A 57,671-nucleotide genomic window follows, 5' to 3' on the forward strand; every position below is an offset into this window, starting at 1 on the left:
CCCAGCGCGTCAACGCCCACGTGGGCGGCGGCGTCGCGCGGGCTCGCTACCACGAGGCGATGTTGCTCGGGTGGCTTGGCGCGGTGATCTCCACCAACGACGCGGCGCTGCGCGAGAAGATCGCCCGGCTGCTGCGCGACGTCGATGACACCGGCGCCGAGGCTCTGCTCGCGCGCTTGCTCGAGGATCGTGAGCCAGCGGTGCGCGTCGCCGCGTGCGAGGTCCTGGCGTTCCGGGCCGAGTGGGTCCCGGGCGCAACCTTGGACGCGCTCGCGGCCACGCTGGCCGTGGGTCGGCGCGAGCTGGTGTTGCCGGCCGCCGAAGGGCTGGCGGCGCGGGGCAACGCCGCCGCGTTCAAGTCGTTGCTGCTGGTGCTCAAGGCCGGCGCCGACGATGAGCGGCGCCGGGCGATCGTCGCCTTGGGGACCTTGGGGGATCGTCGCGCGCTCGAAGACCTCGAGCCGCTGCTCGATCCCGACGCCGAGATCACCGACGAGGATCGTGCGCTCGCGCCCGCCGCCGTCGAGGCGCTCGGGGCCATGCTCGGCAAGCTGCAAGATCCCGACGAGCGCGACCGCGTGCGCACAACCGTCGAGCGCTCCGCCCAGCAGGGTCCACAAGACCTGCGGCTTGGCGCGATCTCGGGGCTCAGCCACGCCGGCGACGACCGCAGCCGCGCCCTGATCGAGAAGCTCGCCCGCGAGCGGCTCGAGCCCGAGCAGATCCGCGTGCGCGCGGCCCAACAGCTCGGCGCGCTCGGCAACGCCAACGCCGAAGAGGTGCTCGCCGGGCTGCTCTCGGACACCAGCGCCAACGTCCGCAACGCCGCCTACAAGGCGCTCGAGCGGGTGTTCCCGACCGAGCGCACGCGCACGGCCCTGCTCGCGCTGCGCAGCGTTCACACCGAGCTGAGCAGCCCTGCCGCCAGCTTCTTGGCCAAGCACGGTGACTCGGAGGTGCTCGTGGCGCGCATGACCGAGATCGCCGACGACTCGGTCCGCCAGCGTCTGCGTCGCGGCTTGATCCGTCGGGGCGAGTGCCCGTCTTCGCTCGGGGATCTGCTGAAGGGCGAGGCCGCTCCGCAGCGGGCCGACGCCGCCTGGATCGCCGGCGCAGCTGGGGCCCAAGCCAAGGCCAAGCTCGGCGCGGCGCTCAGCGACGCCGTCGGCAGCTCCGCCAAGCAGTGGCTCGCGCTGGCCGGTCAAAAGTCGCAAGCCGACGCGGCTCGGGCCTGGCGCGCGAGCCTGTGGGCGGCGCGGCGGGTCGGCGTGGACGTCAAGGCGGCCGCTGTCTCGGTCGTTGATGGATCCGCCGCTGGCCAAGCCGAGGCGCCGATCGCCGTGCTCGGCGAGGCGCTGCGTTACCTGGCCGACCACGGCGACCCAAGCCAGCTCGCCAAGCTCGAGCCCGCGCTCAGCCACCGCGACGCTTCGGTCCGCGCCGCGGCTGGTGCGGCCGTCGCCAAGCTCGCCAGCGACGCGGCCACGCAGGTGATCGATCGCCTGACCGTCGCCGACCAGGTCGCCGTCGCGCCGTTGGTCGCGTCGGCGCTCAACGCAGGCCACGGCCAAGCGCTGTTCGAGTCGGCGGCCCGCCGCCGGCTCAGCTTGCCGCTCATGCTTGGCGACGCCCGCTTCAAGATTTTGAGCGACGCCGCCGAGGCCTCGGGCAAGGAGCCCGCGCGCCTCACCGCGATCGCCTCGCTCGGTCGGCTTGGCACCGCGCAGGCCACCTCCGTGTTACAGGCCCTGCTCGATCGCCAAGGCGAACACGAGGACGTCCGCAAGGTCGCGTTCAAGGCCCTGCGCCGGGCCCAACGCGGCAAGACCACCACCGCCACTCGGGGAGCTGCACAACAATGAGTCCTACGGACGTCGCCGAGGTCAAGCTGCGCTACGTCGCCGCCTCGGAACCGATCACCGACGACGAGACCTTCCGCCTGCATCTGCCGACCGACGCGGTCCGGGATGCGGCGCTCGTCGCCAAGCTAACGCGGCCGGGGGTGACCCGTGACGCGCTGATGACCGTGGCCGACGTGCTGGCCTCGGACCTGCGCTTCAAGGCCCGCGACCGCGCCGACTACCTCGCGTACCTGATCGCGCAGGGCAAGCGGGTCAGCAACGAGGTGTGGGAGGCCCAAAAGGCCTACCTCGAAGAGAAGTTTGGCGGCGCCGAAGCCAGCGAGCAGAGCCCGCTGGATCCAATCGTCAGCGTCAGCGAGCACGGCGTCAGCCTCGAGGTGTTCTCGGCCGACGAGTCTGCCTACGCCCGCTTGTTCCTGCGGGCGGGTGCGGCCTACGAGGCCGTCGATGGCAGCCGCACCGACGGCACCACCCACCTCTCGCTCGACGACGTGCTGCTGCGGGGGATCGGGCGCATGCGCTCGTACCGAACCTCCACGCTGGAGTTTGGGCCCGGTCAGCCTGGCTCGTCCGACGCCGCCGCCGTCAGCGAGCGCGACATCCAAGTGCCGCTGCGATGGCTGCGGGCGTTTGGCCAGGTCCAGGCCGCGTCCACGCTGCCCGCGCGGGAGTTCGAGATCGCACCGATCGATCTCTACAACGTGCTGCTGACCTTGCGCATGCGCAGGGCCAAGACCTCGCCTCGGGCGCTGCGCTACGAGCTGGTCCCCGGCGAGGTCCCGCGCCTGGTGCTCGAGCCCTGGGATCAGGTCATCGAGGGCACGGGTCCGGCCTACACCGGCGCCTCGCCGATCGTGGTGCGGACCTGGGGTCGCCAGCGGCTGAGCGTGCTCGCCCGCTTGCTGCCCCACGCCAAGCGTGTTCGCGTGCGCTTGGTCGGCGCCGGGCTTCCGGCCTACTACATCCTGGATCTCGGCGACGCCGAGCTGACCCTCGCGCTCTCGGGCTGGACCGACAGCGGCTGGGCCGGCATCGCCACCTTTGATCTGCTGGTCGCGGGTGAGGTCGACGAATTGTTGGCCAAGAAGGTCCACGACTCGCTGGCTGCGGCCCCGGCTGGCAGCACCCTCGCCGAGCTCGCATCCGCGACCGGGCGCAGCATCAACGAGGTCCGCCAAGCGATCCTGCATCACATGCAGCGCGGCACGGTCGTCCACGACATCGCCCATGATCGCTACCTCGCGCGCTCGCTGCTCGCGACCCCGCCCAACGCCGAGGCCCTGCGCTACCGCGACGAGCGCGAGCAACAAGCCCACCGCTTGCTGGCGATCGACAACGCCGTGCGCCTGACCAAGGTCCACGAGCTCGCGGGCGAAGGCACCCGGATCGAGGGCGAGGTCGAGGATCCGCAGGCCCACCGGACCTACCGGACCTCGTTCACGATCGACCGCGAAGGCCGAACCGTCGACGCCAGCTGCACCAGCCCGCAGTACCGCCGCAGTGGCCTGCGCGAGGGTCCAACGGTCCCCATGATCGCGCTGCGCCTGCTGTTTGCCCGCCGCCAAGCCGAGCTCGAGCGCGCCCGCGGAACCGAAGAGGGCCGCAAGCTGATCCGCGCCGAGACCCGCGTGCTCGTGCGTCGCCAAGGTCCCCGCCGCGTCACCTCGGAGGCGCCAAGCTCTGGGCTCGCGGCCGCCAACACCGGCTCGGTCACCTACCGCCTCTCGCTCGACGACCGCGAGGTCGTGGTCCGCTGGGGCACACACCCGGAACGCATGCGCATGCACAGGCTCCGCTTCTCTAGCTCCGACGACGCTCGCAACGAGTACTTCGGGCGGCTCGCGTCGCTCGGCGACAAGGGCTTCATCGACGCCTCTGCGGCCGAAATGGTCTGACCATGGCCAACGATACTCCAACCTCCACCGTCTCTGCGGTCCCCGCGGATCTGCCCAAGTGGGCCGACATCGAGGCCGCCGGCAACATCCGCAGCTGGGTTGACGCCGAGCTCACCCGCCTTGGTCTGTTCGAGCCTGGGGTCGACACCTCTACGCTGTCCGACAAGCAGCGCAAGGCCTACAAGGCCAAGCGCGAAGAGGAGCGCAAGGTCCGGCGCGAGCTCATGGCCAAGGCCTGGTTCGTCTACCGGCAAAACCACCTCGTCCATGTTGGTGTTGGCGTCTGGTACCACGACACCGCCGACATCGATCGCTGGGACATCGCGGATCTCGAAGGCCGCCGCCAGCTCAACGAGCTGCCCGAGCTGAAGAACGTCCACGCGCTCGCCAAGTCGCTTGGCCTGCTGATCCCGCGGCTGCGCTGGCTCGTCTACCACCGCGAGGTCGACACCGGCACGCACTATCACCGCTGGTCCGTGCCCAAGCGCAGCGGCAAGGGCGTGCGTCTGATCAGCGCGCCCAAGCCCGACCTCAAGCGCGTCCAGACCTGGATCGCCCGCAACATCACCGAGCACCTGCCGGTCCACGGGGCCGCCCACGGGTTCCTGGCTGGCCGCAGCACGCTCAGCAACGCCCGCGTCCACGCTGGCGCCCGGGTGATCGTGAAGTTCGACGTCCGCAACTTCTACCCAACGATCGTGCTGCGTCGGGTCAAGGGCCTGTTTCGCAAGGCCGGCTACGGTGAGCAGGTCGCGACCGTGCTCGCGCTGCTGTGCACGGACTGCCCGCGCGAGCAGATCGAGCTTGGCGGTCGGCCCCACTACGTCGCCACGGGTCCGCGCTCGCTGCCCCAGGGCGCGCCGACCAGCCCCTCAATTACCAACACGCTGTGCCTCAACCTCGACGCGCGCCTGACCGGGCTCGCGGCCAAGCTTGGGTTTCGCTACACCCGCTACGCGGACGATCTGACCTTCAGCTTTCACGGGCCCGCCAACCACAAGATCGCGGTGGGCAGGCTGCAAAAAGCCGTCATCGACATCGTCGCCGACGAGGGCTTCATCGTGCACCCGCACAAGACCCGGGTCATGCGCAGCGGCGGTCGGCAAAAGGTGACTGGCCTGGTCGTCAACACGGCCCCCGAGGGCGAGCCCGTGGCCCGCGTGCCTCGCAAGGTCGTTCGGGAGCTCCGCGCGGCCATCCACAACCGCTCAAAAGGCAAGCCCGGCAAGGGCGAGTCGCTCGAGCAGCTGCGGGGCATGGCCGCCTACATTCACATGTGCGACCCCGCCAAGGGGGCCGCGTTCATGCAGCAGATTAACTCACTGCCAGGCTGAATTTTCTTGGTCACATTCACGCCCATGGCGTGTATGCTGACCCCGGCGACCTGACCCCAGGAGGTCCACCAAGCTTCGAAGTTCAAGAGATCCGTGGAGAGCAAACAGAGGGATCGTTAGCCGTGCTCAGCACAGGGCGGCGTTGCGCCGTCCGGGCACATTCTTCCGACATTCTCCACAAGGTAGGCTGTTCGTGGTTTGCCTGGCCCTAAGGGGTGCCCGGCGGGCATCTTGGCTGGGCCTACCACGCAACCGCGGTTCAAGATGCCCGCCGGGCACCCCTTAGGGCCGCAAACCGGTGAGCCTACCGTGTCCCAGGTGGGATCGTGGCGACCCCCGCTCAACCGAGCAGCTGTCCACGGATCTTTTGACTTCACCTATTTTCGTTTCAGCGCAGCCGTGGGGTTGCCGGGATCGTTAGCCGTGCTCAGCACAGGTCGGCGTTGCGCCGTCCGGGCACACTCTTCCGACATTCTCCACAAGGTAGGCTGTTCGTGGTTTGCCTGGCCTCGTAGGCGCCGACGTTGTCGACGTGGCTGGGCCAACCACGCAACCGTGGGTCACGTCGACAACGTCGGCGCCTACGAGGCCGCAAACCGGTGAGCCTACCGTGTCCCAGGTGGGATCGTAGCGACACGATGATCCTGCGGCTGCGCGCTCTTTGTCTCGAACTCCCATCTCCAGCAGCGACGCGGCAGGCCGACCCTCATGTCTTGGGGGCGTAGGTCAGGGTCACGTAGTCGGGCTCGTCGCCGGGGGTGACTGCGAAGGGGCCAAGGCGGGCGACCTGGTCGTTGGCGTTGGCCTTCAGTAGCGAGCCGACCTGCTGGGTGGGGTTCGTGGGGTCGGGGATGCCGAAGAAGCGGTGGAGTTGGCCGACCGTGCTCTCGGCGCGGAAGCCTAGAGTGAGGCCGGGCGTGAGCGTCGGCGCCTCGGCGTCGGGGTCGAAGAGACGGTCAAGCAGCGGCTTGAGCCGGGTTCGCATGGCGACGAAGACGTGGTCGCCGGGCTGAAGCACCGTCGCGCCGCGCGGCATGATGACCGCCTCCCCTCGGGCGACGAGCGTGACGTGGGCTCCCTCGGGCAGCGCGAGCTCGCGGAGCAGCCGGCCCGCCACGCGCGCGGACGGGGCCACCGTGTAGTCCACGATCTCCCCGTCCACGTGCCGCAGCGCGTTGATCTCGACGGAGAGCGGCGGCGTGGGGTCTGCCGGGCGGCCGAGCTTCAGCCAGCGCGCCACGATGGGCAGCGACCAGCCCTGCGTGATGGCGGAGATGAGCACGACGAAGAACACGGCGTTGAACAGCACCTCGCTGCCTGGCACCCCCGCCATCAGCGGGAAGGTGGCGAGCGTAATCGGGACGGCGCCCTTGAGACCGACCCATGAGAGGAAAGCCAGCTCGCGCGGAGGGAACCCGAACGGGCGAGCTGAGACCACCACGGCGATGGGCCGCGCGACGAAGATCAGCACGAGCGCGATCAGGAGGCCGTCGCCTGCCACGGCGAGTAGGCGGCTCGGGAAGCTCAGCAGCCCCAGCATCACGAAGAGGACGATCTGCCCGAGCCAGGCCGCCGCGTCGTGGAAGAAGAAGATGCCGGGTCGGAACACGATGACGCTGTTGCCGAGGGCGATCCCGGCGACATAGACGGCGAGGAACCCGCTGCCTCCGAGCACGGCGGCGAGCCCGAAGGCGAGCAGCCCGAACGCCATGGCGAGCAGCGGATAGAGCCCCGGGTGGTCGAGGTTGGCCCGATTGACCGCCCAGGCCGCCGCCCGCCCGACGCCGACGCCCACGACCGCGCCGACGCCGAATTGGAGGACGAACATCAGGAGGAGCGCGCCCGCTGAATCGGCCGTGCCCGTGATGATGCCGATGATGCCGAGGGTGAGGAAGATCGCCATGGGGTCGTTGGACCCGCTCTCGACTTCGAGCGTGGCCGTCAATCGCTCGGGCAGCGTGAGGCCACTCGAACGGAGGACGGAGAAGACCGCCGCGGCGTCCGTCGAGCCGACGATGGCGCCGAGGAGCATGCCGTGGAGGAGCGGGGCGTCCATCACCCACGCGGCGGCGAGGCCCGTCAGCGCCGAGGTGAGGAGCACCCCCAGGGTCGAGAGGGAGAGCGCGGGTCGCCACGCCGCGCGCACGGAGCCCACGGGCGTGCGGAGGCCGCCGTCGAAGAGGATGAGCGCGAGCGCGGCGCTGCCGACGCTGTTCGCGAAGCCGTAGTTCTCGAAGGCGATGCGGCCGAGACCCTCGGAGCCGGCCAGCATCCCCACGGCGAGGAAGAGCACCAGCACCGGCATGCCCAGGCGCGCCGAGAACTTGCTCGACACAATGCCGAGCAGCAGGAGGACGCCCGCCAGCAACATCACAGCGTTGATCAAATCCATCGTCTACGGGTACCGGAGGGGGCCAGGGGGTGCGTCACGATGTCGGATGGGTCGCAGGCTTGTTGTTGTTGTTGTTGCATGTGGAGGCGCGGCTACGCCAGCAAGCCGCTGCCGTCGGAGGTCACCACGATCTCGCTCTCTCGGATCTTGCAAGAGGCCCTCAGCAACGTCGCACGTCACGCGAAGGCCCAACGCGTGCAGATCAGCGTGCGCTAAGTCGACGTGTAGATCCAGCCATGCGCGGTCGACCCCGGTGAGGGACCGACCGCGACAGCCAACCTGGTGAAGTCAGCGAAAGCCCAGCTGGGCGGCCGGCCCCTCGAGCGGTGCGGCGAGCCCAGACACGAGTGGCGCTGGCGCGCCAGCGTTGGCCCCTCCGTCGAGCTCGACCCAGTCCGCGAGATCCTCATCACCATCGAACTCACCGTTCGTGCAACACAGCAGCTCGTGGTCGCGCTCGGCCTGGCTGATGATCGCGTCCGCGCGCGAGGTGATGCCACCACGGGCCTGGAACTCGGCGAGCAGATCGTCGGAGATGACATCAAACCACGACAACAGCCGGCGCTGACCGTCGACCTCGGTGCTCACGGCGATGCCCGAGTAGGTGTCGCTGCCGTAGTGGGTGCCGAGGACCTCGCCTTCGAGCAGCATCGCGCCCACCGCGAGCGGTGACGCGAGCTCGATATGCCACAGCAAGAAGTCGAGCTCGGGGTGCTCCGTCGAGCGGATCTGTACGCGCGTGCCGAACATCTCCTCTTCGACCGCGATGACCTCGCCGGCGATCGGCGAGCGGATCTCCACGGTCGCCCAGTCCACCTCATCCAGGGGGTGGTGGTAGTGCTTCATCGCTCGGCAGTGCTCGAAGTCGTCGGAGTAGTCGAAGCCGATCGTCGAGCGATACTTGCTGATCCAGCCGATGTCCTCGAGCGCGATGTAGCTGGTGTCGACAAAGTGGGGCCAGTCGTCGGCGGGTGGGTCGGGCAGCGGCCACGGCGCGGGATTTGGGCACTCTTCGATGTCCGTCGCCCACTTGTCGACGAGGTGCTGCTCGATCTCGGCGCGGTCGCTCTCCGCCATCACACCGTCGAAGATCACCAGCTCGGCGAGCTCGTAGTCGACCGCATACGTGCCCGCGTAGCCGTCCCAGGCGTACAGGAGCATGCCGAGCCCGACCCCGGCGGAGCCCTCCGTGTAGGTCATGGTCTCGTCGGTCACTTGGCCGTCGCCAGCGAGCCAGTGGCGGCGCCGGTCATCGGGGCTCCCTTCCAGCACCAGCGACGATACGACTCGCGTTCCGACCGCGGCGCCAGTCGGGATGTGCGAGCGCTTGTTGAACCCGTTCTCCTGCGCGACCCAGATGTTCGGGTACCCACCAAGGCGACGGACCACGGCGAACGCCGTGATCGCTTGGTGGGTCGACGGTCGCAAGTCGAGGTCGCGGATCTCCATGAAGTCCTGCTCGAAGCGAACGGCCGGCCGCCCGCCGAAAGCGCTGGTGTCGAGTTCGGCCTTCTTGCTTGGTGCGTAGGCGATCGCGTGATGATCATGCCCGCTCTTGTCGCGCCACTCGTCGATCTCTTGGCCGTCGACGGCGGGCTCTGAGTTGGCCAAGGTCTGGGCGCGGTCGGCCCCATCGAGCCACAGCAGCAGGTCGGGCCCGCAGTCGAGCGGGACGTCGCCGAGCTGCTCGACGGCGCCGCAGATGTTCCCGAGCACGCGAAAGGCCATGTCGCGGTCCAGAGTGGGGTTTTCCTTGTGCGTGTACGAGGTGCCGTCCGGGTACGGGTCCAGGCATGAGCCGTGGGAGCCCGTCTCGTCTGATTCATGAATCAGGCGCAGCGTATAGGTGCCGGGCTGCAGCAACGGCGCATCGAGGAAGGTGAAGGTCTGCCACTCCGCGATTCCGTCGCTGACCCGGGGCGGCTGGTCGACGCGCTCCGAGGTCGCGATCAGCGAGCCCCCGGGGCCGTCGCCTGTGGACAGCTCGACGCGCATGTGGGTGGGGATGAATAGATTGGGGGCAATCCACAGCTCGATCGCGTCGACCGAGGTCGCATGGGGGAGCAAGAAGCTCTGCAAGACCGTGCTGTCGTTCGCGAGCAGGTAGCAGCCATCGAAATCGACCTCGATGATCACCTCGCTGTCGCCTGACAGCCCGGATCGGGCTGCGTCGTGGGTACTGGGCGCATCGCTGTCGCAGCTGGTCGCGAGCGAGGCGGCAGCGGCGAGGGCGAGCAGTGTGATCATCCGGTGTTGAGTGGGCATGCCTCACGGTGACGCCGGCCGGCGATCAGGGCGATGAGGTGAAGCCGCTGTGTCCTTGGGGGTGAGTCCCTCATGGGGCGGTGACAAGCACGCGCTTCAACAGCCGGTCGGGGCCATGGCGGCCGCGCGCGGACTGGACTGCCCAAGCCCAAAGGCGGCGACAACGTGATCGTCACGTATCGATCAGGTCGCCCCATTGGACCCCGCCGTCGAAGTCGACGGCCAACACCATCGGCTGCTGGTTGCACGAATCGAGCGTATACGCGGACTTTCAAATACCCAACGCGCAGACGTGCAATTTGTCACGTGCGTCGCGCCCACCAAAACTCGAGGATAACCGTCTTCGCATTGACGCAGCATGTTACGTTCCCGATGCTCCGATCCAGCGTTGGTGACGCCTGAACAACAATAACCCAATTGTCAAAGACTCGAGCGTCAACCGCGACTGTCTCGAGCCACGAGCCCTTGCCCTCGCAGTCCCCTCGAAGTGAAGCGAGCCAAACGATGAGCCAGCCAATCGCAACCAAGAAGCGAGTGAGACTCTTCGCGGCTATGCTCCTCGCCTTTGCTGTCTTGGTCTCGTATTGGTGGCGCAGCGGACCGCCCGAAGAGCGGGAAGTCGGTGCGGATCCGGCCACCATGGCCGAACACAAGTCAAAATCGTGGATTGTCGAGACAGCGCGTGACGACCTGGAACTCCGGTTGGACGCGGGGCCGATGCTCACGGGCGTTGTGGTGGTCGCACCTTCGCTCGAACTCGACGGAGAGATCACAGTCTGTGGGCGTTCTGCCCTGTTTTCTTCGGGCCCTGTCGTCTGCACGACCGCGGACCAGGATGGACGATTCAGGATCCCTGCGAGCCAATTTCTCGATACGCAGATCCACGTATGCATGGTGGGTGCATCCGCACCAGGAGCCGAGCCCTCGGAGTCAATTCGAACGAGGTGCGAAGGCGAGCTACCAAAGCCCCTCTTCCTGAGTCACGCGGGGAAGTCCGTCGCTGGGACGGTTGCAGACCACTTCGGTGGCCCGGTCGCGGGTGCTCGAGTCTTTGGCGACACTCAATCGGCAGTTGGAGCGCTAGCCCTGACGGATGATGCTGGTAGGTTCGAGCTATGGACGGCAAATGGCCAATTGTTCGTCTCGGCCTCGGGGTACGGCTCAGTTCTATCTCGCGGGCCGCTACCCGATAGCGACCGACGAATCGAGCTGTATCCGGAAGCCGCTGTCGAAGGGACCGTACGCGAGAGCGATGGTACATCTCGAGATGGGGTACAAGTCGAGCTTCATTCGCGGGTCGGCGCACAGGTCACGAAGAGCAACGCCGAAGGTCAATTTCTGTTCACCGGTCTGGGGCCGGGCGACTTCGAGTTGAGAGCCGTTGATGGCGCACGGGGGGCTGGACCAACGCACCTTCGGGTGCCGATGGGAGAGACCGTCGTCCAAGACCTCACGCTCGAGCCGCGTGCGACCGTACGTGGGTGGATTGGCTTTGCATCAGGCGTTGACTGTACGAGTGTGAGTCATGTCGAACTCGCTAGCCTCGGAAAAACCCCATCCCACAAGTTCGTAACGCAACAAGTCGGTGCTGAGGCAGCCCAATACAGCATTGCGGGGGTTCCTGTTGGCAACTATGAGGTGCTCGCCGCGTGCGCCCAAGCGACTCGGGACATCCGCGACACCGTCACGGTGACGGCCACCGAGGAGACAACCCATGACCTGGTGTTTGAGGAGCGAGCCGCTTCTATCTTTGGGTACCTCGCGGGGCGCACAGATCCCTCTCAGAGGTTCATTGTAATCGCTCGTCGTGACCTAAACGATTTGCGCACGGAAGCGGACGCTAATTATCGCCTCGGTGAGGTGACCGACGCTGGAGAGTTTTCGGTGGGGCCCGTTGGCGAAGGCACTTGGCGCTTGCAGGCCTTGCCTTACGATTCGTTGGGCAACGTCATGCACGATGGGTCCGGAACCGCAGTCGTCGTCGAACATGACGACGTTACGGATGTAAAGCTCATCCCTTCTACCGATGAATGGAAGGTGGAGCTGCTCGTTCTCCACGAGGGAGGCGAAGCCGCAAAAGGCCAATCAGTGCGGGCAAATTCTCCCGGAAGGTTCGTGCGGATGTGCACGACCGGGGGGGATGGGGCCTGCGAAATCAGCCTGCCCGACGAGCCGTCCGACGAGGAGATGATTTTCTCCGCTCCCCAGCGGATCTGGTGTGATGGGGAATGGCGCAAATTCTGTCAGATGAGTTTAGCGGACGGCGTCGTGCACTTGGTGATTGAGGGCGCCACAACATCGCTCAACGGCCGACTCACCGAAATCAACGATGGAACGGGCGTGAGCTTCGCGGAGATCAGCGCTGTCCGAATTGGCGACGGAAATGCGCGGACCTATACGATGGGTTCCACACGGACCGAGGAGGACGGAACATTCGTTCTGAACGGTTTGCCGGCGGACGACGGAACGCTACGACTAGAGGTCACCTGCCCGACGGGGCAGCGGCCCCCGATCCATGTTCCGTTTGGGGCAACGCCGTCCATTTCCTGCGATGAGCCATAGCAGCTAGTCGACAGCCTTGCGGCGTGACCGATCCACGCGCTCGGCGCCCCCACGAGCGAGGAGACCACCGAGGTTGCGAGGTGGACCCACGAGCGACTCGGTCGTGTGCTCGAACGTCACGGTCGCTCGCTCGTGTGTCGGTGCATCGAGCTGGACGAGGGCGATGGACGCCCGCGCCAAGTAGCCAGCCAGTAGCGAGCCAGTAGCGAGGCGCTCAGAGCAGCGAGACGATCGCTTCGACGAGGGACTCGGGCGCCTCCCAGTTCAACAGGTGGCCCTTGCCAGGTATCCATACGTTGCGCGCGTTGGGGATCCGCGCGCCGATCTGCTCCGAGTGCCAGCGCGGCGTGGTGCGATCGCTATCGCCACAGATCACGACGGTCGGGACGCTGATCTGATCGAGCCGCTCGTAGTCGCTCTCATCAGCGAGCGCGCGGAGGATCGGCCAGAGGCGGCTGTGTGGCTGGGTCACGAACAGCTCGTTGAAGACTTGGATCACCGCTGGCGAGGGGGTGTCCCCGCACGTCGAGGCACCAAACAGCCAGCCGTAGGTTGGCGAGCTGGCGATTCCCTGGATCAATCCAGACTTGATCAGGGGGACCTGCACGCGGTTTTGCGGGGACCCGCGCATGACCTGGCCAGCGGTCGTGGCTAGGCCGACGAGTCCACGCACACGCTCGACGAGCGAAGGGTGCTCGAGCAGCGCGCGGATGGCCAGGAACCCGCCGGTCGAGTGACCGACCAACACGGCGTCTTTGATCTCCAACGCGGCGAAGAGGGCCTCGTAGTCGTCGGCCATCTGGGTCGAGCCGATCCCGTCGGTGCCGATTGTGCTGAGCCCGTGGCCGCGCAGATCGAAGCCGATACAGCGAAAGCCGAGCTCGAGCAATCGGGTCCAGACCAGGCTCCACTCTCCGAGCGTGAGCCCATAGCCGTGCGCGAGCACGACCGTGGGTCCCTCGCCCGCGACGACGGCCCGGATCCGTGTGCCGTCGGGCCGCTCGATGAACCGCTGCGTGCCCTCGGGCTCCTTGCTCAGCACGGCGTGGGAGACCGGGCTGGGCATCGACTGCAGCTCCCGCGCCTTGCGTACGGCGAAGTAGTGGGCGCCTGCGCCAAGTAGACCGACCGCACCGGCGAGCAGGGGGAGGTGTTTCATGGCGAGCAGTGTACTCGTCTCACTGTATGATGGGAAAGTTCGGACATTCTGCGGCGAACTCGTTGTCACTCGGGGGCGCCATCAGAACACGCCATAGTGGGTAATGAGCTCGCGCAGCGTGGGGTCATCCTCGAAGAATAGCCGGTGCACGCCGTCGTCCTGGAACCGCCGGGCGAGCCGCGAGACATCACGAAACACCTGCGAGCTGCCGAGCTCGTCCACGCTGAGCCCCCGCAAGTGATCACGCCGCTCGGCATCGTCGAGCACACCGAGGAACGCGTCGTAGCTGTCGAACAGCGCCCGCGCCGTGTCCGGCTTCACGAGCGGCCGCAGGCAGACCTCGGCGAGCGCGTCCAGCGGGCGGCAGCGGACACGCTGGAGCATGAAGTTGACCAGCCGCGTGGGGTCTGGGCGGTCATCGTCGCCGATCAGCGTTGACTTGTCGGCGTGAAGTTCGAGCGAGAAGCAAATCAGGAGCCCGCTGATGTAGATCAGCTTGCGCGACAGGCGGAGCTTCACATTGCGCAGCGCCCAGCCGTCGCTGCGGTGTTTTTGTTTGTCGACAAAGTCGATCGTGACGGTTCGCCAGTAGCGGGCGATGTCGTTGAGCAGGACCCGCGGGACCAAGCGGGCAGCGCGGCCGTAGATGAGCCCGCGATCGTCTTCCACGTAGCGCTCGAGCACCAGCCGCAGCACCCGCTCGTGCGCCTGCGACCGACCAATGGCGGTGGATTCGAGCAGCAGCAAGATCCGCTGGGTGGTGTTGCGGTTGGTGTCGTCTTGCCCGCCGATCTGATGCAGGATCGGATAGCTCGAGACCATGCTGCCGAACACGCCTGATGGGCCGGGCGCTTTGACGCTGGCGTCTTCGAGGCGTGTGTACAGCTCGCGGACGGCCCGGTGGTGATCTTTGTCGGTGCGCCCATCGAGCAACAGCGTCCAGTCGAGGTCACTGCCGGAGGTGAGCTCGCCACGAGCGAGTGAACCAAACGCGACGAATGAGGTGTCCGGCGGAACCGCCGACTGCAGCAACCCGACGAGCCGCTGGTGTTCGACTTGCGAGGCGCTGTGTGCCGCACGCAGATGCGGCCAGTCGCAGCCGAGCCGATCCGCGAGCGCCCACAGTGGTGATGAGCTGGGCTCCACGGCGCGAGACTACCATGCCTGTGACGGGGCGCGAGGCGGGTTGTGCACGGCTTCGAGCCCTTGGAAGATTGATGCGTGAACCCTGACGGGTACCAGGGCCGACTCCTGGATTGAGCCGCGCTAATTGTGGGTCTATTCATGGGGGCAGAATGCGAGGATCTGGGCGAGGTTGGCGGCGAAGTCCTCGCGGTCGACCGTGGCCTCGCCGCGTCGGAGCCGCTCCTGGAACCGCTTGATGCTGCGGACGAGCGGGTCGACGCCGGCGTCGAGGAGCCGAGCTCCGCGGGCGCTCTCGAACGCGCGCAGGTGAGCGGCGACGTCGATGCGCGCGCGCTCGAGGGCGATGTAGTTGGGCGGGCTGACGCGTCGAGGATCGGCCTCGTTCGTCCCGTCCTCCCACAGGCAGATGACGCAGGACTCATAGTCGCCGCGCTCGTCGAGGGTCGGCAGACCGCAGCACGGGCACAGATGCTTGCTGTGGAGGATGTTGCTCGCCGCGAGGGCGTCGTCGACTGCTGCGCGGCGCACGGTGAATTCGTCGAGCAGCTCGCGCTCGGCCGCGGTCCGTGGTGCTTCGTCACGGCTCGCGTCACCGCGTGGCCTTCGCTTTCTCGCCATCGATCACGATGATACTCGATGAGGGATCGGCGGCCCGCGTCGGAGCGCAAGCGTGCGCCCGTCAGTCTGCGAGGCGCGACAGCCCGAAGCGCTCGACCCACGCAGGCACCGTCATGCCCTGGCGATCGACGAAGCACAGGGTGCCAGCCGCAGCGCGAATGCCTGGTCGTGAAGTCGGCACCCGGCGCGGCGTCCACCGAAGCTCAGTTCTGTCGCTCCCGCACCTCGTCGAGGACCTTGGCGAGCTCCGTTGGCTGCGCTTGCCAGTGGCGTTGATCCAGCCGCAGCGGCTTTTTCTGGTGACCGGCGTACTCCAGCAAGATCCGCCGCCGCGCCGCGATTGATCCGTACGTGGCCAGCACCGTCTCCATGTAGCTCTCGAAGTCCGTCAACCTCGCGTCCGTCCAGCACGCGCCGTGGTCGTCGCCAATGCTGACCGGCGGGTTGAGCGGTTCGCCCTCCGCCGCGATCATCACGAACCCGGCCATGTTGTAAATATTGAATTCATCGAAGACCCGAAGCGACTTCGAGAAGTCCCATAATTGATAGCTCTTGCCGGCGAACTCCTGATCGTCCGCGTGGTCTTTCATGAAATCAAAGTAGTGAATGTCATTCCAGTCGGCCTCGATGAAGGTCTTCTTCAGCGGGAAGATGTTGATCGCGCCGTCGCCTGGGTGATAGTCGTTGAACCTGGTGTTGTTGGAGTCGCCGTTGGGGTTGTCGGTGGTGACCCACATGAGCGAGAGCCCGTCGCACTGGCGATGGAAGTTGAGGATCGCCGGGTCGAGCTCTGCGCCCAGGTGTTTGTGGACCGCGCGAATGTCCGCTTCGCTGGCCGGCGGCGCGACGTGATTCACCAAGATCCGAACGTCGGGGTGGGCCTCGAGTGCCGCGAGCATTTGTTGATATCGCGGCAGAAAGTCCGACAGCGCGCCAATGAGCTTGGCCTGCTCGGGCGCCCGGTCATCTTGAATTAGGCGCAGGAACTGATCTTCGTTGAGGGTCTTGATTCCCAGCTGCTTGGCCGTACGCAGCTTCGAACCGGCGTTTGCGCCGAGAATCAGCAGGTCCGTGGCCTTGGACACCGAGCCAGTTGGGATCGCCCCAGCGGCGAGAATGTGGGCCTTGGCCTCGGCGCGGGTCATGAGTGAGAGCGTGCCGGTGACGGCGACCTTCTTTCCGGCCAGCTCCGCGATCGCGCTGGTCTGTACGTTGGGGGCTGGCTTGGGCGTTGCGGTTGCGGCGACGGTCGAGATCGCGGCCATGAGCGCGTCCTCGTCGAGCACCTGCACGCCGAGCGACTCCGCCTTGGCGAGCTTCGAGCCGGGCTTGTCGCCGACGAACAGGATGTCGGTCGACTTGGAGACCGAGCCCGTGACCTTGGCTCCGAGCGCGGTCAGCTTGGCCTCGGCGTCTGCTCGTTTGACCTTGCTGAGCTTGCCCGTGACGACGACTGTCTTGCCGTTCACCTGGGGGACGGTTGTGCTCGCGCTCGACTTTGCCTGCTTCTTGGTAGCCATCGTGTTTGATTGATCTCGTACGTGTTAGCGACCTGGGACCAGAACCATGCCATCGAGCTCGACGCGTGTCGCCCTCAGGTTTTGTTCGAGCAGCCGGGCGCCACGGCCAAGCTCGTTGCCACGCAGCATCAGCAGGCGCAGCTTGGGCAGCGGCAGCTCGACCAGCCGCTGGACCCCGGCAGCGCTGAGCTCGTTGCCCTCGAGGTTGAGCGTGTCGAGCTGCCCGAGCTCGAGCTCGGCCAGCCGCGAGATACCGGCGTCACCTATTTTCACGCGGTCGAGGTCCAGGTGCGAGAGCATTAAGGGGGCCAACGCAGGCACAGCCTCGGCGCCGATCCGGTTGCCGCGCAGACTGAGCGAGCGGATCTTGGGGGTGATGTTGGCGATCGCCGCGACGTCGCGGGCCGTGAGCTCGTTGTATCCGAGCTCGAGGGTCTCGAGCGCGACGAAGGCCCGCAGCGGATCGACCATGTCGGGGCCGAGCCCGGCCTTCCACAGCCGCAGCGTGGTCAGCTGCGGGGCAAAGGCCGCCCGCGACAGCGCCTGCGTCCCGGCGAGGCCGATCGCGTCCGAGCCGATCTCGAGCGCGCGCAACGAGCCCAGGTGCGGGCTGTTGGCGAGCGCCTGGCAGCCGCTCGCGCCGAGCTGGCAGCCGATCCACGCGAGGCTCTGAAGTTGCGCGATCGCGGGGTTGCTGGCCAGCGTCCGGACGTCAGCGTTGCGCCCGTAACGAAACGAGAGCGTGCGCAGCCGACCGAGAGAGGGTGACGCGTAGAGCTGCTTGTTGGCGCCGTGTTCTTCGAGCCAGACCACCAGCTCCGTCAGCAGCGGCAGGCGCTCGAACAGGGTCGTTTCGATCTGCGTGAAGTCGAGCGCCGAGATCTCGGCCGCCTCGACGAAGCCCCGCCGAAACACTGGCTTGGACAGGGGCAGGTCGCCCAGCACCTTTGACTGGTGCGTGCTGATCAGCTGGGCCACGCGGCGGTTGAGGTCCGGGTCGTCTGGTCGGGTGTGCTGGCTGATCTGGGCGACGATGAGCTCGCCCAGCTCACCCAGCGCGTCGAGGCGATCGCCGGACTCGAGCAGCCAGTCGGCGTAGACGAGGCGCTCGGCGTCGGATTCGGGCGCGGCCGCGATCGCGTCGAGGAGTGCATCCATGAATTAGCGAGGATGCCCAGGATCAGCGCGCGTGTCGAAGGCCGTGGCCACGTAGATCAGCCCATCTGGGCCGAACGCGGGCTGCGTGACGGTCGCGTCGTTGACCGGCATCGGTCGCTCACCCTGCGCGGCCGGGGCCGTGCTCCAAGACGATCGCAATCGGCGGCGAGCGGCGAAACACGCGGCAAGGCTAACACGGCGCGTCGCCGCCAATCGTTTCCATTGGACCGGGTGGGTCTGCGGGGTACGATGCGGAAATGGCCCGCTCACTCCCCATCGTGACCCTCGCCGTACTGGCCTGTGCCTGCACCGACGTGCCGGCGTCCGAGCAGGGCGACGACGACACCACCACCACGAACGACACGGGCGAGACCGGGGACGGAGACGGAGACGGAGACGGCGATGGGGAGCCCGCCTGCACCGGGCCTTGGGAGCTCGGCCATCCGATCGAGCTGCCGCCACTACCCACCGGTGATCCCGAGGCCGGCTACCAGGCCCTGCTCACCAAGGACTACGTCAGCTGCGGCATCCCGTGGGCCCTGTTTGGCGTCGCCGAGGGGGTCCTTGGTGTAGAGGAGCCGCTGCCCGGTCGCGAGGGCAAGAACGCCGAGGTCGGCCACGCTTGGAATGTGGTCACCAAGTCCGACGGTAGCGAGCTGGTCGTGTCCAATTGCTTGCAGTGCCACGCTGGCTACTTCAACGGCGAGCTGATCGTTGGGCTTGGCAAGTCGTCCGCCGACTTCACGACCTCGCTGAGCGAGTTCGCCAGTCCGCTGCCGGATCTGCCCGAGACCAGCGAGGCCAACGCCTCTTTCAACAAGTTCAAGGCTCGGGCCGCCGCGCTTGGGCCCTATTCAGTCATGAAGACGATCGGCGCCAATCCGGCGGTGATGTTTGCGATTGTGCTGTTGTCTCACCGCGACCCGGGCACGCTGGCCTGGAACGACGAGCCGCTCTACGCGCTCTCGGAGGACTTGATCATTCCCGCCGATCCACCGCCGTGGTGGCGGACCCGCAAGAAGGCCACGAATTTCTCCAATGGCATGTCGCGTGGGGACCATCGCGGGACCATGGTGCTGGCCTCTTCGCTGTGCACCGACAGCGTCGAGGAGGCCGCCCCGGTGGTCGACTACTTCGCTGACGTGCAGGCCTACCTCGCGTCGCTCGAGGCGCCTGCCTATCCGTTTCCAATCGACGAGCCGCTCGCCGAGCAGGGCCGCGAGCTGTTCGAGTGCAACTGCGCGGGCTGCCACGGCACCTACGCCGACGATCCCTCCGCCGAGACCTTCCCAAACATGCTGATCCCCGCGGATGTGATCGGCACCGATCGAGCCTTCGTCGATCTCGCCAGCGAGGGCGGGTTCTACAATTACCTGGAGTCGTGGTTCAACGAGTCATTCTACGGAACCATCAGCGAGGTCGTGACCTCGGGCCCGGTGCCGGGATACACGGCGCCGCCGCTCGATGGGATCTGGGCGACCGCGCCCTATTTTCACAATGGCTCGGTGCCCAGCATCGAGCTGGTCCTGTCGAGCAGCGCCCGGCCCAGCGCCTGGAAGCGGGTCGACTACGACAGCACCAACTTCGACGAGGACGCGCTCGGCTGGCCGTGGGAGGCCACGTCGTCGCAGGCCGACGCCCCAGAGTCCGAGCGCAAGTATATCTATGACACCTCGCTGTTCGGCTACGGAAACGGTGGACACACATTCGGCGACCACCTCAGCGACGCCGAGCGTGACGCGGTGCTCGAGTATCTCAAGACCTTGTAGCCTGGTGATGTGGGATCCCGGCGATCAAGGCCGCGGGTCTACAGCCGGCGGCGCTCCGGGAGAAGCCCATCCGCTGCGCTACCCGCCGGAGCTCGGTGCTCCTTCTTTCCCCTTGGACTCGATGAAGGACCGCAGCGTCTCGCTCGAGCCGTCGAAGATGTCGTGATCCTACCAACGCGCCGAGGTTCGACGGGAGGTGAGCCTCCGTGCCGTCCCCCGTCGTGATCCCGCCACCCGGGAGCGGGGGAATCGCGCCCAGGACCACCATGCCACAGTGCCCCGCGACCATCAGCGAGGTGAGCATCTGGCGTACGCGATCGGCGACTTCCGGGTCAACTCCGATCCGACCTGTCTCCGACCCCAGCCACGCCCCGGCCTCCATCTGCGGCCTCAGACGCGCCGCGAGCTCGAGCATCTTGCTTGGCGATCCCGCGTTCGGGCTGCGCAGCTGGACTGGGTCGTCTTCTCAATCGCGGCGTCGACCTCCCGGTTGCCGGACGGCTCACCCGGCAGGGCCAAGAGCAGCCGCTCCCGGACCGCCAGCAGCTCTTCTCGGAGCTCGAGCGCGACATCCAGCGCCTTGGCGCGGGCATCCACGGTCCGACGAAGCGCCTCGACAGCGTTCTGATGTGCCAAACAGGCAGGGTCGACGAGGTCCCCGATCTTGACGTTCGGGCTGGGGGGCGCTTGGGTGGGCACGATTGCTCTGCAGACCTCCCGATCAGTACATCAGCACGGAGGGACTCGGGTCAAACTCATTCCCTCGAAGATGCCCAAGGCGTGAAAGCGTGACCAGTCCTACGGCTCGAGCACGCGGCCGAAGAACAGCACGCTCTGGGTCGGGGCGTCGCGGATCATCAACAAGAATGGCTTGTCGGCCCGAAACTCCGCCTCCACAAATGGCTCATCGCCGCCGTCCTCGCCAACGACGATCGCGGTGGCGGCCGCGGCCTCGGTGCCGTTCTCGTCGACCTTGATCACGGTCTTGTGGATGACGTCGGTGATGATCCCGAGGTCGGGGACGATCAGATCGAAGGAGTTATCGTCGCTGAACGGCGATGGCATCCCAAGTTCGTCGCGCAACAGCACGGAGAGCTCGAAGGCGCTGTCGAGCTCGAAGCGCGGCACGAAGGTGTCGACGGCGGTGTACTCGAGGCTCGCCATCACGCTGGCGAGGGTCGGCTGGTCCAGCGCCGCCTCGAAGCTGGCGAAATCGTCTGGAACCACGAACACGAGCTCCAGGGCCCCGCCCCGCAGGGGGGCCGCGAACGCGCTGTAGCCTTCGCCAGCGCCGTAGCGGCCAAACATGGCGGGATTGTGCATCATGTCGACGTCGACGGTCGACGCATCGAGCCTGGTGAACGGCGCCTTACCGGTCCAGTCCTCTTCGAATTGCACGTCCCACGGCGCCTTCAGATATAGGGCGTTGACCAACACCATCACCGTGGTGTCCTCGATCACCTGCGGGGGCAGCAGCGCGGGGATCAGCGTGTTGGTCCGATTCGAGACCCACAGGTTGATGCGCTCGCGCTCGCCTTCGGGGTTGGTCATGAAGTCAGCGAGGCGGATGCCCGTGCCGTAGTGGCGGGCGAGCAGATCCAGGTAGTCGGGGTTGATGTCGCCGGCGAGGTGCTCGGACATCCACACGCCGTTGGCGGTCTGCAGCACAACCGGATCCAGCATGGCGTCGGGGCTCTCGACGCCTTCGAGGTTGCGGGCCGCGAGCTGCGAGTCGAGCCAGTTGTGGGCGATGTGCTGGCGCTCGTCGCCAAGCGAGAAGTGCAGGGTTGACTCCATCTCGTCACGGGACTGACCCGTCGTGCCGCCATAGAGCATTCCGAACGCCGCCGAGACGCTGTAGGACGAGACCGAGAAGCCCTCGTCGCTCAGGTCAGGGAGCACGCGCAGGGCGTGATAGAAGTCGAGCGCGAGGGCCAGCTGGTCCTCGGCGATCGACGCGATCTCGGGCTGGGTCGGCTGGGGATCGGGCTCACGCTCGACCTCCGACTGTGCCATTGGCCACTGCGGGTCGCCGTCGCTGTCGCTTTCGCTTTCGGCGGCCTCGTCGTTGCCGTCGTCGCCCGTGCAGGCGGCGAGCGGTCCGACGCACAGGGCCAGAGTGAGCAGGGGCGAGGCGAGACGAAGCGGCGGGATACGGGTCACGCCGGGTAGGTGCCACAACCGGGGGGAACCGATCACGCAAATCTGCGACTCGCAGGCGTGGCCAACTGACGCCGATGCTCGATCCCCGCGATCGAGTCCGCGGACAACGAAGCCGCCTCTGCGCCATAGCCAATCACTTGCCTGTCGGAGTTGCCGCAGGCATGGTACGAGCTGATGCCTGCGTACCTGAGCAAACCACCGCCAGCGGTCGAGACCCGCGACCCAAGAGGGGACCACGCCAAGCTGCTGCGCACAATCGAAGCGGCCAAGCCGGCAGCCCTGCGCCGCGTCTGGGTCGGCAAGCGGGCGACCCGACGCGCGCACCTCGAAGGCGTGTTCGAGCACGATGGCGCGCGCTTCCTTCACGTGCCCTGGCTGCGGCAGCCACAGCTGCGGATCCCGCAGGCGGTCTTCAACGTGCTCGGGGTCGTCGCCGGGGCTGGAGTCGCCGTGGTCTCGTTCGCCCGTGGCCGGTTGATCAGTGCGTTCATTGTCAGCATCGCCGTCGGCAGCGGGATCATCGGCTACGGCTTCAACCGACGTTCAGCCAGCAGCCGGCGCATCGCCGAGCCCGACGGCGGTCCTGGCCTGCCCGGGTTCATCTGCCTCGACGATCGTCTGCTGCTGCGCTACCCCGACGCGCTCTACGAGATCCCCCGCGAGCGCATCGCCAAGATCAGCAAGCGTGCCAAGGTCCGGCAGGCGGGTGAGACGGCGATGGGCGAGTACGACCTGGCGATCGAGTTCGTCGGCGGGGGCGAGCCGCTGATCGTCGCCGAGGTCGTCGATCTCCGGGCCCACGAGGCCGCAGACTCCGACGAGCGCATGGGCCTGCTCGGCGCTCTGGTCACCTGGCTGGACGAGGTCTGGCTGCGTGGCGGCGATCAGGCCGACGGGGCCCCCCGATCGCGCTTGGGCTGAGCCGTAGGCCCGCGCTGGTGGTGGGGTAGTCTCGCGCGGTGCAAGTCCAGCGCGCCCCGTTGTGGATTCTGGCGCTCGTGCTCGGCCCGCTCGGGGCGGCCTGCGAGCGCGGTGGTCCCAGCAACCCACCCTCAGACCCGATCATCGGCCCCGCGCTGGTGTTCGATGACGTCCACGTGTTCGATGGCGCGGATGATCTCGGGACGACGGATGTCGTCGTCCGCGACGGCGTGATCACCTCGATCGGACATGTCGAGCTCGCCGGGGCGGGCCCGGAGGTCGAGGTGATCGATGGCCGCGGCAAGACCTTGCTGCCCGGCTTGATCGACGGCCACGTCCACGTCTCGAGCATCAGCCAGCTCGACCAGGCCGCCGCGTTCGGGGTCACCACGGTGCTCGACATGTTCATGGACGAGATCACGATGCGGGCGATCGTGCGACAGCAAGCCAAGGGCAAGCTCCCAGACGCGGCCGAGCTGCGCTCCTCGGGCACACTGGCGACCGCGCCGGGCGGCCACGGGACCGAGTATGGCGTGGAGATCCCAACCGTAGCGAGCCCCGACGAAGCCGCAGCCTGGGTGGCCGAGCGGGTCGAGCGAGGCGTCAACTACATCAAGATCGTCGACGACGATGGCCACGCCGCTGCGGTCGAGTTTGGCAACCTCGACCTCGCCACGATCGAGGCCCTGATCGCCGGCGCGCACGCGCACGAGCGCCTCGCGGTCGTGCACGTCTCGGATCTCGCCGCGGCCAAGCGCTCGCTGCGAGCGGGCGCCGACGGGCTCGCCCACGTGTGGTTCGACGCTCCGGCCGACGACGAGGTCCTCGCGCTGCTCGCCGAGCGCCACGCGTTCGTGATCGCCACGGCGGTCGTGATGCAGACGGCCTGCGCGGATCCGCGGGTGCGCGAGGTCGCGGCTGACGCTCGGCTCGCGGCGCTGATCGATCCGCGTGAGCTCGGCGGTCTGCTCGAGATGCTCGACGCCAACGCTGGCGCGCGTCCGTGCACCCACGCGCTCACGACGATCGGCCAGCTCGACGCCGCCGGGATCGATCTGATCGCCGGGACCGACATCCCCAACTTCGGCCTGCCGATCGGGTTGGCCATGCATGTCGAGCTGAGCCTCTTGGTCGACGCCGGCCTCTCGCCGATCGCGGCCCTGCGCGCCGCCACGCGGACGCCCGCCGATCGCTTTCGCATGTTGGATCGCGGCCGGATCGAGCCGGGGGCCCGCGCTGACCTGATCCTGGTCGAGGGCGATCCACTGCGCGACATCGCGGCCACCCGCGAGCTCGTTGGGGTCTGGAAGGCCGGCGCCGCGATCGACCTCGCGACTCGCCGCCAGGAGATCGCCAAGGCCATCGCCGCCGCCGAGGCGCGGAGGTCGGCGCCGCCGCCCCCAGGTAGCGAGTCGGGGCTCGTGTCCGACTTCGAGGTCGACCTCTCGACCGCGTACGGCTTGGCCTGGGAGCCCGCCACCGACGAGGTCGCGGGCGGCACCTCGAGCGTCGAGCTGAGCCGGGTCGCAGGCGGGATGCTCGGCAGCGAAGGCGCGCTGCTGATCCGCGGGGAGGTGGCCGCGGGCACGCGCGCGTGGGCGGGCGCCAACTTCTTCCCGAGCGTCGAGCGAGCGACCGTCAATCTGTCGAGCAAGCGCTGGCTGCGGTTCGGGGCCCGCGGCACGCCAGGCACCCACGCCGTGCTGTTGTTCGGTAGCTCGCCGATGCCGACCATGGCCAGCTTCGAGCTCGCGGACGCGCGCGAGTGGACGCTCGTGGAGATCGACCTCGAGGCGATCCGTGCGCCCAGCTCCGAGCTGACGTTCGTGTTCATTGGTGCGACCACGCCGGGCCCGTTCGAGCTGCGGATCGACGACGTGCGGATCGAGTGAGCCCACCGGTTGCGCACGGCAAGGTGTACGATGACTGTGGTGATTTAGCGAGGCTCCGCCTCAGACCGTCGAGCATGTAGACCTCTGCATGGACATCGCCTCCGTGAGTTGGCGGCAGCAAGAACTGCCGGAGCTTCGCGTGTCGACCGGGTGGTAGCGTTCCAGCACAAACAGCGGCACGTCGAACAGCACGCAGTCCCCTAAAACTACGACCCAATCGGTGTCTCGCTGTGACGAGACACTCGGCTCCCGACTCGTGCGGGACCACGGCTCCTCCACGCCACCAGTCGTCGGCGGACTGACGTTCACGGCCTCTGTCGCTCATCCGAAGCGACCTCAATTGCGGGGAGGGAGAACTATGTTGTTTCGGGTGCGCTCCCTTTGAGCGGGCGGAAACTTGACTCGTTTGTCCACGAAAATCGCCCTCAAGGGCACTACGCCGAGGTCGCGGTCGACACGGTGGCGGTGGCGGTCGACGCGGTTGCGGTGGCGGTGACCAAGCGGGCCGAGGCCGAGAGTCCACGCAACCCCGCCCTCGAGGCTGGGATCTTCGACGACCCAAGCAACGCCGAAGCGTGGCAGATCTACGGCGACTGGCTGCAGGAGCAGCAGGACGTCCGCGGTGAGCTGATCTTGCTGGATCAGCTACAGCATCGCCGTCGGCGGCGGCGAGCCGCTGTTAGTCGCCCAAGGGCCTGCTCGGCGCCCTGGTCATCCGGCTGGACCCGTGGCGTTGTGGACCTCCAGGCACATCGCGCCGACCACGAGGCGCTGAAACTCGGCGAAGGTCGATGGTCGCCTGCGCGTAACCCGCGGCACGGTGTCACCGTGCACATCTCGGGTCGCCGCCGAACAACCCGGACGCTCTCGATCCGTTTAGCTATCATCGCCCCGATGTTGCCGAACTGCCCCACGCTTTCGTTGTCATGCTTCGTGTTCTTGGTCGCCTGTGGATCTCCGAGCGAAGCGGGCGACACTACCAGTGCTCTCAGCGGCGTCGACAGCGACCTGGGCGACACGAGCGACACGAGCGACACGAGCGATACCTCTGACAGCTCATCCCCCGACTGCGACGCATTCATCGAGTGCATCAAGGTCGTGTCACCCGGGGCGACCGCGGCTACCATCGCAGCCTACGGTCCCGAGGGCAGCTGCTTCGATCTCCCGGGTGTGACCCCTGAAGACTGCGCGGCCGAGTGTGATGGGTTGCGCGCAGACTTGGCCAAGGTCAATCCCGACGTCGCCGAGTGTGCGCCACGAGATTGCAACGACAGTGTCCTGGGGGTCGATGAGTTGTGCGATTCGACTAACACGTGTACGGCGACCTGCACACTCAGCTCGAGCGAACACACCTGCAACCCACTCAACCAAGTCGGGTGCGAGGGCGATGATCCATGCTGGTTCACGCCAATGGGCGCGGTTACTTGCTACAATACGCTCGTCACGGATCCAGGTCAGAATGTCGGAGATCCCTGCAGCGGATCTGGCGGCCCGTGCGGGGATTTTTCGATGTGCACCAATCATCCAGTTTGCGGAGGTCAACCATGTTGTCGGGCGACTTGCTACCTGGGTGACAGCGAAGACGACTTCGCCCAGTGTCCTGGGACCGGCGAGTGTCTGTCCATGTCCGAGGTCTTTGGCGCGACGCTGGGCGAGGGCGCCGAAGTTTATGGCCTGTGCATTTGACCGATACCGCGAACTTTGTGGTCGTGTTGGTCCTTGTGTGCGCGGCAAGGATCGGGCGGACGACCAGCCAGTCCAGCGCGCCGACCTCATCGCCGCGGGGTCAGGGCCCACTCCCTCACGGAAGCGCGTTCGGGCGATATTGCGCTCGTACCGACAGACACAGGGCATCCTGGTCCTGCACAAAACCTACACCCAATCTCCACCGGGCCGCCGAGCGCTCCCCGCGTCTAGAACGTAGGGTCTAGCCGTGACGAAGTTCGAACGCACCCGGCGTGACTGGCTGTTGGGCGGCGCGTGCCTGGCCGCGAGCACGGTCACGTGGGGCGGGCTGGCGTCGAGGGCCTTTCGCCCGCGCACGGCGGGCCTCTTCGATGACTCCGCTCCCTTACCCGCGTGGGCGCAGGCGGTGATCGAGCGACACTTGCGGCTGTGGGAGCGCGGAGATCAGGACGCGATCGTGCGCATGCGTTCGAGCAACCCCGAGTGGGATTTCATGGGTCGGACCTTCTTGGTGCTCGCGCTGGCCAACCTGGCGATCCGTCAGCCCGCGTCTGCGCGGCGTGGTCTCGACGTCATGAATGCGGTCATCTCGGCGACCGTGGCTGCGCAGGCACGGCATTCGATGTACTTCTTCTTGTTGCCTTACGCCCATCCGCGACCGGGCGGAGCGACCTGGCGGCAAGAACCCCCGCGAAGCCTGTTCATCGATGGCGAGATCGCGATGATGCTCGCGGCCTTCTTGTTGGTCGCGCCCCGCTCCGACCCGCGGGTACCCGCACATCGCCGCGCGCTGATCGACAGGCTCGAGCTGATTCACGACCAGATGCGCGCAGGGCCAGTCCTCAGCGGCGAGAGCTACCCGAACGAGTGTTGGACCTTCTGCAACACCACCGCGCTCGTGGCCTCGCGCATGGCCTCGGCGCTCGGCCTCAAGGTCGACGCCAAACTACCACACGCGTGGCTGCGCACCGCCACGCTCGAGCTCACAGACCCGCGAACCAACATGCTCGTCTCGAGCTACAGCTGGGATGGCGGCCACCTCGACGGCCCCGAGGGCAGCTCGATCTGGATGAGCGCCTACAACCTCGCGCTCGTCGATCCCGACTATGCGCGCGGTCAGTACGAGCTGGCCAAGCGCGCGCTCGGGCGACAGGTGTTGGGCTTTGGCTTCGCGCGCGAGTGGCCGGTGCCAGCTCCAGGCTCGATCGATGTCGACTCGGGCCACGTGATTCCGCTGCTCGAAGCGAGCCCAGGGTCGAGCGGCCTGGCCATACTCGCCGCGCGTGGGTTTCGAGATCAGGCGTTCTGGGACCAGCTCCTCGCCTCGCTCGAGCTCGCTGGCTTTCCCGAGCAACACGATGGCACGCGTCGCTACCGGGTCAGCAACCAGATCGGCGACGCGGTGTTGGCCTATGCGCTGTGCGCAGGGCCGCTGTGGGCACGCGTCGCGGGGACCGCCCCATGAGCGCGACCTCCAGGCTCTCGCGCGCCCCTTGGGTGTTGCTGATGCTCGCGCTCGCGCTCACGCTGGCGTGGCGGCTCACGGCCGCGCTGGGCTGGGACGCGGCGCTCGACGTGCTCACCGGTGTCCACACGAGCACGGATCGCGGCGCGGTGTGGCGGTCGCTCATCCACGCAGGCGCGACCATGGGCACCTTCGTGTTTGCGCCGATCCTGGCTGCCGCCGGCGCCTCGTGGCTGGTCGTGCGCCGGCTCTTCGAGCGACACGACCGGATCGATGGATGACGAGCTCAGCTACCTGACGATCGAATTCGAGGCTCTGTGAGGTGCTTGCACGAGTCACAACTCGAGCTCGAGGTTGATTCTGCAGCCCGAATCGGCGAAATCCCGTGGTGAGATGCTCGCCAAGCTCATCTGGACCGCGATCTTCGTCTTCCTCAACGGCATCTTCGTGGCCGCCGAGTTCGCGCTGGTGAAGACTCGTCCTGCCCGCCTGCAGGCTCTGGCCGAGCAGGGCGACGCCCGCGCCAAGCGTCTGCTCGGCATGATCGAGGAGCTCGATCTCTACCTCTCCGCCTGTCAGCTGGGCATCACGATCGCAAGCCTCGTGCTTGGCTACCTGGCCGAGCCTGCGTTCGCGGCCCTCATCGAGCTGGGCGCGGCGTCCTTGGGCTTCGACACCCACGCCAGCACGACCCTGCACGTGGTGTCCTTCGGCTTGGCGCTGACGATCGTGACCCTGCTGCACATGGTCCTGGGCGAGCAGTGGCCGAAGATCTGGGCGATCCACACGGCAGAGCGGACCTCGCTGCGGCTGTCGTTGCCGCTCAAGATCTTCACGATGATCTTCAGGCCGCTGATCGTGGTGGTCAACGTCATGTCCAACGGCCTGCTGCGCCTGGTCGGCGTCGCGGGTGGGCACGGCGAGCACGACGCCGACGTCCTCGAGATCAAGGGCATCATCGGCGCCGCGGCGACGGCCGGGAACATCTCGGCCCGCCAGCGGATGTTCGCGGAAAACATCCTCGATCTGGTGGAGCTCGAGATCCGCCACGTGATGCTGCCGCGCACCCAAGTCGCGTTCCTCGATCGGTCCGCGACGACCGCGGACAACCTCGAGCGTGTGCGCTCGCTCGGCCACTCGCGCTGGCCGCTGTGCAACAAGGACCTCGACGAGGTCGTGGGCATCGTGCTCGCCCGCGACCTGCTCGACATCGTGCTCGGGGGCGGCGAGGTCCAGTTCGACAAGATCGCCCGGAGCCCGATGTTCGTGCCGGACACCCAGCCGCTGTCGCGCTTCATCGTGGAGTCGCAGCAGACGGGCCACCAAGGCGCGATCGTCCAGGATGAGCACGGCACCATGGTCGGCATGGTGTTCCTAGAGGACGCCCTCGAGGAGATCGTGGGGCCGCTCCACGATGAGCGCGACGAGATCCAGGCGCCGTTCGAGATACGTGGCGACGGCGTCATCGAGATGGACGGTGGGCTCGACCTGCCAGCAGCGAGCAAGCTGCTCGGCATCGAGCTCGACGACACCCACGACACGGTTGGCGGCTACATCATCGGCGCGCTCGGCCGGCTGCCACGCAAGGGCGACGCGCTCGTCGTCGGGGCTTACGACGCCGAGGTCGTGCGTGTTGGTCGACGTCGAAGCATCGCGCGGATCTGCTTCACGCCCCGCGAGCACGCTAAGGGCTAGTCTTCGTGTTGGCCTGATAGCGGCCCCGCAGCTGCGCTGACGACAATGGTGGCTGCTTCAGCTCGGCGAGCTGCTCGCTCAGCACCAGCAGGTATCCGGCGTCTCGTGGGTTGTACAGCGCGAGCGCGACCGTCTCGCTCTCGTCGAGGAACAGCGGTGGCGGCTGCTTGGGGCCCACGAAGTGCGACCACACCAGCTCGGAGTCGCGGATGCAAAAGTGGTAGGTCCGCGCGCCGGTGTCATCGCCATTGATGATCTGACGATCGACGCTGACCAGGTCGAGCAGCGCCTCGCGAGGATCGTTGAACACCGCCGCCGCTTGCTCGGGTCGGCGATCACGGCGGGCCGAGACGCCCATGGCGATCCCGCCAGCGAGCAAGGCCAGGGTCCCGATGATCAGCAGCGCCCACGACCCACTGCGCTGCTCGTGGATCCAGGACACCGCGAATTGATCGGGCGCGTCGGGGAGGTAGCGAACGACCGGCGGGACCGAGTCGTCGACACCGGTGATCAGGCTCATGGCCGATGCCGCTTCCCGATGCACACGCCCGGTCGTGTCGACGAAGGTCACGTCGAGGTTGGTGCGGACGAGGATCAACACGCTGCGATGGGTCTCGCCGCTGGCGGTCGCGTCGGGGGCCAGCACGCCCTGCGACCAGATCTGCTCACGCTCGTAGATGGTCTTGCTGCCGAACACCCCGGTGGCCAGCGCCGCGACGAGCGTCACGATCGCAAACCCAGCCTGAAGCGTGCGGACCCGGCGAAGCCTGGCTGCGAGGCTAGGCGAGAGCGCGATCTCTTCAGTGATGAGCCGGCCTGGGATCCCCGGCCGGTACGGATCCGCCGCGTCGTGCTCGTCGTCCACGGCGGGCGCGGGCCCGGGCGCGGGGGCGAGGTCTCGGTTGAGCGCGGCGATCAGCCGTCGGCGGGTGGACACGGCGAGGTTGAGCCCGAACAGGCCGATCGCTCCGAAGAACAGCGCGGCTGGGATCATCCAGTAGCCGATGCTGTGAGGCTCTACGATCGCGATCGTGGCGCCCTGAAGCTCCGGCCCGTCGAGCCCAAAGTCCGCGCGTAGATCCGCCGACATCGCCTTCGCGGTCGCCCGGTATTCTGCGGAGCCCCGCGAGGCCTCGGTGCAGTCGCTGCTGTGCTCGAACGCCACGAAGATCAGGCCCTCGGACGCAGCCGCAAACGCGGGCGCCAACAACCGCTCGCCGTCGAACGCGGCGAGCTCACAGTCGAGCGCGAAGCCGTGCACGTCAACGAGCTGACCGCGGTACTCGTTGAGCTCGAGCGGGTCTTGGGCAAGCGATGCTGGCGAGAGCGCGGGGGCTGTGGCCCTCGCGTCTCGCACGTCACCGACGAACATGTAGGCGAAGAACAGCGCGAACAGCAGACAGAGCCCACCCCAAACCAGGCCCCCGCCCCACTCGCGCAGACCTGGCATGTACGGATTGTAAGCGCTCGGCACGGCGCGAGTGTACCCAAGTCGTGGGCGTGGTGGAGCAATGGATGGTCTTGGGTACCCGAGGGCGCGCTACATTGAGAGCCCAACAGATCAGCGACGTCCTCAGTGTGGATGCATCGTCCTTGGTCCGCCTCCCGTCCGGGCCAGCCAGCTGTTATGTCTGTGGCATGGATCCCATCCTCATCGGTGGCATCGCTGTCTTCGTCGTCATGGCCGTCGTCCTCGGGGTCGCATGGGGCGGCTCGACGCTGTCCAAGCTGGCCCTCGCCAGCGACGAGCGGGTGTTGTTCGAGCTCGAGGGGATCACCGTGTCTCAGCACTCGGCTGGCGGGGTGACCAACTTCATTCGCTGCGTCGTTCGTGTGACCGACCGTCGCATCATCGTGGCCCAGAAGGCGCTGTTGGCCAAAGACCCGGCCCTGCGCTTCGTGATCACTCACGCCGGCGTAGCTGGCGACGCCGAGCTCGGCACCACGCTGAAGACGGGCTACATCAGCTGTACGGTCGCGCCGAGCGAGATCCAGACCAAGCTGAACAAGGCTGGTCAGCACATCTGGATTCCGCTGCGCGGGGGGGCGATCGTGGGTGAGCAGAGTCTGCGGTTTCTGGTCCCGGATCTCGAGCCCTGGCGCGCGGCGGGGATCCTGGCCTGATCGAGGCCGCCCATGGCGAGGAGCGCGGCGCTACGAGATTCAATGGATCTCGAAGCTGCTCGCGAGCGCCGGTCGAGCCATGGCCTCGGCGAGCAATCGCGCGACCATGAGCGAGTGCCCACGTCCTGACCGGGTCGCGTCGCGCAAGTCGGCGTCGGCCAGCAAGATCCGCGCGGCGACCCCCGACGCGCGCGCGGCCGCGACCGAGGTCGACGCCCGGCTCACTACGCGACCACCGGGGGCGGGGCCTTCGATGTCTGCGCCAGCGAATCGCACATCCATTCCAGCGCAGTCGCTGGTCGCCACCACACCCGGCCCGGCCGCCAGGCCGACACCGAGCACGCTTGGCAGCCGCGCGGGCAGCAGCGCGCAGGTTCGAAACACCCGTGGGTCATCGCCGTCAAGGCGCTCGCGGCACAGTTGGTTGCCGACCGGCGCGATGACCAACGCCGTCTCGGCGCAGGTGTGAACGGCGAGCTCGAGCGCCGCCGTTGAGCACGGGGCACCGAGCCCAATCGAGATCAGCAGGGCACCTTCCTCACGCGCCCAACTCAACGCTTCGACGACATGGTCGGGCGCAGCAGTATCGTTGGCCCCGACGACCCGCGCGACGAGCAATCGCACGGGCTGACCCGCGAGCCGCGTGACTTGGCCGCAGTGGAAGGTGCCGTGGCCGCCCAGATCCTGCAGATCGTCCTCGCCCGTGAAGTCTCGACGCACGACCGACGCCGCGAGGTCGTGAGCCATGAACCATGGGTGCGCGAGGTCAACCCCGCTGTCGATGATCGCAACGGTGATCACGGTGATGCTACGGGACAGGGACAGGGACAGGGACAGGGGCGGGGGCGGGGTCGGGGGCGGCGCTCGGGGATCGGCGCGACCGACCCCCGAGCACGCAACCAGCTCGGCGACGCGAGCTCAGTTGAACAGCTCCCAATAGGTGTAGGTCCGGTAGCTGCCGCCGCTGCCGTTCCAGACCAACGCGTTGGTTGACGAGCGGGTGCGGCCGCCAAAGGTCGCGCGCGGACCCGCGTGGGTGAAGGTGAAGGTCTTGCTGCCAATCAGGTCATCCTCCCACAGTGTGGTGATCCAGCCGATCAGGTTGTCGACGACCCAACCGACGACCCAGCCCGCGACGGCGCCAACGAGCGCGCCGAGGGGCCCGCCCACGGCAGCGCCGACACCCGCGGCGATCCCCGCGAGGTACTCTTTGACGCGGCTCTTTGCCTTGTTGTAGAGCTCGCCAATCCACGCCGGGAAGTCGCCCCAATCGCGCTCGACCATCGCCAGGGTGACGCGATAGACCTTCGGCCAATTGTCCCCACCCTCGAGCACGCTGAACGAGTGGACGTTCTTGTCGGGGTTGAAGTTCCTGTACTCGCCGGTGTCAAAGTCGTGGCTGACCGCGAACGCGCTGATCTTCTTGACGTCGCCGGTCTCGTCAACGCTGGTCCCGCCCATGTCGATCTCGTCGCTGCCCAGCCAGTCGGTGCCGGTCTCGTCGATGCAGTAGACCTTGTCGAGCATGAACTTGATGTTGCGGTACAGATAGTCCTGCTGCTGAAGATCGGTGGCCTTGACGGGCGAGAGCGGGACCGAGGGGTGGAACGCGATCCGGCCCTGCTGCTCGCTGATCTTCAGCAGGCGCCCGACGTCGGCGCGCATCTCGACCGGGGGGCGGACCTTGGCGAGCACGTTCCGGTCCGCCAGGTTGATGTCCGCAAAGCGTCCAAGCTCGCGGGCGCGGATCAGCTTGTTGCCATAGTCCCGCTCGAGCTGGTGGGCGGCGCGACCGCGAATGTCGCTTGGCACCACATCCAGGCGCTTGCGGATGACCTGTTCCCAGGAGTTGGGATCGTCCGGCAGGCTCATTCCCAGCCCAACTCGAAAGGTCGCAGCCTTGATCTCGCTGAGCATGTCATTGGCGATCTTTAGCAATGACTTGTCGCTGAGCTCGACGCCGACCGTGTCAAAGCTATCGGCGGGAGCGAGCGAGGGGAGTTTGGTGATTTGAGGTAGTTTGGTGATTGGCATCTGAGTTGTCACGCCGCGCGTGAAAATGTGCGATCGGCGGGTGAACAAACTATTCGCGGAGGTGCCGCGCCGTCAACAATGTAACGCCACGCTGGCTCGTTCTGTTATGATAGTTTTTGCACACACCTTTGGGGTGGCACTATAGTTGGATCCGCGCCCAAGCGGCCGAAAAGCACAACTCCTTGGTCAGCTCGAATACGCGAAGATCTAGATATCATTCTGCGGTCGGGGACCAAACCCACCGGCTGACGTGGGCATGCACCGGCCGCGCAGGCCGACCCGCGGGCGAGCCGACCTGCGACAGCGTCAGGTGTGTTGAAGGATCACACCTCCCTCGATCTCAGGCGTAGCTCGCGACGACCCGCTCTGCGATCCACTCTGCGACCGCGCTGATCGTCATGGCCGGGTGGCTGCCGATCGCGGTGGGGATGACCGAGCCGTCAGCGACGTAGAGCCCCGCGTGTCCGTGCACTTGTCCGTCGATCCCGACCACGCCCTCGTCTGCGGAGTTCGAGAGCGCGCAGCCGCCCAAGTTGTGGACTGTCAGGATCCGCCCAAACAGATCCCAGGTCGCCAAGTTGCCGTAGGTGCCGCCGTACTGGTTGGCCAGCCGCTGCATCTCGCGCTGCTGGGCCGCCACGAGTGCGCGGTTTTCTTGCTCGTAGGCCCACACGACATCGAGCTTGCCGCGGCGCAGCACGACCCGGCCGCCGCCGTTGTCTTGCCCGATCGCAAACACCGTCGTGAACCGCGACGCTGGCCCGGCGCCCTTGCCGGGTCGGCGCAGCGGCTTGTTCAGCAAGCCGGTCTTCATGGCCAAGGGCAGCAGCTGCGGCAGCTTGCGATACAGCCGCTCCGAGACCAGGCGCATGAACGAGTTGGGCGGGGGCTGCCCGAGCGAGGCGAGCACCTGCATGACTGGCTCGTTGAAGGTTGGCGTGGCGATTGCGAAGCCCGGGTCTTGGTCAAAGCACCACATCACCGAGGTCACGTCGGGCCCGACCCACGGCTCGAGGCTTGTCGCGGCGTTTTGGATGTTGCCCAGAAAGTCGCCGTTGCCGGAGTAGCCGTAGCCAAGCCGCGCAGACAGCTTGGGCAGGGTCTTGGTCACGTCGCGGCTGCGCAGCAGGATCTCGTTGGAGCCCAGGGTCCCGGCCGCGACGATCACCCGCGCCCCGGTGACCACGCTGCGATCGCCGGTGCGGGTGTCCTCGTAGTGGACATCCCAGCCGCCGCCGGGGTGCGGCGCGATGTGACTGACGTTGGCGTGGGTCGCCAGCTCGGCGCCCAGGTCCTGGGCCTTGGCGAGGTAGGTGAAGTCGAGGGTGTTCTTGGCCCCGTGGGGACACCCAAATTCGCACTCGGCACACAGCTGACAGGTCTTGCGACCCTTGCCTGCGCCAAACACCTGGTTCCAGCTGACGGCCTGGGGCGTGTCGAATTGTTCGCGGCCCATCGCGTCTGCAGCTTTGACGAAGGCGTCGCGCTTGGGCAGGCGCAGCTGCGTGGGCACCGGCTCGACCCCCAGCGCCTCGCTGACCTTGTCGTAGTAGCTGCCCAGCGTGTCCAGGTTGAACGCCTTGGGCCAGCGGGGATCCTTGAAGATCCGCGCCTGTGGCCGGTAGTGAATGCTGGCGTAGATCAGCGAGCCACCGCCAAGGCCCGCGGCGGTGATCGAGGCCACGCCAGACATGAAGCGCAGCTCGTACAGCCCTTGCGAGGCGCGCTTGTCTGGGTAGCGCCACAGCAGCGCGTTGGTGTCTTGCACGTCGCGCGGGAACTGTTTGGGCGGGTAGCGTCGGCCACGCTCGAGCACCAGCACGGAGCGTCCAGCCTCGGCCAGACGCAGCGCGTTGATCGATCCGCCAAAGCCCGAGCCAATGATCACGGCGTCATGGTGTTTGGACATTAGAGGTTGGCCTCGAGGTGCGCGAGAATGCTCGGGTAGACCTCGGTCACCGCGCGCTCGCCAAAGATGCAGTCAATGTGGCCAAAGTCGGGGATCACCACGTGCGAATAGAGGTCGGGGTTGTTGTGCTCGCGCAGCCACGCCACGGTCTTCTTGGTCCCGGTTGGCAAGTAACACGCGTTCTCGGCCCCATGAATGATGCGAAGCGGGATCGCTAGATTCTCGGGGTGCTCGAAGTATACGTCGCGGCCCTCGGCGTCGACGATGCGCCGGGCCCGAACCATGCTGGCGAGCTGCTCGAAGGCCGACACGCTGGCCACGCCAAACAGCTCGTGCAGGGTCTCGTGGGTCGCAACATTGAGCTGGTCGTGCTCGTAGAGCAGCGAGTACATGAAGGTGATCCGGTGGCAGGTGGCGCTCGCGCACCGCTCCTCGGCTTGCAGCGGGTACAGCTCGAGGGCCTTGTCGTAGAGCTTCTCGAACCACCGGGCGTCGGAGTCGGTGTACGCGGTCAGCGACTGCACACCGAGCGCGTCGAGGGCCTTGGGCAGATGCAGCCCCGACTTGAGGCGGACCAGGCCGGCGGCCTCGATGTGGGCCGCCGTCTGCGAGGCCACGGCCGCGCGCACACCCGTGAGCGCGCCGCTGAGCATGGACATGAAGAACACCGTCGAGCCGAAGCAGTGCACGACCATCTGCACGCTTGGGGCCCCGGTCACGCGCTGAACCTTGGCGACGGCCTGTGGAAAGTCGATCTGCGCCATCACGTCGGCGCTGGCCTGCTGCGCCGACGCGGCCAGCTCGATGCTGGCGCGGTAGTCGAGCAGCCACACGTCGTAGCCGTGGGCGTACAGATATTCGACGAGGTTGGTGTCGATCGTGTCGACCGTGAAGATCCGGCTGGAGACCCCCAGCCCGTGGGCCAGGATCACCGGGCCTTTGCCGCCGCCGCGATAGCGGGTCAGGCACAGCTGGACCTCGTCGCTGGTGAAGAAATAGTGGACCTCGGGCGGGCCCGTACGCAGCGGCCTTCGCTCTCGCGGTGGCGCGGTTGGATCGAACACGCTTGGCCGCGCGAACACGTCGGCGTAGGTGTCAAACAGCTTGCCGGCGAAGAACCGACCAAACCGGGTCTTGGCCCGCAGGCGCTCGATGGCGTCCTTGGTGCCGGTGACCTCCATGGTTGTCAGCTGCTTGGCAAAATCCGCGGCCTCGATGCGAAGCAGCCCGCGAGACAGCTGGGGTTGCGCGTGGGTCTGGCCGTCGGCGTTGGGGAGCTCGGTCAGATCCACCAGCAGCGTGGTCGTGTCGCCCCACAGATCCGGCCCGCGATCGTCGTGCACATACTTGACCCCACGAAATGCCCAGCGGCGGCCGTCGTTGGCGGTCAGCTGCATTGTGTAGATCATGTTGGTGGTGTCCAGGTGATCTGGATCGCTCGAGAGCAGCGCGAACTGACCCTCCGACACTTGCAAGGGTCGCGGCGAGAGCCACGGGGCCTCGACCACGCCGTCGAGGATCATGCGCTTGCCTGGGTCGCGCAGCGTCGCGTCGAGGTCCTCGGTCAGCAGCGTGAGCACGAACGCGAAGTTGTTGGCGGCGCGCTTGCCCTGATCGTGGGCTGCGTGGTGCGTGGTGTCGGGGCTGGCGGGCGCCAGGAAGCCGGCCATGCGCTCGGTGAACGAGATCCCGATCCCGGCCGGCGGCGCTGGCTGGCGCGGTGGCACCGGGCGGTGATGAAGGTCGTAGTTGATCTGCCAGCCGTGCGCTTCGGCGAGCAGCGCGACGCTGCGCTCGGCCACGGCGCAGATCGTCAGCAGCGGGTTCACGCCCAGGGCTGTGGGGATCACCGCGCCATCGGCAACGTACAGGTTGGGGTGAACCTCTGCGCCCGTCGGGCCGCGAAACACTTGGCCTTTGTGGTTGGTCACGCCCACGCTGGCGTCGTCGCCCATCGAGCAGCCGCCCAGCGGATGCACGGTGATCAGCGAGGACTGCAGGTGGTTGCTCCACAGCGGGTTGGGCACGTAGGTGCCGCCCAGAGCCGCCGTGGCTGCGAACATGCGCTTGTTGAGCGCAGCGATGATCGGCTCGCGCTCGGCCTGCGGCCAGTCGATCCGCAGCCGCTCGCGCTCGTCGAGGCGCAGGCGGCCGTCGCTGCTGTCGACCGCCATGCCCAGGTAGGTCTGCGTGTTGGCGATGGCTCCGTAGCGCGCGCCCCCAGGGAGCCGGCTACGTAGCTCTCGCTGGGCCTCGGAGATCGAGTCGATCGCGCCGGGATCCGTGTCCTGGCCAAACACAGCGGCGGCATAGCTGAACGCGGCGGGATAGATCGCATCGATCGCGCCGGGCAGCACCGCCTCTTCGATCACGAATTGTTGGTCGAGCGGTCGCGGGGGGATGCGGCCGTCGATCGCAGCGGTGATGGTGGGTCCAATGGGGCGCTCGGGGTCGACCGCGCGCCGGCCAGCGCCGACGGCGTTGATCCGCACGTCGTTGTTGTAGCCAAACCCGATCACATCGGCGTTGCCGCTAAAGCCGTGGCCCAGCCGCGAAGAGGTGGGGAGCCCCGCGGCACGCGAGCGCAGCAGGATCCGCGTCGAGCCCAAGGTGCCGGCCGCGAGCACCACGATCTGCGCGAGCACGACCCGCTCACCGTCGCGCTGGAACGCCTCGGTGCCGCGCCCGAGCGGCGTGTAGTGGACCGCCCACAGCCCGTCTTTGCGGGCCTCCACGCGCGAGACCTCGACCTCGCAAAACAGCTCCGCGCCGTGGTTCCACGCGTCGGGGAGGTAGGTCGTTGCGACCGTGTTCTTGGCGCCGTGGTTGCAGCCGGTCACGCAGTCACCACACAGGGCGCACTTGGATTGCTCTACACCGAAGGGATTGGTGTGATCACGGAACGAGACGGCGATCGGGACCCGAGTCAGCTTCTCGCCCATCTGCTTGGCCGAGCGCGCGTGGGCCTCGAGCTTGGGCAGGGTTGGCCAGTCAGTGGGGTAGGGGCTGGGCGCCAGCATCTCGCGGGTGCGCGCGTAGCCTTGGCGCAGGCGCGCGTGGTGGTCCTCGCCGATCTCCGCCGGCCACGCGGGCAGCTCGAACACCTTGGGATCGGCCTCGAGCGCGACGTTGGCGTTGATCAGCGAGGTCCCCCCAAGCCCGCAGCCGGTCAGCACATTGAACTCTGGCTCGACGTGCCAATCGAACAGCGCGAGCTTGGAGCCGAGCCGGCCCTTGGGGAGGGTGGGGCCCGACACTTGCGTGGCTTTTGCGGCCTCGAGCTCGGTGTTGGGGAACTCGCCTTGCAGGTACTCGCGGCCGCGCTCGAGCACGCAGACCTGCTGGCCAGCGCGCGCGAGCCGGGACGCCGCGATGCCACCGCCGTAGCCGCTGCCGACGACGACGACGGTGTACTGCTGTTTGAGTTCGCTTAGCTTGGACGCGAGCCTCGCCATGAGGGCGCCAGGATACTCGTTATCTATTACCCCCACAGAGACCTTGGACTTCGCCGACTGCGTCTGCTTTGGACCCCCACATCGACCGTAGACTTCGCCGACTGCAGCCGCTGACGCGTCTGGTCGCTTCGCTCCTCGGGGGCGTTTGTTCGCTATCGCATGTGTGGCCCCCTTGTATGATGCAGGTGGGAGGGGGCTCGGGGTGCTATGGGCGGGTTGCCTGGGGAACCCCACGGAGACCTCGACTTCGCCGACTGCCGCCGGTGGCGCGGCTTGGCGCTTCGGTCGGGGGGCTGTTCGCGTGGGCATGTGTGGCCGCCGGTCACGCGTTCCGGGGTGGGTCATCGTTGTCGAGGGGGGCGCTTGGCTCGAGTGGGAGTGGGTCGCTGGCCTCTTGTTGGGCTGCGTCGGCTCGCGCTTCGTCGCCGTCGCCGGTTGGGCCGCCGTCCCCCGGGTCCCCATCGCCGTCGCCAGTCTCCGAGTTGCCGTTCCGTCGCTGTCGCCCGGGGCATCGAAGGCCGTGTCCGGGACCGGCCAGGCACGACGCGACCAACCAAGTCTTTGTATTTAGGTAGGTCATGGACACAGTGTTGGCGACCCGGGCGACAGCCGACAGGAAAGCTCTGGCTTGCTCGAGCCCCAGGCCGGACGGGGAAGGTGCTCGTCGGTCGCGGGACGTGATAGAACCGAAGCATGAAACGCCTAGACTGGTTGCGAGTGTCCCTGTTGGCCGGCTTGACGGGGTGTGCCGTCGACGTGGAAGACGGCGGCGCTGAAGGCCAGACAACCACGAGCATGGGGTCCGGGCAGCCCACCGATACCGACGGTGGCTCCGAGAGCAGCGACACCGGGCCCGTGTGCGAGGGCGGCTGCGAGGGCGCCGTCGAGATCGCCGAGGGCATCGTGGAGTGCAGCGACGGCCGCATTAACCGGGTCGGCGGCGGCACCTTCGACCCGGCCATCAACGCGCCGGGCTGCGCCGGGACCGAGGACACGCTGCACTGCACGAGCGACGCGGACTGCTCGGGTGAGTACACCAAGTGCATCAGCGCCACGGAATTCTTTGAGGGCTTCGAGGCCACCTACTGCGGCTGCGTCTCGGCGTGCGCGACGGACAGTGACTGCACCGATGGCCGCGTGTGCGTGCCGCCAGGCGTACTCGATGGCCAACCCGACTGGCCAACCTGCATGGCAGTGGGCTGCGCGACCAACAGCGACTGCGGCGAGTGTGGCGAGTGTGGGCTTGGGGCGTTCGACGACGGCTGCGGCTGGGTCCAGACAATTCAGTGCCGCACGGCCAACGACGTCTGCAACACCAGCGACGACTGTGACCCTGGTGCGGACTGCTTTCCGCACTACGACGAGAGCTGGACGTGCGAGTACTCTGGCTGCGCGATCGGGCGACCGCTGCTCGTCGAAGCCCAGGCATGCACGGCCGCCCCGTGCCAACGAAGTGACTGGGCCGCGCCCGCGCCGGGGTTTGCCGGGCTCGCCAAGGATCCGCAGCTCGCCGCTCACTGGGCGGAGATCGCCGCGCTCGAGCACGCTTCGGTCGCCAGCTTCGCCCGCTTCGGCAGCCAGCTGCTGGCCCTGGGGGCGCCCGCCCGGCTGCTGCTCGCGTGCAAGCGCGCGGCGCTCGACGAGATCGAGCACGCGCGCCTCGCCTACGGCCTGGCCTCGGCCTACGGCGGCGCGTGGATCGGGCCGGGGCACTTGGATCTGCACGGTCTGGTGGTCGAGGCCGACTGGCGCGAGGTCGTGCGCGGGCTGATCGTGGAAGCCTGCGTCGGCGAGACGCTTGGCGTGGCCGAGGCGATGGCCGCCGCCGAAGGTGCCAGCGAAGGGGCCGTCCGGCAGGTGCTCGAGCGCATCGTCGCCGACGAGCTGCGCCACGCCCAGCTGGCGTGGCAGAGCCTCGAGTGGTTGCTGACCCAAGCTTCGGATGATGATCGAAGCTGGGCGCTCGCGCTGCTCGAGCGCACGATCGCGGCGATCAACTTCAACGGCGGCACGAACGAGGGCTTCGACCGCCCCGCCGAAGGCGTGCTCGGTGGCCTTCGGCGTGCGCAGGTGCATCGTGAGACCAGCGCCCGCGTGCTCGCCCCGCTCGCGCAGGCGCTGGCTTCGTAGCGCGGATGAACGAGGCTCTACTCGAGATGGTGATCGCCTGCGCCGCGGGATCCCGCTCGCGCCGGCTGTTCGGTCTCACGGCGCGGCACTCGATCTCGAGTTAGGGGTACGCATGAACGGCTCAGCTCGCCTGGCCCAATGATCGGGCCATGTGGACCGCACTGCGGACGTCGGGCGCGAAGCCGTCACTCTCGAGCTCATCGACGAGCGAGGGCGCCGAACGAAACGCGGCGCCGCCGAGCACGAGCTTTGGCCTGGGGTCGAGCGCTGCGATCTGCTGCACGAGGTCCACCACACTCGGCAGGTTGAAGCTCATCGTGCAGGAGATGCCGACGAGATCAGCCGGCTTCTCTTCGAAGATCTCGATGATGCCCGCGTGCGGCATGTTGGTGCCGAGGAAGCGCACGCTCCAGCCGTCGGCCTCGAGCGCGTCGGCGATCATGTTCGCGCCGACTTGGTGCAGCTCGCCGACGACGCCGGTCAGCAGGGCAGTCCCGCGCTTGGCGTCGTTGGGCGGCATCTCGGCGTAGACCTCGGCGAGCACGCGCTGCACGGTCGCCGTCGCCATGTGCTCTTGGGCGACCGCGATCGCGTTGGACTCCCACAGCCGCCCGACCTCGTAGAGCGCCTCTTGGATCACGTCCGAGTACAGGTCGAGCATCCCGATTCCGGCGCGCACGGCTTCGAGCGCGATCGTACAGGCCGCCCGCCGCTGGCCCGCGAGGATCGCCTGCACGAAGGTGCTGCGCGTGCTCGCCAGCGCGATATCGGGTGCGGCCCCCGTCGGCGTCGCGCTGTCCACTTCACACGCGCGGATCGCCGCAGCCACGATGTACGCGAGCATTCCACGTTCGTCTTGGTCCCAGAGTCGGCGGGCGAGCGCGCGCTCGATCTGTTCGAAATTTTCCATGACGAAGGCAGCCGCGATCCCCCGGGCGCCGAGCATGCGGACCGTCCAGCGTGCATAATCTTCGAATGGACCGGCGGCGCCCGCTTCAATCGCGCCAGCGAGGAAGTCAATGTGGAAGCCGGCGTCGTCGACCCCGCGCATGCGCCCGCGCTCGCCGTAGCGCACGAGCCAGTCAGGGTGAAGGCGGAAGAACTCATCCGTGACCTCTTCGCTGACGCTTCGCTTGTGGGTCAGCAGCCGCGCGGCGAGGGCGGCGCGCGCGTGGAGTGATGCAGTGTTCATGTGTGGCCGTGCTCGTCGGGATCCAGACCCGCCAGCGCAAACTGTTCTCTGGCGCAGGCCGGGCAGTACCCGTGGCTGAGAAAGGTCGAGTGCTCGTGCATGAAGTCTAGAAGATCGGTCCATACGCCCGAACCAGCGTTGACCTTGCGGCAGGTCATGCAGATCGGGAGCACGGGTCCGCTCTTTCGCACCTGCCAGAACGACGCGAATTGATGGAGCACCGCCCGCAGCAGCGCATTTTCTTGCGCGATCGGATCTTCAATCTCGAGCCAGGTTTGGGCCTGGGCCGGGGTCTGGGTCTGGCACCGCGCGAGCTCCGAAGGCGACGCGTTGACGAGCTCGCGCACGAGTTGCCGTCGCGCGACGGCCTGCTCGTGGTGCATGGTCGTCTCGGCGACCAACGCGAGCAGCTCGGCGGGATCCCATGGCTTTGTCACGTACCGGTACATGTGGCCTTCGTTGACACCGCGGATCACCGCCTCCACGTCGGAGTAGCCGGTGAACAGGACCCGGACGGTCTCGGGCCGAATCTGCGCGGCGCGGGCGAGCAGTTCGACACCCGAGACCCGAGGCATGCGCTGATCCGTGAGTAGAAGCGCGATGTCCTCGGCGGCCAACACCTGGATCGCTTCTTCAGCCTCGGTGGTCGCCAGCACGCAATAGTCGCGGCGAAGCAGCTCCATGATGCTCTCGAGCACGTAGAGCTCGTCGTCGACGACGAGCACCTTGGCGCGCTCGGGCTTGCCGCCGTAGATCACGAGCGCGCTCCCCCAACTGCCGGCGAACTCGTCGGCGAGCTCGCGGGGAAACTGGGGATCCACACGCGAACCTGAGTGCCGCGACCTGGTGTGCTCTGAATCTGGATCTCACCCCCGTGCGACGCGATGACCTGGTGGGTGATGGTGAGCCCCAGACCGGTCCCGGCGCCGGCCGGCTTGGTGGTGAAGAACGGGTCAAAGACCTTGCCAAGGTGCTCTGGCGTGATGCCTGATCCGCGATCCTCGACGAGCACGACGTGCGAGCCGCCGTCCATGTGCGCCGAGATCACGACCGGCTGTGCTGGCGCGCTGGCCTGGATCGCGTTGATGACGATGTTGCTGATCGCCTGGTTCAGCGCGCCAGCGTGGCACACCAGCGGCGGCATTGGCTCGAAGCGCGACTCGAGCGTGACGTCCCGCTCGCGCGCGAGCGGGCCCAGGATCCGGAGCGTCGCCGCGATCGACTCGTCGAGGGCGATGGGCTTGTACGCGGCCTCGTCGAGGCGCGAGAAGGTCCGCAGATCGAGCACCAACTTCGTCACGCGGTCGAGACCTTCGAGGTTGGCCGCGAACTTGCGTGGGACGGCCTCCGCGAGGTGCTCGAGTTCGCAGGGGGCGGCGACCTCGACGAGCCGCGCGTGGGCGGCCGACGAGGTGTTGGCCAGCTCTGGAAGCAGCTCCTCGAGCGCGCGCGCGAGCGCGAGCAGCTCCTCGAAGTCGCGGGCGAGTGTCACCTCGTTGTTGAGCACGAACGCGATGGGGTTGTTGATCTCGTGCGCGATCCCGGCGGTCATCTGGCCGAGCGAAGCCATCTTCTCGCGGTGGACGAGCGTGGCTTGGGCGGCGCGTAGCTCAGCGAGCGCGAGCTCGAGCTGACGCCCCCTGCGAGCGCTCTCGCGTGTCATGACGGCGAGCTCGTTGTTGATGGACGAGAGCGCGTCTTGCAGCATGTCGGTCTTGCGGACGATGCGCTCGCCGAGCAGCACAAAGCCGTCCGGCCGCAGATCGACTTGGCACTCGAGCGAGCGCGGGACCTCGTCCGCGTCGAGCAGGTTGAGGACGAAGCGATCGCCAGGGTGGCGCGGGCTCAGCCCGACCCGGCGCCGCAGCTCGGTCGCGTCGGCGGCGGGGAGGCGGTCCCACAGCGTGGTGCCAACCAGCGCCTCCGCGCTCGCGCCCAAGTATCGCGCAGCGGCTGGGTTGACGGCTCGGATCACGCCGCTGGCCGCGGCGGCGAGTAGGACGACCGCGTCGGCCTGGCCCAGAAAGGTTGCGACGAAGGGCGCCGCGTCGGCGACCAGGGCATCGAGCGACTCGACCGTGTCCACACACGCCTGGGTCTCGATCCGGTTCATCACGACCAGCTGGGTCTGCGCCGGATCGAGCTCGATGTCTTGCGGCATCTCGCGGTTCGAGCGGAGGTGAGCCTCAGTGCTGTGCCAGGCCCGACACGAGGACGCGTCGGTCCAGCGTGTGATCAGGTAAAAGAGCGCCGGGTCGGGGATCGTTGTGAAGGCCTCGAGACCGAGGAGACCCGAGGCGGCGTCGACGAGCCTGGGCCGGTGCGTGAACGCCTTGGCGACGGCTGTGTATTTGTCGTTTGCAACCCGAAACCGAGAGAGGGCGACGATCATGACGCGTCCTCTGTACAGGGATCGCCGTGGGTCTGGTCCGTGTTGGGTTGCGACCCCACAAATACTGATCCTAGGGTGGAAACATCACCGCGCAAGCGTCGACTCTGCGCAGAAACACTCGCGTTGCGAGCGGTGAAAACCGGCGAGGGCGGCGGCGGGGTGGTCTCAAACCGAGCGACGGTCAGGAGCTCCGGTGCCGAATGATCCGATCCACAATTCCAAGCGCGAGCGCGCCAGCTGCATCGACCCGACCTGCCGATTCCAGGGTCTGCAAGCTGCGGCCAGTGTGCCTGCGACTGCACGCGTCGAGCGTCTCATGCAAGCGAGCAACCTCGGCCGTGGCGATGTCCGTGTCTGGCGTGAATCCGGTCAGCGCCGTCCACCACATGCTCGCCTCCGAGATCGCCGCGCGTTGTCCCGGCTCGCCCGCCGCGAGCAACAGGACCGCCATCCCAGCGGCCTTTCCGACGCAGGTGGTATGCACAGGCGGCGCCACGTCGAGCATCGTGTCGTAGATGCCGAGCGCGGAAGTCACGACCCCGCCCGGCGAATTCACGTACACGCAGATCGGCGCCGTGGCGTCTTGGTGGGCCAAGAACAAGAGCTGCGCGATGGTCAGCGTCGCGGTCTTGTCGTCGATCTTCCCGGCGACCAGGACGATGCGGTCTGCAAGCAGCTTATCGAAGCTCGTCCGACTCTCCGGTGATACAGAGTCGGCGTCCACCTCGAACGGATGGCCTGCGGCCACGGGCCGCGCTCTGCGGCGAAACCAGCGGGGCACTGGCAGACAGTACACGAGCCCAGGACGGCTTGCACGGGGCCTTGTTGGACTGTTGGTGCGACCGCGACCGCGACCGAGTCAGCTCTTCACGCGCAGGTTCCGAGGATCATAGAGCGGCGCCAACGAGGCGCGCGCCGGGTACCGCTGATCCGCGATCTCGACCTCCCACTTGCCCGCGTCTAGCCAGGCCTGATCGAGCGCCACCCCTTCACTCGCCTCGATCATCGCCAACCCAACCGCCCCGCCGAGCGTGTGCCCGTACGACGCCGCGCGGATGTACCCGATCTCGACGCCATCGCGCAGCACCAGCTCTGCGTGAAACATCAGCGGCTCGGGATCCGTGACGAGGATCTGGACCAGCTGCTTGCGCAGCGGCCCGGCTTGCTTCTGCGCGCGCACGGCCTCGCAGCCAATGAACCCGCCCGGCTTGTTGACCCGAACCGCGAACCCAAGCCCCGCCTCGAGCACCGTGTCGGTGTTGTCGATGTCGTGGCCATAGTCGCGGTAGGCCTTCTCCATTCGCAAGCTCGCCAGCGCCTTGAGCCCCGCGTGGCGCAGCCCAAGCGGCTCACCGGCGGCGACGATCCGATCATACACGTGCAGCGCCTGCTCGGTTGGAATGTACAGCTCGTAGCCAAGCTCGCCCAAATAGGTGATCCGCACGCAGATCACCCGCGCGAACCCAATGTCCAGCTCGGCGACGCTGCGAAACCCAAACGCCTCATTGGAGAGATCAAAGCTCGTCACCGCCTGCATCAATTCGCGCGAGCGGGGCCCTTGGACATTGAGCTGCGCATAGCCAGACGTCACGTCGGTCACGAACGCGTGAGCGTCTGCCGGAAACTGCCGCTGCATCCACGTTTGCACGTGACGGTGGGCGGTGTCCGAAGCCACGACCATGAAGCGCTCGTCGTCCAGCTTGCTCACGGTCAGATCCGCCTCGAGCTTGCCGTCTTCGTTGAGCCACTGGGTATAGGTGATCCGCCCGGCCTTGCCGTTGACCTTGTTGGCGCTGAGCCGCTCGAGCGCCTGGCCTGCGTCGCGGCCCTGGACCAGGAATTTCGCCATGAACGACATGTCCATCAGGATCACGCCCTCGCGCGCGGCCTGGTGCTCGGCTGCCCAATTGCCAAACCAGCTCGGTCGCCCCCACGACAGCGGCCCGGGATCCGGCTGCTGGCCGGCGCCCGCGTACCAGTCGGCGCCCTCCCAGCCCGAGACGTCACGAAAGTAGGCCCCCTGCGCGACCAGGCGATCATAAAATGCCGAGGTCTTGGCCCCGCGGGCGGTCTGCATCGAGCGCGTGGGGTAGTGACATTGATAGACCATGCCCAGCGACTCGACCGTGCGGGTCGCCCGATACTCGGGGTTGGCCTGGTAGCCGTGCAGCCGGTCAATGTTCATGTACGTCACGTCGACGTCGGGCCGCCCGGTCAAGATCCAGTGGGCCAGCACGCGGCCAAGCCCGCCGCCGGTCAAGATCCCGATGGAGTTGAGCCCGGCCGCGACGAAGTAGTTCTTCAGCTCCGGCGCCTCGCCGACGATCGGGGCGAGGTCGGGGGTGAAGCTCTCGGGCCCACAAAAGAACAGCTTGACGCCAGTATCCAAGGACACGGGCACCCGGCTCATGGCCTTCTCCAGGTACGGGCTCATGCGATCCCAGTCGGGCGCCAAGGTCCCAAACGAGAAGTCCTCGGGCACGCCGTTGACCTTCCAGGGCGCACACACAGGCTCGAACAGCCCGATCATCAGGCCGCCGCCCTCTTCGCGGAAGTACCCGTAGGAGCCGGGATCCTCGAGCACAGGCCAGGTTGAAGACAGCTCGGGGATCGGCTCGGTGATCAGATAGTAGTGCTCCGCCGATTGCAGCGGCACGTTCACGCCCGAGCGCGCCGCCAGCTGCCGGGCCCACATGCCCGCGCAGTTGACCACGACCTCGGCTTCGATGTGGCCGTGATCGGTGTCGACGCCCGTGACGACCCCGCGCGTTTGGGTCACGCCGGTCACGGCGACGCCCTCGATCACCTTCGCGCCCTGCATGCGCGCGCCCTTGGCCAGCGCCATCGTCACGTCGACCGGGTTCACGCGCCCGTCACCTTCGACGTAGAAGCCCGCCAGGATGTCCTTGGTGTCGGCGAGCGGGAACCGCTCTTTGACCTCGGCGGGCGAGATTTCGTGCACGTCTACGCCGCAGTGCCGGTTGAAGGCCGAGACCCGCCGGTACTCCTCGAGCCGATCACGATCACCCGCGACCTCGATGAAGCCGATCGGCGCGAACCCGGTGCCCTGGCCGGTCTCGGCCTCGAGCCGCGCGTACAGGTCACGGGTGTACAGGCGCATCTGCGTCGAGGTCTCGGAGGTCGAGCCAAAGCAGACCATGAGGCCAGCCGCGTGCCAGGTCGTGCCCGAGGTCAGGCGATCGCGCTCGAGCAGCACCACGTCCCGCTCGCCCATGTGCGCGAGGTGGTAGGCGACAGAGGTGCCGATCACACCGCCGCCAATAATGACGACGCGGGCTCGCGAGGGGAGCTGAGGGGCCATCGCGGGCATGTAACACGGCGAACGAGGGTCGTCATGGGAGCTCGGCCGCGCGCGCTGTACCTGGGTGCCACGGGCCCCAAACCTGCATCCTCTGTTCTTGCGGTAATCGGCCAAACGCAAGATCTCGCGCCATTGCCGGCGCTGTCGCACTACCATCTGACACATGAAGCCACGAGCTGGTTTGCATGTGTACGGGGTCGCCGTGGCGTGTTGTCTGAGCCTCGCCGCGATCGGGTGCGGGGGTGACGACGTCGTCGCCGACACCGGGGCAGAAGGTGACACGGATGGCGACGGTGACGGCGACGCGACCGACTCGGGCGATGGTGACGGCGAGATCCCCGACGCGGGGATGAAGCTCCCGGCTCGGCGCCTGAGTCACTTCGAGTACCAGAACACGCTGCGCGATCTGTTTCCACAGATCGAGGTGCCGGTGTTCGAGATGACCGCCGATCCCAGCTCCGAGGGGTTCGACAACGACGGCGAGGCGCTGGTGCCCTCGGGTCTGTTGATCGAGCAGTACGACAACAACGCGCGGGAGCTCGCCAAGCTCGCAGCCCAAGACCTGCCCGGGCTACTTGGCTGCGATCCCGCGGAGGGCGAGAGCTGTGCGCAGCTGTTCGTTGACGCGTTTGGCCGCCGCGCGTTTCGGCGCCCGCTGACGGCGGCCGAGCGCGCCGACTTCATGGCGTTCTTCCTCGAGTCGCCCGGCAACGCCGACATGCGCGTGGGCGCCGAGCTGACGATTCAGCTGTTTTTGCAGAGCCCACAATTTTTGTACCGGCTCGAGCTCCCGGCCGAGGGTGAAGAGCCGCCCGCCGAGGGTGAGCTCGCGCCGCTCGGTGGGTACGAGGTGGCCTCGCGTATGTCTTACTTCTTGTGGAGCTCGATGCCGGACGAGACGCTGTTGGCCGCCGCCGACGACGGAGCGCTCTCGACCCCCGCGCAGCTCGAGGCCCAAGCCCGCCGGATGCTCGCCGATGATCGGGCCAAGGACGCGTTCTTGCACTTTCACGAGCAGTGGTTCGACCTTGGCCGGATCGACACGGTGTCCAAGCTGCCCGAGCACAACTTTGACGACCAGCTGCGGACCTCGGCCAAGCAAGAGGCGCTGCGCTTCGTCGAGCACGTGATCTTTGACGAAGACGGCACGCTCGGTGATCTGCTGACCTCCAATCGGACCTTCGTCGATGATCGGCTGGCCCCGATCTACGGGGTCGCGTCGCCCGAGCCCGGGGTCTGGGCCGAGGTCGAGCTCGACCCCACCCAGCGCGCCGGGTTCATGACCCAGGTCGCGTTCTTGGCCGGCCACGGTCACCCGCTCAACCCCTCGCCCGTGCTGCGCGGGGTCTACAGCCTCAAAGACGTGCTGTGTTGGCCGCTTGGGGCCCCGCCGCCGGTCGCCGAGGCGATGATGATCCCCGAGGCGCCCGACGGGCAGACCAACCGCGAGGCCTACGAGGCCCTGACCGCCGCCGACGAGTGTCAGTTCTGCCACGAGGTCATCAACCCGGTCGGGTTCGCGTTCGAGCACTACGACACGCTTGGCGCCTGGCGTGACCAGGACAACGGCAACCCGGTTGACGCCTCGGGCCAGTTTCAAGACGCGATGTTCACTGGCGCGCCCGAGATGATGAGCCAGCTCGCGCAGCGCCCGGACGTGCACCGCTGCGTGTCCAAGAAGTGGCTGCGCTTCGCCTACGGGGGCGGGCGCGTGCTGCTGACGCCCGACATTCTGGCGCAGACCGAGGCCAGCTTCGCCGACGCCGACTTTTCTATCACCGAGTTGATGGTCGCAATCGTCACCCACCCCCGCTTTCGCACCTACGCGGCCCCCAACTGAGCGCCGAGCCAAGGAGCCAACCATGAAGACCACCCACGACACCCGCTCCCGCCGCCGCCGCGCGGCCGCTCAGTCTCCCAAGTCCCCCGCGCTTCGGCGTCGACAGTTCCTGCAGGCCGCAGGGGTTGGCGGCGCGTCGCTGTTCTTGCCCAGCATCTCGCGCAACAGCCACGCCGGCCCCAACGACGGTCCGCCGTGCCGCCTGGTCGTGTTCTTTCACGAGCACGGGGTCTACTACGACAGCTGGAAGATGCGGCTGCCCAATTCGCCCGCGTCGGATCTGCTCGACTTCGAGTTTGAGCTTGGCGGGCTCACCCAGGCCGAGTTCAGCCCGATCTTGGCGCCGCTGCATGGGCATCGCGACAAGATGATCGTGCTCGACGGGCTCGCGTACCTCACCGCGATGTCGGATCCCTACGGCGACGGCCACGCCAAGGGCTGGATGACGGCGATGACCGGCAACTACGCGCGCGAGACCTACGACGAGGTCAAGAGCCACGCGCTCACGCCCTCGTTCGACCAGGTGATCAAGCAGATCGTCCGCGACAAGGATCCCACGCTGACGGATCTGGCGTCGCTGGAGTACGGCATCCGACCGTGGGACGGCACCTTCCACCAGATGCACTACGGGCTCGACCCGCAGGGCAGCGCGGTCAAGGTCCCGCACGTTGTCGATCCCGCGGCGGCGTTTGCCACCTTGTTCCCGGACACGCAGGGTGACCCCGTCGCCGCGGCGCGGACCGACGTGCTGGCCCGCGCCGCGGCCCAGTACGAGCAGCTGATGCCGCGGCTGTCGAGCGAGGATCAGAGCAAGCTCGAGCAGCACCGCTCGCTGATCTCGGATCTCCAGAACCGCGTCGAGGCCCTCGAGAACCTGGTCTGCACCGAGCCGATCTTGCCGCCGTGGGACGGCGGCTGGGAGTGGACGCCCGAGATGTACAGCTACCGGCTGCCGGCGATGCTAGACCTCGCGAGCGCGGCGCTCTCGTGTCGGGTCAGCCAGATCGTCAGCTTCCAGACGGACGTGCCGCCGATCGAGATGCTTGGTGGCGTTGGCGACTATCACCACGACTTCGCGCACCAGTCGGCGCCCGGAGCAAGTCAGGACAAGGTCGACGTGGTCACGGCCCAAGGGGCGGCCCACGCAGGTCAGGTCGCGCTGATGGCCGACAAGCTCGCCGCGATCCCCGAGGACGGGGGCACGGTGATGGACAACACGATCATCTTGTGGATTAGCGAGATCGCAACGGGCGGCCACACCCACGACCAAGTGCCGGTGGTCATGCTCGCCGGCAAGAACACGCCCTTCGCGACCGGTCGGTATCTACGCTTTGGCCAGACCACGCCGCGCCCGATCCCGCAGGGCCAAGCCTGGTACCCCGAGGGGCTCGTGGGGCAGCCCTACAACCCCCTGTTGGTCTCGGTGATTCAGGCCATGGGGGGCGAGCAGAACCACTTTGGTCGCAAGAGCATCACGGGCACCTTTCCTGGCGGCGACACCGTCGAGATCGGTCTGACCGGCACCATGGCCAGGCTGTACGGCTGATGCGGGCGCACCACAGCGGTGGCCCAAAAGTGAGGATCGGGGCGAGGACCGCGGCGAACATCGCGGCGGGGCTGCTCGCGCTTGGCGTGGTCGGTTGCGGCGGGGACGACGGCGCGGCCGAGCTTGGCGACGAGAGCGAGACCGCCGGCGAGAGCGGCGACACCCAGTCCGAGGGCAGCGAGGATCCAAGCGGCGACGGCGACGGCGACGGCGACGGCGACAACACCAGCGATCCCGACAGCGGCGAGACCGGCGACCCGGGACCGCAAGGGGTGTTCGTGGCGGTTGGCGACGGCGGCCGGCGGGCCAGCTCGAACGACGCGCTGACTTGGGCCGAGATCGTCGGCAGCGGCGTGGTCGATACCCAAGCGGAAGAGGGCGAAGAGGACATCCTGCGGGCCGTCGCGGTGGGAGACGGGGTCGTGATCGCGGTTGGCGGTGGCGGCAGCGACTGGAACGGCAACGCGATGATCATGCGCAGCGTCGACGGTGAGACCTGGGACGAAGACCTCGTCGCGGGTCTCGACGGCCTCGATGATCGCAAGCTCGACGCGGTTGGCTTCGCCGACGGGGTGTTCATCGCCGCGGGCCACCAGAGCCACGTGCTTCGCAGCGACGACGGCGGCCTGAGCTGGACCCGCGTCTACGGCGAGCACCACAGCGACACGACGGTGTTTGGCGTCGCGGGCCACGCTGGCACCTTCGTGCTCGTGGGCAGCCACAAGGACTCGTACGACGCCCCCAAGGTCGCGTACGTGCAGCGCAGCACCGACGACGGCCTGAGCTTCGGGGCCCCGGTCTACTCGGGCGACGACGGCGACTTCTTGAACTCGGTCGCCACCAACGGCGAGGTGTTCGTCGCCGTGGGTCCAAACCAGTGCCTGCGCAGCGGCGACGGCAGCAGCTGGGAGTCATGTGGGGTCGGCGGCAGCAGCTACGGCGCGGTCAGCTTCACGCGCGATCGCTTCGTGGTCACCTACCTCGACGGCGTCAGCACCAGCGACGATGGCCAGAGCTGGTCTGCCCACGTCGAGTCGCCGACCGGGGTCCCGGCCGAGATCGTGTTTGGCAACGGCGTGTACGCGGGGCTGCGCTACTACGACCGCGGCACCTCGGAGGTGCTGGGGGAGTGGGCCTACGTCAACCACGGCGGCTTCCCGCTGCGGGACCTCGCGTTCTTGCCGGTCGAGTAGCGCGCGGGAGCAAGCGGCGTGCCTGCCCCGCGCGGTTGGATCCGGCTTCGGCGCTCTAGCCCTGGGGGAATTCGATGAACACGTGCCGGACTTCGCCGCACATATACGTGTCCTCGAAGAATTCCACGCTGCCGTCCTCGACGGAGTAGCGCGCGCCGATGATCCCGATCTCGCCGGACTCGATCATGGATCGCAGCACGACGCTGTTCTCGATCACGGCCTCGACGGAGCGGCGGACTTGCAGATCCGTCACGTTGCGCAGGAACGTGGGGTTGCTCGACGTGCGGTTCTCGGTGGTCTGCCGCTCGTGATAGACGGCCGGCTGAATCTTGTTGAGCAGCGTTGACAGGTGGCCCAGCTGGACGTCGTCGCACGCGCCCTTGATCGCGCCGCACGCCGTGTGGCCAAGGATCACGACCAACTTCGAGCCCGCGTAGCGGCACGCGAACTCCATCGAGCCGAGCACGTCGTCATTGACGACGTTCCCGGCGAGGCGAACGCTGAACACGTCGCCAAGTCCCTGGTCGAAGATCAGCTCGGTCGAGGTGCGGCTGTCGATGCAGCTCAAGATCACCGCGAACGGGAACTGGCCGTCGCTGGTCTGGTTGACCTGCTCGAGCAAATTGCGATGCGCGCGGAGGTTTTCGGTGAACCGCTGGTTGCCCTCGCGCAAGAACGCGAGCGCTTTGGCGGGGGTGACGGTGGCTTGGGTTTCTTTGGTGTGTGTTCGCATGTTTGAATTCGACAACGCGGGCCCGGGCGTGGGCAGGTCCGCTATTCGGGGATGATAACCGGGAACTCGATGACGTTGTTGGTGTAGTCGCGCTCGTTGAGCATCGGCTGGGCGTGGGCGGGGCGCGGCTGATTCAGGGCGATGCGCAGCATGTAGTCGCCCGGCGGCGTGTCCGTCACGTCGACCCACTGACACGGCAGGCCAGCCTCGTAGACGTCTGTGAAGCCGCGGCTCACGCCCTGGTTCACGCAGTCAAACTTTGGCAGCTCGAACGGCCAGGCCCAGCTGATCTGGTCGAGCAAGCAAAACGCCTGCTTGTGGCCGGTCGCAACCACGGTGTCACCCTCGAGCAGCTCGTAGCGCGCAAATTCGTCAAAGTGATAATGATCATGACACGCACTATAGTGAAAGAGCTCGGGCAGGTTGGCGGGGACCCCGAGCGCCATGTCGGTGGACCCAATGTTGGGGGTCGCGGCCGTGAACAGCATGACCGTGCGCCACCCGGTTGATCCCACGCAGCCCTCGAGCAGCTCGCAGGTCGCGTCGCTGATGAAGATGTCGGTGAACAGCGGCTCGATGAAAGTTGGGTCGACGATCAGATCGGGCGCGTCGCAGCCGAGCGGACCGTTGCCAGGATCGGCCGCCGTCGCGGGCGGGTTGTCGAAGTCGAGGCCGGGCACCGGCGTCTCGCACCGGTAGACCCCAAGGTTGACGGCCCCCTGCAAGCAACACAGCAGCTCGTTGGGGCAGGGGTTGGCCAGGGTTGGATCACACGCGCCGCCGGGCGCCGGGCTACACACGCTTGGATCGTCGTAGGCGTGGACCGAGACCGAGTCGATCGCGGCCTCGAGGATTCCAGATCCCTCGTCGGTCGCGGTGATCCGCAGCCGCGAGCCCGCGGCCATCGGCAGCCCGCACGCCATGTACTCGCGCGGGGTCCAAGCATTGAGCGCGAGCTCGCTGGTGGCGGTCTCGAGCAGCTCGAGCTCGTAGGCGTCGTGACCGTCCGGCGCTGCGGCGTTGGGAACCAGCAGCTCGACGTTCAGGGCCGGGCCCGACATCACCTCGGACTTGTGGAAGAACCGGTGCAGCCGCACGCTCGCCGTCGCGGCGCCGCTCAGGTCGAACGGTGGCGAGGTCAGGATCGTGGCGCCGCCCGAGACGTCGGCCTGATCGGCCAGCCCGCGCGGGTTGAAGCCCGTGAAGTAGCAGCTGGTCCCGCCCTGACACACGCCAGGCTGCGAGCGCACGCCCTCGTCGAACGCTTCGTTGGGGTCGCCGCGGACCCACGCGCCCGAGCTTGCGTCGCCCGATAGCGTCCAGCCCAGATCCTCAGTGAAGGGATCCACGAACACGGTCTCGCTGAGGCCGTCGCCGACCGTGGAGAAGGTCCACGCTTCGCTCTTGGGCGAGCTGCGGGTTGGATCATCGAGCTCGAAGGCCTGGACTTGCCACTCGTAGCTGCGCTCGAGCGCAAACAGCAAGGGCCCCACGCACGGGCCCTCGTAGCCAGCCTCTGGCTCGAGCACGCCGCCGCTGAGCACGGTGTCGTCAATGAACACGCGATAGCGCAGCGGCTCGCCCTCGGGATCGTCGACCAGGTTCCAGCACAGCTCGGTCTCGATCGGCAGCTGCGTCGCGCCATCGCTGGGGCTGCTCAGCGTTGGCGCAGGCGGGAGCTCATCGGGGCCCGTGTCGGTCGCGGTGCCGCTCGTGTCGTTGTCGTCCCCACTAGTGGTTCCAGTGTCCGACCCCCCGCTCGACCCGTCGAGATCGGTCGGATCGCCTTCGTTTCCGCCCGAATCCGCGCAACCAAGCGGCGCCGCCGAGACCGCGAGCCAGACAGCCAGTCGCAAAACCGTGCGAGGGAGCTGCACACGCGCAGTCTAACCGTCGTTGGCCGGTTTCTGCCGTGTCCCAAACGACCACACGCGAATCATTGCAGTATCGCAAAAAGATCAGGACAGCCATTGGATTTTGTCCGAAAGGACAGTAGTGTGTCCCTATGGCCACCAAAGTCTCGTTCGAGGGTAAGCGCGAGCTTCGTTGGTTGATGGTGGGCCGCTGCTTGATCACCTACTTGGAAGAGGAGGTCGAGTTCAGCGACGAGCTGTGGAACGAGTGGATGGAGGTGATCGGGCGGCCGGGTGTGGAGGCCGTCATGCTCTGCTCTTGGGGGGCAACCCAGCCCTCGCATCAGCAGTGGCGACGCGTGACCCGGCTGATGCGAGAGCTCGATCTGCCCGTCGCCGTGGTCACGGCGGATCGGCACAACCTGGCGCTGGCCAAGGCCGCGTCGTGGCTCGGAACCAACATCGAGTCACATCGGTGGACGGAGCTCGGGGCTGCCGTCCGCGCCGTGGGTCTTGGCGAGCAGGCAATATCTGCGCAGGCACGGATCATCGCGTTGCGTGATCGCTTCGGTGCCAGGACATCCGCGGCCGAGGTCTTCGCTGGCACCGAGGCACCAGCGGCGAACGGCATGCCCTTCACCGCCTCCAGCGAGTTGGTGTACGAGCACAGCGAAGACATCCAGACGCGACTCGCCCAGGTTCAAGCTCGGCTGCAGGCCCACCAGGTCCACACCAACGCGCCGGACTGAGTGGCACGCGGTCAATGTAGTTCCGCGCCAATTTTGTTAGTGTTTCGCAGCCATGAGCGCGCGTAACTGGACCAAGTCGTCGCGGTTGTTTGCTGCGCTCGCGTGCGCGGGTGCGTTCGCCTGCGGCACGCCCGGCTCCGATGCGGGCGACTCCGATCAGAGCGGCGAGTCGGCGAACGCGACTGGATCCGAGACCCATGACGGCCACGGCGATGGCGACGGTGACGGTGATGGTGATGGTGACGGTGACGGCGACGACGGCAACAGCGGTGGCGAGTGCCAGCTGTACGCGGCCAACGACTGCATGGATCCCATGCTCAAGTGCATGCCGTGGTCCGAGAAGCCCGATCGGATCCCCGACGCGACCAAGTGCTGCGCGCTGTCTGGTGCGCCCGTGTCGTTGGGCGATCGCTGTGAGGTCCAAGACTACGACGGCAGCTGCCTCGACGACTGCCCCGAGGGCACGATGTGCGTGGTCGACAGCCTCGATGATCTCGAGGGCTACTGCCAAGTGTTTTGCGAGGCCGGCAACGCCGACAGCTGCCCCCCCGAAGAGATCTGCAAGGCCTTCTTCGAGATGATCGAGCAAGCCGAGACCGTGCCGCTGTGCATGGCTCGCTGCGATCCGCTCGTGCAAGACTGCGCAGCCAAGGGCCGGGCCGGGTGGTCGTGCCTGCCCGAGGGCGCGCTCTCACCCTCGTTCTTGTGCATGCCGCCCGCTTCGTCCTCGCCCAAGCTCGAGTACGACAGCTGCCTGCTCGCCAACGACTGCGCGGTTGGTCTTGCGTGTGTGCCGGCCAGCGAGGTGCTTGGTTGCACCGGGCTGTTCAACTGCTGCACCCGCTACTGCGACGTGACCGAGCCCGACGTCTGCGAGATGGGCAACGCGTGCATCGATCTCGACTCCGACGTCCCGGGCCTCGAGAACGTGGGCGTGTGCGCGGATCCAGTTTGAGCGGCGGGTGGCCCTGGTGGGGGCGGGCTGCTCGTGCTGGATCCGGGCTTGGTTTTGGTCTCGCTAGTCGCGCGAATCCGGCTCAGAGGCCCGATCGCTAGGAGTTTAGGCCCGCGCGTTCCGCTTGCTTGGATCTGGGCGACCGCTCACCGTAGGATGCGGGCGGGGTTATTTGATCATGAAGAAGACGGCGATCACTTGTTTCATTGGTATGGGCTTGGCGCTTGGCGGCTGCGGTGAAGGCGACGGCAGCGGCGACGCGTCCACCGGAGCCGATGGTGTCCCGACCTCGGCCGACGGCACGACCGGCGCGGACGGCAACGAAGACAACTCGACGACCAACTCGACGACCAACTCGACGACACCCGGTGACGGTGACGGCGACACCGGTGACGGCGACGGTGATCCCGGCGACGGCGACGGCGACCCAACCACCACCGGCGAGAACAACCCCAAGTGGGACCTTGGCACCGTGCCGGACTCCGCGTTCAACTGCGGCCAAGGTGGCGGCAACGGCAGCGACCCCGACTTCTCGTTTTTGTGGGCCGCCAACAGCACCCAGGGCACGATCTCCAAGATCGACACCAAGACCGTCACCGAGGTCGGCCGCTACATCGTCCGGCCCGACAGCAACGGCTCGCCCTCGCGCACCTCGGTCAGCCTCTCGGGTCACGTGGCCGTGGCCAACCGTAGCGGCGGCGTCACCAAGATCTACGCGCGCGAAGACTACTGCGAGGACACC

42 protein-coding genes and 1 pseudogene (2 of these 43 running past the window's edge) are annotated in these 57,671 nt (G+C 67.2%); 20 read left to right on the forward strand and 23 right to left on the reverse strand.

What is annotated here, in order from left to right:
• The 3 genes in view from DB30_RS01275 to DB30_RS01285 are tightly spaced (at most 2 nt apart) and all read left to right on the forward strand, a layout consistent with a single transcriptional unit that may run on beyond the window.
• On the forward strand, nt 1-1,862 hold the end of the coding sequence (locus tag DB30_RS01275) for a HEAT repeat domain-containing protein (protein WP_146657802.1). The gene continues 4,837 nt to the left of window position 1, outside the view; 1,862 of the gene's 6,699 nt are visible here — the last part of the coding sequence; the start codon falls outside the window, past its left edge; its stop codon occupies nt 1,860-1,862.
• The gene (locus DB30_RS01280; RefSeq protein ID WP_052546104.1) at nt 1,859-3,757 is read left to right on the forward strand and encodes a hypothetical protein; all 1,899 of its coding nucleotides are present in this window, start codon (nt 1,859-1,861) and stop codon (nt 3,755-3,757) included. The genes DB30_RS01275 and DB30_RS01280 overlap by 4 nt, the downstream gene beginning before the upstream one ends.
• A gap of 2 nt (nt 3,758-3,759) precedes the next feature.
• Nucleotides 3,760-5,091, forward strand: a complete 1,332-nt coding sequence (locus tag DB30_RS01285) for a reverse transcriptase family protein (RefSeq protein WP_052546105.1) — start codon at nt 3,760-3,762, stop codon at nt 5,089-5,091.
• A gap of 706 nt (nt 5,092-5,797) precedes the next feature.
• Here DB30_RS01285 and DB30_RS01290 read toward each other — a convergent pair.
• Nucleotides 5,798-7,483, reverse strand: a complete 1,686-nt coding sequence (locus tag DB30_RS01290; RefSeq protein WP_052546106.1) for a potassium/proton antiporter — start codon at nt 7,481-7,483, stop codon at nt 5,798-5,800.
• 78 nt (nt 7,484-7,561) lie between these two features.
• Between DB30_RS01290 and DB30_RS01295 the strand changes: the two genes are divergently transcribed.
• Nucleotides 7,562-7,699, forward strand: a complete 138-nt coding sequence (locus DB30_RS01295; RefSeq protein WP_153258169.1) for an ATP-binding protein — start codon at nt 7,562-7,564, stop codon at nt 7,697-7,699.
• A gap of 72 nt (nt 7,700-7,771) precedes the next feature.
• Here the strand turns inward: DB30_RS01295 and DB30_RS01300 are convergent, their stop codons facing one another.
• Entirely contained in the window at nt 7,772-9,748 is a 1,977-nt protein-coding gene (locus tag DB30_RS01300) for a hypothetical protein (protein ID WP_052546107.1), read from the reverse strand.
• Nucleotides 9,749-10,252: 504 nt separating this feature from the next.
• On the opposite strand from DB30_RS01300, the gene DB30_RS01305 reads away from it, so the two are divergent.
• A complete protein-coding gene (locus tag DB30_RS01305; protein WP_146657803.1) occupies nt 10,253-12,310 on the forward strand; it encodes a carboxypeptidase-like regulatory domain-containing protein in 2,058 nt (685 codons plus the stop codon).
• Nucleotides 12,311-12,524: 214 nt separating this feature from the next.
• On the opposite strand, the gene DB30_RS01310 is transcribed toward DB30_RS01305, so the two are convergent.
• The 6 genes and pseudogenes from DB30_RS01310 to DB30_RS01330 form a co-directional block, all read right to left on the reverse strand.
• Nucleotides 12,525-13,469, reverse strand: coding sequence for an alpha/beta fold hydrolase (locus tag DB30_RS01310; protein ID WP_052546110.1), 945 nt, complete (start codon nt 13,467-13,469; stop codon nt 12,525-12,527).
• Nucleotides 13,470-13,550: 81 nt separating this feature from the next.
• Entirely contained in the window at nt 13,551-14,615 is a 1,065-nt protein-coding gene (locus tag DB30_RS01315) for a nucleotidyltransferase domain-containing protein (RefSeq protein WP_052546111.1), read from the reverse strand.
• A gap of 132 nt (nt 14,616-14,747) precedes the next feature.
• Nucleotides 14,748-15,233, reverse strand: a complete 486-nt coding sequence (locus DB30_RS01320; RefSeq protein ID WP_052546112.1) for a CPCC family cysteine-rich protein — start codon at nt 15,231-15,233, stop codon at nt 14,748-14,750.
• 203 nt (nt 15,234-15,436) lie between these two features.
• Nucleotides 15,437-16,498, reverse strand: coding sequence for an SMI1/KNR4 family protein (locus DB30_RS01325; protein ID WP_146657821.1), 1,062 nt, complete (start codon nt 16,496-16,498; stop codon nt 15,437-15,439).
• Nucleotides 16,496-16,696 (reverse strand): annotated as a pseudogene (locus DB30_RS42990) (BRCT domain-containing protein); the annotation flags it as partial. The gene DB30_RS01325 and the pseudogene DB30_RS42990, both read right to left, overlap by 3 nt.
• Before the next feature lie 81 nt (nt 16,697-16,777).
• Nucleotides 16,778-17,911 carry a TIGR02996 domain-containing protein gene (locus DB30_RS01330; protein ID WP_052546114.1) on the reverse strand — a complete coding sequence of 378 codons (1,134 nt, stop codon included), beginning with the start codon at nt 17,909-17,911 and terminating at the stop codon, nt 16,778-16,780.
• 257 nt (nt 17,912-18,168) lie between these two features.
• Between DB30_RS01330 and DB30_RS01335 the strand changes: the two genes are divergently transcribed.
• Nucleotides 18,169-19,680 carry a c-type cytochrome gene (locus DB30_RS01335; protein WP_052546115.1) on the forward strand — a complete coding sequence of 504 codons (1,512 nt, stop codon included), beginning with the start codon at nt 18,169-18,171 and terminating at the stop codon, nt 19,678-19,680.
• Between the two features lie 390 nt (nt 19,681-20,070).
• Here DB30_RS01335 and DB30_RS01340 read toward each other — a convergent pair whose 3' ends face one another.
• Nucleotides 20,071-20,379 carry a hypothetical protein gene (locus DB30_RS01340; RefSeq protein WP_146657804.1) on the reverse strand — a complete coding sequence of 103 codons (309 nt, stop codon included), beginning with the start codon at nt 20,377-20,379 and terminating at the stop codon, nt 20,071-20,073.
• Between the two features lie 99 nt (nt 20,380-20,478).
• A complete protein-coding gene (locus tag DB30_RS01345) occupies nt 20,479-21,843 on the reverse strand; it encodes a serpin family protein (RefSeq protein ID WP_052546118.1) in 1,365 nt (454 codons plus the stop codon).
• Nucleotides 21,844-22,017: 174 nt separating this feature from the next.
• On the opposite strand from DB30_RS01345, the gene DB30_RS01350 reads away from it, so the two are divergent.
• From DB30_RS01350 to DB30_RS01375, 6 genes are all read left to right on the forward strand, one after another.
• Nucleotides 22,018-22,764: a hypothetical protein gene (locus tag DB30_RS01350; protein ID WP_052546119.1), complete on the forward strand. Its 747-nt coding sequence runs from the start codon at nt 22,018-22,020 to the stop codon at nt 22,762-22,764.
• 38 nt (nt 22,765-22,802) lie between these two features.
• Nucleotides 22,803-24,656, forward strand: a complete 1,854-nt coding sequence (locus tag DB30_RS01355; RefSeq protein WP_052546120.1) for an amidohydrolase family protein — start codon at nt 22,803-22,805, stop codon at nt 24,654-24,656.
• A 465-nt stretch (nt 24,657-25,121) separates the two neighbouring features.
• Nucleotides 25,122-26,342: a hypothetical protein gene (locus DB30_RS01360; RefSeq protein WP_146657805.1), complete on the forward strand. Its 1,221-nt coding sequence runs from the start codon at nt 25,122-25,124 to the stop codon at nt 26,340-26,342.
• A gap of 247 nt (nt 26,343-26,589) precedes the next feature.
• The gene (locus DB30_RS01365; RefSeq protein WP_052546122.1) at nt 26,590-27,807 is read left to right on the forward strand and encodes a hypothetical protein; all 1,218 of its coding nucleotides are present in this window, start codon (nt 26,590-26,592) and stop codon (nt 27,805-27,807) included.
• Nucleotides 27,804-28,088, forward strand: a complete 285-nt coding sequence (locus DB30_RS01370) for a hypothetical protein (RefSeq protein WP_052546123.1) — start codon at nt 27,804-27,806, stop codon at nt 28,086-28,088. Before DB30_RS01365 ends, DB30_RS01370 begins: the two co-directional genes overlap by 4 nt.
• 112 nt (nt 28,089-28,200) lie before the next feature.
• Nucleotides 28,201-29,502: a hemolysin family protein gene (locus tag DB30_RS01375; RefSeq protein WP_052546124.1), complete on the forward strand. Its 1,302-nt coding sequence runs from the start codon at nt 28,201-28,203 to the stop codon at nt 29,500-29,502.
• Here the strand turns inward: DB30_RS01375 and DB30_RS01380 are convergent.
• Complete coding sequence (locus tag DB30_RS01380) at nt 29,492-30,952, reverse strand: hypothetical protein (protein WP_052546125.1); 1,461 nt, start codon at nt 30,950-30,952, stop codon at nt 29,492-29,494. The two genes, DB30_RS01375 and DB30_RS01380, sit on opposite strands and share 11 nt — an antisense overlap.
• Nucleotides 30,953-31,140: 188 nt before the next feature.
• Between DB30_RS01380 and DB30_RS01385 the strand changes: the two genes are divergently transcribed.
• Nucleotides 31,141-31,626 carry a hypothetical protein gene (locus DB30_RS01385; protein WP_052546126.1) on the forward strand — a complete coding sequence of 162 codons (486 nt, stop codon included), beginning with the start codon at nt 31,141-31,143 and terminating at the stop codon, nt 31,624-31,626.
• Between the two features lie 39 nt (nt 31,627-31,665).
• Here DB30_RS01385 and DB30_RS01390 read toward each other — a convergent pair whose 3' ends face one another.
• The 5 genes from DB30_RS01390 to DB30_RS01410 form a co-directional block, all read right to left on the reverse strand.
• Nucleotides 31,666-32,427 (reverse strand): S8 family serine peptidase, encoded by a 762-nt coding sequence (locus DB30_RS01390; protein ID WP_052546127.1) that lies wholly within the window; start codon nt 32,425-32,427, stop codon nt 31,666-31,668.
• A gap of 117 nt (nt 32,428-32,544) precedes the next feature.
• On the reverse strand, nt 32,545-33,660 hold the full coding sequence (locus DB30_RS01395) for a hypothetical protein (protein ID WP_052546128.1): 1,116 nt from the start codon (nt 33,658-33,660) through the stop codon (nt 32,545-32,547).
• Between the two features lie 340 nt (nt 33,661-34,000).
• Nucleotides 34,001-35,569, reverse strand: coding sequence for a GMC family oxidoreductase N-terminal domain-containing protein (locus tag DB30_RS01400; protein ID WP_052546129.1), 1,569 nt, complete (start codon nt 35,567-35,569; stop codon nt 34,001-34,003).
• Nucleotides 35,569-39,024 (reverse strand): GMC oxidoreductase, encoded by a 3,456-nt coding sequence (locus DB30_RS01405; protein ID WP_052546130.1) that lies wholly within the window; start codon nt 39,022-39,024, stop codon nt 35,569-35,571. The genes DB30_RS01400 and DB30_RS01405 overlap by 1 nt, the downstream gene beginning before the upstream one ends.
• 322 nt (nt 39,025-39,346) lie before the next feature.
• Complete coding sequence (locus DB30_RS01410) at nt 39,347-39,604, reverse strand: hypothetical protein (protein WP_146657807.1); 258 nt, start codon at nt 39,602-39,604, stop codon at nt 39,347-39,349.
• Nucleotides 39,605-39,717: 113 nt separating this feature from the next.
• On the opposite strand from DB30_RS01410, the gene DB30_RS01415 reads away from it, so the two are divergent.
• Complete coding sequence (locus DB30_RS01415; protein ID WP_146657808.1) at nt 39,718-41,154, forward strand: ferritin-like domain-containing protein; 1,437 nt, start codon at nt 39,718-39,720, stop codon at nt 41,152-41,154.
• A 121-nt stretch (nt 41,155-41,275) separates the two neighbouring features.
• Here the strand turns inward: DB30_RS01415 and DB30_RS01420 are convergent, their stop codons facing one another.
• The 5 genes from DB30_RS01420 to DB30_RS01440 all read right to left on the reverse strand — a co-directional run bounded on the left by DB30_RS01420 (nt 41,276) and on the right by DB30_RS01440 (nt 48,060).
• Nucleotides 41,276-42,346 (reverse strand): cobalamin B12-binding domain-containing protein, encoded by a 1,071-nt coding sequence (locus tag DB30_RS01420; protein WP_052546132.1) that lies wholly within the window; start codon nt 42,344-42,346, stop codon nt 41,276-41,278.
• On the reverse strand, nt 42,343-43,167 hold the full coding sequence (locus DB30_RS01425) for a response regulator (protein WP_052546133.1): 825 nt from the start codon (nt 43,165-43,167) through the stop codon (nt 42,343-42,345). Before DB30_RS01425 ends, DB30_RS01420 begins: the two co-directional genes overlap by 4 nt.
• Nucleotides 43,101-44,738: an ATP-binding protein gene (locus tag DB30_RS01430; protein ID WP_052546134.1), complete on the reverse strand. Its 1,638-nt coding sequence runs from the start codon at nt 44,736-44,738 to the stop codon at nt 43,101-43,103. The genes DB30_RS01425 and DB30_RS01430 overlap by 67 nt, the downstream gene beginning before the upstream one ends.
• A gap of 181 nt (nt 44,739-44,919) precedes the next feature.
• On the reverse strand, nt 44,920-45,486 hold the full coding sequence (locus DB30_RS01435; protein ID WP_052546135.1) for an ATP-dependent Clp protease proteolytic subunit: 567 nt from the start codon (nt 45,484-45,486) through the stop codon (nt 44,920-44,922).
• A gap of 111 nt (nt 45,487-45,597) precedes the next feature.
• Nucleotides 45,598-48,060, reverse strand: a complete 2,463-nt coding sequence (locus DB30_RS01440) for a GcvT family protein (RefSeq protein ID WP_052546150.1) — start codon at nt 48,058-48,060, stop codon at nt 45,598-45,600.
• A gap of 163 nt (nt 48,061-48,223) precedes the next feature.
• Here DB30_RS01440 and DB30_RS01445 point away from each other — a divergent pair, with 163 nt between their 5' ends.
• From DB30_RS01445 to DB30_RS01455, 3 genes are read left to right on the forward strand one after another with little or no spacing between them, the layout of a single operon-like run.
• Entirely contained in the window at nt 48,224-49,900 is a 1,677-nt protein-coding gene (locus tag DB30_RS01445; RefSeq protein ID WP_146657812.1) for a DUF1592 domain-containing protein, read from the forward strand.
• Nucleotides 49,901-49,922: 22 nt separating this feature from the next.
• Complete coding sequence (locus tag DB30_RS01450; RefSeq protein ID WP_052546137.1) at nt 49,923-51,446, forward strand: DUF1552 domain-containing protein; 1,524 nt, start codon at nt 49,923-49,925, stop codon at nt 51,444-51,446.
• Nucleotides 51,446-52,639: a WD40/YVTN/BNR-like repeat-containing protein gene (locus DB30_RS01455; protein ID WP_052546138.1), complete on the forward strand. Its 1,194-nt coding sequence runs from the start codon at nt 51,446-51,448 to the stop codon at nt 52,637-52,639. The genes DB30_RS01450 and DB30_RS01455 overlap by 1 nt, the downstream gene beginning before the upstream one ends.
• A 55-nt stretch (nt 52,640-52,694) precedes the next feature.
• Here DB30_RS01455 and DB30_RS01460 read toward each other — a convergent pair whose 3' ends face one another.
• Nucleotides 52,695-53,372 carry a carbonic anhydrase family protein gene (locus DB30_RS01460; RefSeq protein WP_052546139.1) on the reverse strand — a complete coding sequence of 226 codons (678 nt, stop codon included), beginning with the start codon at nt 53,370-53,372 and terminating at the stop codon, nt 52,695-52,697.
• Between the two features lie 41 nt (nt 53,373-53,413).
• A complete protein-coding gene (locus DB30_RS01465) occupies nt 53,414-55,249 on the reverse strand; it encodes a lysyl oxidase family protein (protein ID WP_146657813.1) in 1,836 nt (611 codons plus the stop codon).
• Nucleotides 55,250-55,377: 128 nt separating this feature from the next.
• On the opposite strand from DB30_RS01465, the gene DB30_RS01470 reads away from it, so the two are divergent.
• From DB30_RS01470 to DB30_RS01480, 3 genes are all read left to right on the forward strand, one after another.
• Nucleotides 55,378-55,974 carry a hypothetical protein gene (locus DB30_RS01470; protein ID WP_052546141.1) on the forward strand — a complete coding sequence of 199 codons (597 nt, stop codon included), beginning with the start codon at nt 55,378-55,380 and terminating at the stop codon, nt 55,972-55,974.
• Between the two features lie 52 nt (nt 55,975-56,026).
• Nucleotides 56,027-56,929, forward strand: a complete 903-nt coding sequence (locus tag DB30_RS01475; RefSeq protein ID WP_052546142.1) for a hypothetical protein — start codon at nt 56,027-56,029, stop codon at nt 56,927-56,929.
• A 178-nt stretch (nt 56,930-57,107) separates the two neighbouring features.
• Nucleotides 57,108-57,671, forward strand: the 5' portion of a protein-coding gene (locus DB30_RS01480; protein WP_146657815.1) for an NHL repeat-containing protein. The gene runs 834 nt beyond the window's last position; the window shows 564 of its 1,398 coding nt (coding positions 1-564); it begins with the start codon at nt 57,108-57,110; the stop codon falls past the right edge of the window.

Source organism: Enhygromyxa salina (assembly GCF_000737335.2).
GTDB classification, from domain to species: Bacteria; Myxococcota_A; Polyangia; order Nannocystales; family Nannocystaceae; genus Plesiocystis; species Plesiocystis salina_C.

Coding starts and splice junctions, on each gene's coding strand:
- DB30_RS01380 (WP_052546125.1), bottom strand. CDS start 30,952: ATGCCAGGTCTGCGCGAGTGGGGCGGGGGCCTGGTTTGGGGTGGGCTC.
- DB30_RS01305 (WP_146657803.1), top strand. CDS start 10,253: ATGAGCCAGCCAATCGCAACCAAGAAGCGAGTGAGACTCTTCGCGGCT.
- DB30_RS01440 (WP_052546150.1), bottom strand. CDS start 48,060: ATGGCCCCTCAGCTCCCCTCGCGAGCCCGCGTCGTCATTATTGGCGGC.
- DB30_RS01370 (WP_052546123.1), top strand. CDS start 27,804: ATGAGCGCGACCTCCAGGCTCTCGCGCGCCCCTTGGGTGTTGCTGATG.
- DB30_RS01335 (WP_052546115.1), top strand. CDS start 18,169: ATGGCCCGCTCACTCCCCATCGTGACCCTCGCCGTACTGGCCTGTGCC.
- DB30_RS01410 (WP_146657807.1), bottom strand. CDS start 39,604: ATGACCTACCTAAATACAAAGACTTGGTTGGTCGCGTCGTGCCTGGCC.
- DB30_RS01420 (WP_052546132.1), bottom strand. CDS start 42,346: ATGAACACTGCATCACTCCACGCGCGCGCCGCCCTCGCCGCGCGGCTG.
- DB30_RS01395 (WP_052546128.1), bottom strand. CDS start 33,660: ATGCCAATCACCAAACTACCTCAAATCACCAAACTCCCCTCGCTCGCT.
- DB30_RS01450 (WP_052546137.1), top strand. CDS start 49,923: ATGAAGACCACCCACGACACCCGCTCCCGCCGCCGCCGCGCGGCCGCT.
- DB30_RS01350 (WP_052546119.1), top strand. CDS start 22,018: ATGCCTGCGTACCTGAGCAAACCACCGCCAGCGGTCGAGACCCGCGAC.
- DB30_RS01460 (WP_052546139.1), bottom strand. CDS start 53,372: ATGCGAACACACACCAAAGAAACCCAAGCCACCGTCACCCCCGCCAAA.
- DB30_RS01405 (WP_052546130.1), bottom strand. CDS start 39,024: ATGGCGAGGCTCGCGTCCAAGCTAAGCGAACTCAAACAGCAGTACACC.
- DB30_RS01445 (WP_146657812.1), top strand. CDS start 48,224: ATGAAGCCACGAGCTGGTTTGCATGTGTACGGGGTCGCCGTGGCGTGT.
- DB30_RS01290 (WP_052546106.1), bottom strand. CDS start 7,483: ATGGATTTGATCAACGCTGTGATGTTGCTGGCGGGCGTCCTCCTGCTG.
- DB30_RS01300 (WP_052546107.1), bottom strand. CDS start 9,748: ATGCCCACTCAACACCGGATGATCACACTGCTCGCCCTCGCCGCTGCC.
- DB30_RS01280 (WP_052546104.1), top strand. CDS start 1,859: ATGAGTCCTACGGACGTCGCCGAGGTCAAGCTGCGCTACGTCGCCGCC.
- DB30_RS01430 (WP_052546134.1), bottom strand. CDS start 44,738: ATGATCGTCGCCCTCTCTCGGTTTCGGGTTGCAAACGACAAATACACA.
- DB30_RS01475 (WP_052546142.1), top strand. CDS start 56,027: ATGAGCGCGCGTAACTGGACCAAGTCGTCGCGGTTGTTTGCTGCGCTC.
- DB30_RS01415 (WP_146657808.1), top strand. CDS start 39,718: ATGAAACGCCTAGACTGGTTGCGAGTGTCCCTGTTGGCCGGCTTGACG.
- DB30_RS01295 (WP_153258169.1), top strand. CDS start 7,562: ATGTGGAGGCGCGGCTACGCCAGCAAGCCGCTGCCGTCGGAGGTCACC.
- DB30_RS01400 (WP_052546129.1), bottom strand. CDS start 35,569: ATGTCCAAACACCATGACGCCGTGATCATTGGCTCGGGCTTTGGCGGA.
- DB30_RS01285 (WP_052546105.1), top strand. CDS start 3,760: ATGGCCAACGATACTCCAACCTCCACCGTCTCTGCGGTCCCCGCGGAT.
- DB30_RS01375 (WP_052546124.1), top strand. CDS start 28,201: ATGCTCGCCAAGCTCATCTGGACCGCGATCTTCGTCTTCCTCAACGGC.
- DB30_RS01325 (WP_146657821.1), bottom strand. CDS start 16,498: ATGGCCGCGATCTCGACCGTCGCCGCAACCGCAACGCCCAAGCCAGCC.
- DB30_RS01470 (WP_052546141.1), top strand. CDS start 55,378: ATGGCCACCAAAGTCTCGTTCGAGGGTAAGCGCGAGCTTCGTTGGTTG.
- DB30_RS01310 (WP_052546110.1), bottom strand. CDS start 13,469: ATGAAACACCTCCCCCTGCTCGCCGGTGCGGTCGGTCTACTTGGCGCA.
- DB30_RS01330 (WP_052546114.1), bottom strand. CDS start 17,911: ATGGATGCACTCCTCGACGCGATCGCGGCCGCGCCCGAATCCGACGCC.
- DB30_RS01320 (WP_052546112.1), bottom strand. CDS start 15,233: ATGGCGAGAAAGCGAAGGCCACGCGGTGACGCGAGCCGTGACGAAGCA.
- DB30_RS01455 (WP_052546138.1), top strand. CDS start 51,446: ATGCGGGCGCACCACAGCGGTGGCCCAAAAGTGAGGATCGGGGCGAGG.
- DB30_RS01385 (WP_052546126.1), top strand. CDS start 31,141: ATGGATCCCATCCTCATCGGTGGCATCGCTGTCTTCGTCGTCATGGCC.